The following is a 57,671-nucleotide window of genomic DNA, read 5'->3' on the forward strand; positions in this document are numbered from 1 at the left end:
GTATGAAAACTTCATTCAAACTCTTTTTCCTTCTTTTAGGATTCTGTTTTGTTTCCTTATCCCATTGCAAAACATATGCTCTCCGCCTCCCTGACCCCGGATCGGAAGCAGAGATACAAACCCTGACTGTTTACGGTTTTGCAATCTTTAAAGTGAGAAAAAACCTAATCTCCGAACATGCTTTCCCTCTTCATGGGAAAGACCTTGTTTTTTCATCATCAACTAACGCAGTAGATACGAACTTATCTTTTCCATCGATAGCATTGGATTCCTATCATGTGCTGCTTGGCAAAGCCAAACAAAATTACATACTTTCCGAAATCGGATGGACAGAGATTTGCGGGAACAATTGCGTTTTAAAATTTCATGCCAATTTGAATCCGAACGAATCAAAATCGGCTTTGCCACTAGAAGGAAAACCGGGAGAGATCCGATTTTTAGGAATCTATTACCTGCATCTTTCTCCCCAAGGAAAACTCAAAAACGAATTCCAAGGAAAATTGGAGGAAGGATACTCCCGATTTGCGGATGATTCTCTCGAGAGCTTCAAAGAACATCTGTTTGAAAATCCGGAGGACACGAGCCAAAAATCGGCAGAAATCAAGTTCCTCAAGTCGTTTATCCAATCGCAAAAAGAAGGTTATTGGAAAGACAAAGCGGAAGAAAAACTGAATTTAATAATGAAGTAAAAATATAAAATCATCTCATTCGCGCGGGAATATCAATTCTCAAAAGTTGATTTTTCCTAAATCGGTTTTTCCCGGAGAGAGGAAGACTGTCTTATCATTTCCATGATTGCGCAAAATAGTATGACTGCTCCTGCAAGCCAAATCCTTTCGGGAGGAACTTCTCCTAAAACCAGCCACGCCGCAAAACTTCCGTATAACGGACTCATCGTTGAAAAAATCCCCGCTGTTGTAACTGGAAGGCTCGCAAAACTCCGAATCCACAGAGTATGGGCAAGAGCTGTAAAAACACCTGCAAGCAAAACTTGATAAAGCAGATATTTCGGTTCCGAAACCATCTCCCAAAATCCGGAAGCAAACGGAAGAAGAAGTAATGAAGTTGCAATCAGTTGTACAAGTAGTAGCTGGGAACTGGGATAATGACTGTGCATTTGTTTGGTCAGAATGTTCCGAAGCGAATACAAGACGGCAGACACCAAACCCCAAACAACTCCTTGAAAATGATTATCTGCCCAATTGAATTCCGGAACAATGATAGCAAGACCACAAAACGAAAATAAGGTGAGAAAAACAGAAAACTTATCGATCTTATGACCGAAAAACAAAGGCTCCAAAATCGAAGTAAATACAGGATAGGTAAATAAAGACAACATTCCGATCGCAACTGTAGAAACCTGTATGGAATGAAAGTAGGTCACCCAGTGGATTCCGAAAAGGATTCCGATTCCAAATACTTTGGCAAAATCGGAAAAACTGGAGAACACAAACCGTTTGCCCCGAATGAATAGGAAGATTGCCAAAATCAAAACAGAGAAAGCAGCTCTACCTGTGATAATGGTAGAAGCCGGGAAAGGAAGGAGCTTCGCAAAAAGTGTCACGTTTCCCATAATGAAAACGGACAAATTCAATTCGAGGATGTTAGACCAGCGGGAGGAAGAATTCACTACCTCCTTAAGTTTCAACCCCTAAAAATTTGGCTATGGATTTTCTGTCTTTTTCCAAACTATGTTTGTGAATTTCTTCGATCGCCTTTTCAACGATAGGTGAAACAAAGAGCAAACTGGAAAGAACTTCTACATCATAACTTCTTTCCGATCCGTCGCCCGCCGTTTGGTAAATACTTTTACCTTTGATGATAAACACATTGTCTTTGCCGGGAGGAGAGATCTTAAATTCGTGAGTGTTTGTGATAATGTCGAAAGTAGATTCCTCCAATAAAGATAAATCCGAAAGAGCTGCGGAAAGTACCGCGGGCATGGATCCTTCCAGACTCACCTTTCTCTTTTGAGTGATGATACTCCCTTCTTTTTTTTCTTCGAGTAAAGTTACATTCTTCAAATCAGGAAATTGATCCAAATGTTTGTAACGTTCTTCTCTGGCATGAAGTAATTTTGCGAGTGGTACTGAAAAACTATGAGTAACCTTATATTTCACTATTTCTTTTTTCCTTTCTTTTTTGCAGGTTTGGATTTTTTGGGTGCCGCTTTTTTAACAGGTTTCTTAGCCGATTTTTTAACAACCTGTTTCGCAGACTTTTTGGCCTTCGCCTTAGGAGATGTCTTTTTCGGTTTCGGGGCCGTTTTTTTTGCTTTAGGTGCTTCCGCTTTTTTCTTAGGAGCGGGAGACGGCGACTTGGCAACGGAAGCGGGTTTCGGTTTTGCAGATGATTTGTTTACTTCTGCAAGCAATGCTTCGTCTTCCCAATAAAATACTTGTTCGCCCGGAGTAGACTGCTCCATAGCGCGTGCCTGCGCTTCCAAAAGAGAAGTGTTTGTTTCACTGAAGTTTGCAAGCTTTTGGAATAGAAGGTTGATTTTCGGATCTTGAAATTTATTGCGAAGAGTCGAATAAAAATTCATCGCATCGTCCCCTTCCCTAATGGCAAGTTCGAGTGCTTTTTTCTCATCGTGGTTCACTTCTGCGGTTTTGTTCCGATCCAGCTTGTCCATTAACTTTTGTATGGTGGAAGAGTGAAATTTTTCGATTTCGGAAAGTTGTTTCAAATTCGGCAATTCTTTTCCTTCCGCATTTTTATACACTTCGCGGATGAATTTGATATGTTCATCACCATCTAACGCGAGTTGGCTGAAAAGTTCCCTGACGGCACCTTCAGGCAAACTCTCCGAAGTATTAAAATAGAATTGAAAACACTTAACTTCGTGTTCGATTGCGGCGGCTACCGCCTCGATAAATGTAGTTTTTTTTAAAGATTTCATTTGTGCAAATTCCTTAGAGAAAGCGCTTATAGTCTAGCTTGGAACAATTCAGATTCAAGCACTTTTCGAATCTTTTAAAATCAACTCTTCTACCTTTACAGACTCATAAAGCAGCGCTTGCGCCAAATAGTATGTAACCATAATCAGTATGGAAGCAAGAGTCCTATCCATTCCGGGATTTAAAAACATGGAATAGGCAATGATGGAATCGGAAACAATAAAGGAGATCGCTCCCAAAAGCCCGACTCTGAATGCATAAGTTACAGATTTACGGGCGAGTGCTCTCCAACCCATGATGCAAATTGCGAGCACGTACACTGCGACCGGAACGGCAAGAGGTCCCAAATGCGGAAACAAGAGGGAATAAAAAGTGAGTCCGTAGGCAAGAAAAGGTAAGAATAAAATCAGTTTCAAAGGAGAACCGAAAGAAAATGCTCCTGAATAAATAAGCTGTGCTACAAGAAAAGAACCAAGTCCCGGAACAAAAAACTTGGGATCAGGAAGAGCGAGGAAGGAATCTCCGAAGGAAGAAAACACAAGAGCAACTGCTACCAATTTTCCCCGTAGTTCCAATTTCTTCCAATAACGGAGGAGAGCCACGATCAAGATCAAGATAGGAATGATTTTGGAAGGAAGAAAAAAATAATTCTCTTTCGGGATTGTCAAAATCGCAAGGAGGTGGACGAGGGAATACAAACCAAATAAAACAATTTCTTTTGCCATAATTCTTACTTTACACGGGGACTCGTTTCGTTTTTTATCATAGGGAGAACCCGAGTGTTTTATTATATGAAGCAAAATCGTCCTTTGTCCATCCTTTTCTTAATTTCCCTACTTCTATCTTTTTCATCTCTCTCCGCACGAGAAGTTCCAAGCGGAGGCGAAATGCTTTTGGACATTGCTCTTGCAAGACCTTTGGGACTTGTAGGGACTTGCCTCGGGGTTGGCGCCTTTCTTATATCATTACCTTTCTCAGCATTGTCGGGAACAATTAAACAATCTAGCAAACGACTTGTAGTCTATCCTGCAAAGTTCACTTTCACAAGGGGATTAGGCGACTTCCCCGGCTATATGGAACCTTACGAAATCGTAGAGGAATAATTTGGAAGATTTATTATTCTCGGAATTCCCCGGAACGGGAGCCCAAACATGGAAAGAGCTGATTCTAAAAGACCTGAAAGGGGCTCCTTACGACAAAGTGCAATGGGAGACGGAAGAAGGTTTTTCCATCGAGCCTTATTACAGAGCGGAAGATTTAGAAGCCCTTGACTTACCTACTCTTCAACGCAAAGAAAAAGGTTGGCTTATCACCGATCCGATTTACCAAAATCAGTCGATCACTCTTGCCAACGAAGAAGCAAAATCCTTAGAAAAGAAAGGGGTTGATTCTTTATTATTTTATTCTCATGAAGAAGCAGGGAGCCGGTTCGGAATTCCGCTTCCCGGTCCGGACGATCTGCAAAGATTGTTTTTCGGATTAGATCTGAAAAATACTCCTATTATTTTATCCTTGGCCAATCGTGCCCCAGACTTTGCAAAAGAAATCCGTACTTTTGCAAAAGAAGCGAAACAAATTCTTACCGATTATGATCCGTTAGGCTCTGCATTACTTTGCGGGGAAACGGGCGGTTCGGAAGAAAAGATAAAGTCCAATTTGGCGACTCTTGTGTCTTCTTCCGGTTCCGAAAGATTTATTTGCATTCATTCCTATTATTTGAGAGAATCAGGCAGCACAATCACTCAGGAGTTGGCTTATTCACTCGCTTGGGCAGTTGAATATTTGAATATTCTAATCGAATCGGGAGCAAAACCGTCAGTTGCAGCACAATCCGTTTGGTTTTGGGCGGGGATTGGAGCAGATTATTTTAGCGAAATTGCAAAATTCCGATCTTTGCGAATCCTTTGGGCAAAAATCCTGGATGCATATGAACCGGGACTGGGAGAAAAGTCTCCCGCACAAATACATGCTAGTACAACGGAATGGAATTTTACAGCCTACGACCCTTATGTAAACATGTTACGCGGAACCACTGCTGCTATGTCCGCCGTTATCGGTGGAGCGGATTCGGTCACAGTACATCCGTTCGACAAAGTTTATCATGATTCGAATGAGTTCGGAACAAGGATTGCCCGCAATTCCCAATTGCTTCTCAGACATGAGTCCCATCTGGACAAAGTGGATGATCCTTCTTCGGGATCGTATTATCTGGAATCACTCACTCATAAATTATGCGAAGTTTCCTGGGAGGAATTTCAGACCGTTGAAAAGGACGGAGGGTTCTACAAATCCATGTTAGATGGAAAGATTCAGTCGAAAATAGAAACCGCCGAAAAGAAAAAAAGAGAAGCTGCTTCGAGCCGCAAACAGACTCTGTTAGGTACAAACCAATATCCTTTGGCTTCCGAACGTCATTCGGATTTGCAAAATTCCATTGGCAAAATCAATGAGCGATTGAATGCACCCGTTCAAACAAAATTCAAACGATTGAATTACTTAAGACTATCTTGGGATTTTGACAGACTTCGTTTTGCGACTGATGCACATTTTGAAAAAACAAAATCAGTTCCGAAAGTATTTCTGCTTACAATTGGAAATTTAGGAATGAGAAAGGCGCGTGCCGCATTCAGTTCCAATTATATAGGATGTTTGGGTTATACAATCCAGGACAACTTGGGCTTTGATTCCATCGAAGAAGGAATTCAGGCCGCTAAAAATTTCAAAGCGGATATGGTTGTGCTTTGTTCTTCCGACGAAGAATACATCGAATTCATTCCTGCATTCTGCGAAGGTATGAAAAAAAACCTACCGAATGTTTGGCGGATTGTTGCCGGTTTTCCGAAAGATCTGATTTCAAAATCGGAATCCGAAGGCATAGAAGATTTCATTCACCTCAAAAGAAACGTTATAGAGTTTATGGAAAAAGCACAAAAAAAATTAGGGGTTCTATAGATTCAGTCTATTTTTCCCTTAAGTGTAAATCCATCGGAAGATAGATTCGGAATTCGGTTCTTCCCGGTTCCGAATCTATCTTAATCTCTCCTTTATGTCTCTCAATCACCCGTTTGACTATATCAAGACCGAGGCCGCTTCCCTCTCCGGGAGCCTTCGTTGTAAAGAACGGTTCAAAAATCTTATCCCTGTGCTCTTCGGGAATTCCAGGCCCGGTATCCATGATCGAAACCACAAGATGATTGTTCGAACAAAAAGTACGGATGACCAAACTTCCTTTGAATTTCATCGCCTGAAGTGCGTTAAATATGATATTGGTCCAAACATGTAGCAGATCATCAGGATAACAATATATGGAAGGAGAGGATTCGAAATTCCGGATCACTTCCACTCCCCTTCTGATTTTGTCTTGATAAATAGTAAGTACAGTATTGATCCCTTCCGTAATGTTTCCGGGGATGGGGACTCCTTCCTGATCAAAATGAGAATAATTTTTCAAAGCATAAATGATCTTGGAAGCCCGGTCCACCGCGACCTGGATTGTCTTACTCATATTAAGCGATTGAATTTGCCTGAATATGATTTCCAAAATCTCCGAAGAATGGGGATGTTGCAGTAATTTGATATATTTCAAAATCACTTCATGGATTCCCAGGTCGATGGCCGAGTCTGCAATGGATTCGGCGTCTTCGATCGACTTTTCCTTTAAAGTCTGGACTAGAACTTTTCTCTTGTTTCTGGCTTCCAGGCCCGAAATAAAGTTCGAAGTGTTATAACTATCGAAAAGCAAATTCATCATATCGTCTAATGTGTCATAGTCGATTACGGAATAAATTTCTTTCAAAGCGCGAATTCTTTCCGGGAAACCCATTTGAGCATTGCGAAGATTCTGATTGCTTGCCTGAATCGCGCCGATCGGATTATTGATTTCATGAGCAATGCCTGCTATCAAATGTCCCAATGCAGCCATCTTTTCCGATTGAACCAATTGGGCCTGGGCAAGTTGCAATTTTTTCATCGCATCCACCAAATCCTGTTTTTGTTTTTCGATCAGATCGTTTTTTCTTAGAATTTCTCCATTATAGGTTCTAAGTTCATCTATTACTTTATGAAAAGTCAAATCCTGCATGCTCACTGCAGTACGAACGACTCCCTTATCATGAATGATACGGGTCTTTACGCTTACAGGAAACAGAGTTCCGTCTTTTTCGCAAGCAAACAAATTGACACTTGTGTTTTCCGCAAAACCCTCATCTAAAATCAAATCCCAAGATTCGCGGGCAAATAAACTGGAAATATCAATGGACTCGAGTTCGTTTTCCCGATAACCGAATCGACTGAAAAATGCTGGGTTAGCGTCCACGATCCCGGAGAAATTGGAATCGGAAATCCAAATGGCTTCCGTTGTGATTTGGTAAAATGCCTGGAACCTGGATTCGCTTTCTTTCAGTTCTCTTTCGAAATTCATTCTAGAACTGATATCCCGAACAACTCCTATCATTCTTGCGGATTGGTTTTCAACTTCGGAAACTTGGATATATCCTTCCATCCAATGGATTTTTTTTGTATGATCAATAAACCGATACTGAAGGTAAACTGCCCCGCCACTTTCGCTTAATACCTGCTGCACGACATTGTTGAAAGTATTTTTATCCTCGGGGTGAACCAGATCTCTAAAGCTTTCAAAATTTGGAAATCCGTCTTTAGAAACAAAATACAATTCATACAGTCTTTCGCTTCCAAGAAAACGATCGTTGAGAATATCCCATTCCCAAATTCCGATCTTAGCAACGTCGACGGCAAGGCGAAGTCTTGCTTCCGACTCTTTCAGTTTTTTTTCCTGAATCAGTTTGAATGAAATGTCAGAGATAAAAAACACCACCATCTCTATCTCACCGCTTTCTTTTAAGATAGGTGCTCCTGTGATTGAGATGGTTTTTTCATTTTCACCTTCCCAACTGATGATTTGGATTATATTTTCAACTGGCTCTCTTGTTCTAAGAATAACGGCAAATGGCTGGTTTTCTTCAGGAAAAGGATTACCTTCCAAAGTTTTATAATGAAACTTGGGCAATTTGTATTTTATTATATTTCCTTCATTTCTTTCCAATCCCAGAATTTTTTCTGAACTTCGATTTGCGTAAATGATCCGGCCATCCGGATTGAGAATGGCGATTCCATCCGCAGAGATTGCCAAAACCTTATTTAAAAAATCCCTTTCTTCCCGCAAGCGATGATCGAATGCAATACGGTCCAGGCCGTTTCCGAATAAATCGCAAAACAAACGAAGGTGGGGAACGAATTGGTTGGGAGAAAAATTAAACCGATCGGAATAAAAACATAAAACCTGATTCGAATTTTTGACGGGAACAAAGATCCAGTTGATTCCCTGATCGGAAAGTCCGACTTCAATGATTTTACCTTTCAATACCAGGACGACTTTATTATTAGTTATGCGATCGAAAATTTCCTGAACCAGGAAATTTTCCAATTGGAATTCCTGCGGATTTTTAAACATCCAATCCGTGTAAAAGGAATAATCTGTTTTTTTTATCTCTTCCCAACTGATCATTGGAAAAGATAAATCCAAAATGGAAGCAAATCTAGCGCCCATTCGATTTGCCATTTCTGAAAGGCTCACTTTCAGAATTTTGGGAACATCTTCATAAGAAGCAAAATTCAATTTTCTGGAAAAAGAATTCAGGTAACCTTCAAAGATACTTTGGGTCTCCAAAGCTTCCTTAGCTAAAACTTCCTCGGTAATATCAACTCCTGTACCAAGGATATACTCCAGCTTCCCTTCCTTATCAGTCAGAAAGGCGTTGTTCCAGCGGATCATAATTTGATCTCCGGACTTTGTCAGCCAAACATTTTGGAATTGGGGAACATTGTCCCTTCCCGGTTGGATTTTTTTGAATTTGGATCGGATCAAAGAACGTTCCGATTCCAAAATCAATATATCCCAGATATATTGATTTTCCACTTCTTCGAAGGAATACCCTGTTTTTTCCTGGCAGCGCCGATTGAAGACCCTAATTCGACCTTCCGTATCCAGAACCAATATAAGAGAGGCGACTGTATCTAGGATCGTTTGTGCAAAGCCGGGTTCATTCAGCATGGGGTTGGAGTGAGAAAGAAAACTATAGTCCGTTCCATCCAGGTTTCAATCGAAAAACTGCTTTCTCTATGGTTTTCTCTCTGTAAGGTTGTTCCATAGAAGACTCTATGCGACCTGATTTTACAAAAATACCCTTTTCCGTTCCCTCTAAATCCTCCTTCCAGAAATCGACTTCCCTTTGGCAAACCCCGGAAGGAATCCCGATCCAATCCCGCTATGCCAAATCGGATTTGGACGGGTTGGAACATCTCAATTATGTTGCAGGGCTTCCTCCTTATTTGAGAGGACCCTATTCCACAATGTATGTGAACAAACCGTGGACGGTTCGCCAGTATGCAGGGTTTTCCACCGCAGAAGAATCCAATGCATTTTACAGAAGAAACCTGGCGGCCGGTCAGAAAGGTCTCTCAGTTGCCTTTGACTTGGCAACTCACAGAGGTTACGACTCGGATCACGAACGTGTGGTAGGTGATGTGGGGAAGGCGGGTGTGGCAATCGATTCCGTTCTGGATATGAAGATTCTATTCGATCAGATTCCTTTGGACCAAATGTCCGTTTCCATGACTATGAACGGTGCGGTAGTTCCCATACTTGCATTTTACATCCTCGCTGCGGAAGAGCAAGGTGTCACCAAAGACAAGTTATCTGGCACTATTCAGAACGATATCCTGAAAGAATTTATGGTACGTAATACCTATATTTATCCGCCCAAACATTCCATGAAGATCATTGCGGATATTTTCGGTTATACATCACAACATATGCCGAAGTTCAATTCGATCTCCATCTCGGGATATCATATGCAGGAAGCAGGTGCAACCGCCGATCTGGAGTTAGCTTATACACTCGCAGACGGTTGGGAATACATTCGCACGGGAATCGCTTCCGGTTTAACAGTGGATGAATTTGCACCCAGATTGTCTTTCTTTTGGGCCATCGGAATGAACCATTTTATGGAAATCGCAAAGATGAGAGCAGGCAGACTCCTTTGGGCAAAAATAGTAAACCAATTCAATCCTAAAAACGCAAAATCAATGGCTCTCCGAACTCATTGCCAAACCTCAGGTTGGTCTCTTACGGAACAAGATCCATTCAATAATGTGGGGCGCACTTGTATCGAAGCGATGGCAGCAGCGCTCGGTCATACGCAGTCTCTCCATACAAATGCATTGGATGAAGCGATCGCACTTCCTACCGATTTTTCCGCACGGATTGCACGTAACACTCAGATCTATCTCCAGGAAGAAACAAACATCAATCGGGTGATTGATCCTTGGGGCGGCTCCTATTATGTGGAAAAACTCACTCATGATTTGGTCCATAAAGCCTGGTTTCTGATTGAAGAAGTACAAAAGTTAGGTGGAATGGCGGAAGCAATCGAAACCGGTATTCCGAAAATGAGAATCGAAGAAGCCGCCGCAAGAAAACAAGCCCGTATCGATTCCGGAAAGGATGTGATCGTAGGTGTGAACCGTTACCGGTTGGATAAGGAAGCACCGATTGATATTTTGGATATTGACAATACAGCAGTACGGGAAGCTCAGATCAACCGTTTGAATCAAATGAAACGGGATAGGGATTCGACTGCCGTGGAAGCGGCACTGAACGCGATCACCTCTTCTGCGGAATCCGGAAAAGGAAATCTACTCGAACTTGCCGTAGACGCCGCAAGAAAACGAGCTTCTCTGGGTGAAATTTCTTATGCTATGGAAAAAGTATTTGGAAGGTACAAAGCAGTGATCCGATCCATTTCCGGTGTTTATTCTTCTGAAATTTCGGAAGACAAAGGATTCATAGAAGCTCGGAATTTTGCCGATGAATTTGCCAAACTGGAAGGAAGAAGACCCAGGATCATGGTAGCAAAAATGGGCCAGGACGGTCATGACCGGGGAGCAAAAGTCATCTCCACCAGTTTTGCCGATATGGGGTTCGACGTTGATATAGGGCCTTTGTTCCAAACTCCTGCGGAAGTCGCCAAACAAGTGGTAGAGAACGATGCCCATATACTTGGTGTTTCTTCTCTTGCCGCAGGACACAAAACACTTGTTCCCCAAGTGATCGAAGAGTTGAAAAAGTTAGGCGCAGAAGATGTGCTCGTAGTTGTAGGCGGAGTGATCCCCGCACAAGATTATGATTTTTTGTACAAGTCGGGGGCGACAGCGATCTTCGGGCCGGGAACCGTGATTTCGGATGCCGCAAAACAAATTTTAACGATTATGCTCAATGAACGGAGAACAGCCTAATCCTCACCCTACAAAAGGAGAAAACCCTTCGGACACCGCGTTACATGTAATGCCCGGTGTGGAAGGGGCGCCTTCCGTAAATCCTTACATTCTCAAACAAAGAGAACTGACAAAAAAATCAAAATTCTCTCCGGAAGAAATTGCAAAAGGAGTGCTTGATGGCAACCGCACTCTCTTATCCAAAGCGATCACTCTTGTGGAAAGCAATAGGGAAGATCATAGCGAACTCGCACAAATGGTTTTGGAAAAGATTCTTCCTCGGACGGGAAATTCCATTCGCGTAGGAATCACCGGTGTTCCGGGAGTCGGCAAATCCACTTTTATAGAATCTTTCGGCCTTTATCTTTTGGAAAAAGGGAAACGGGTGGCGGTACTTGCCATTGATCCTACTTCTCAAAAAACACATGGTAGTATTCTGGGAGATAAAACCAGAATGGAAAACCTTTCCCGAGCGGAAGGTTGTTTCATCAGGCCATCACCTAGCAGTGGTTCGCTCGGAGGTGTTGCAAGAAAAACAAGAGAATCCATGTATCTTTGCGAAGCAGCGGGCTTCGATGTGATTATCATAGAAACCGTAGGGGTAGGACAATCGGAAACGCAAGTTCATTCAATGGTTGATTTTTTTCTACTCTTGATGCTTGCGGGTGCCGGAGATGAATTACAAGGGATCAAACGAGGGATTATGGAAATGGCGGATTTGATCGCTATCAATAAAGCAGACGGGAAAAACGAACCCTATGCCATTCGTGCGAAGGCAGAATACGAATCCGCATTATACTTGTTTCCTCCTCCAAAGTCCAAATGGTTTCCCAGAGCGATCACCTGTAGCGGGCTTGACGGTAAAGGTACCGATGAAATTTGGAAATTGATTTTAGATTATTCCGAGACAACCAAAACAAACGGTCATTTTGAACAAAATAGAAAAGATCAATCCAGGCTTTGGTTCCGGGAAACATTGAAAGAAGCGGTAATCGACAAGTTCTATGGTGAAAAAGGAATGGAAAAAACCATTCAAATGGCGGAAGAAAATGTGGTATCCGGCAAATCCTCCCTATTGAAAGAAATCAAAAAGCTGGTGGCAGGCTAAACAGGCGAAGAATAACCCACCAAACAAAAGTTAGGAAAGATCTCTTGACAAAAAACTACGGGAATGCCTTGAATATGGATTCCGATTCATTCTGAGAACCGTTTCCAGGAGTGAGACAAGTAAATTGCGCGTAAGATGTCTGGAACCCATTACCATAATAAGTCCTGGTGGTAATTCCGGAAGCGGAAGGATAAGTGCACTTTCCGGTCTTATTTGCAACATCGGCGACATTGATAACATCACAACTGCTCGGAACATTTGCAGTTCCAAATCCCAACGAATCATAACATAGATAAGTTGCCCCAACGCCGGCCGTACCGTTGACACTATTGCTAGTTGAGGTAGGAACCACCCCGGAATTGCTGGCAATATTCATTTTGAAATTGGAATCAGAGCCGGATACAAATTTCACTTGCAAGTAATACGTGCCCGGTGTAAGGCTAAACCTTTTGAACTCGGTATCTGTAGCCGTTCCAGTTGCGATCGTTGTTGCACTCGAAGTAGGAGAAGTGTAAAAGTAAAAATCCAAATTGGCTGCCGATCCGTACGAATTGAACAGATGAAGCCCGGACGTCATTATCGTAAATGTAAAAAACACACTCGGATCACTTGATGTGATCTTTCGATTAAAAGTATTCGGTTCATTGATGGCCAACACAGGAACCGGGCGATAACGAATTGTCTTAGAAAGCAAACTGATTCCCGATTTTTTTATGGAAACAGCAACTATCGAATTGTCAGTAATGCCAGCTAACTCAGGCATGGTGAATTCCAAGGAAGTGGTGCTGAGGATATTAATTCCAGTAGCATTGGCAGAGCCAACGGTTACCACATACTCGGACGCACTACCGATAAATCCTTCGCCGGTAATTGTAGTTTTGGTTCCGGGAAAACCCAACTCAGGGTTTATATCCGCAGAAGAGCTGTTGCCGTTTAATACAGTTACCAATGTTTCGAACAACAAGTAATTGGAAATCGGGTCCGAATCGTCTTTATCTTTTTTACAAGAAACTAGCGACACGATCAAAACAAAGGAAAAAAATGCATAGGTGAGCTTAAGATTCATTGCCAAATCCTTTTTATTTAGTAATCACCCTAAATATTATAATAAAAAGGAAATTAGATATACACGTAGTTATACGTGATTTAATGGCTAGAACCCGCACCTCCAGCGCTGGAAGATCTCCTACTAAAACTTTTACCGGAAAAAGAATTTAAAGAAGAGAACTTGGAACGAAAAGCAGAAGTCGGTGTAGGTCGTATTTGTTTCGGTACGATCCTATTTTTAATATCAGAATAATCACAATAAACGCATTTAAACCTTACTTGTTCTTCACCTTCCCTTTCATATGTCGACGAATGTATTATATTTGCTCTTTCATAGACGGATCTAATTTTACAATTCGGGCAAATGGAATAATCTCCGTAACGATAATCCGCTTTACGATGTTTTTCAATCGTATAACAAGATTTACACTTAAATATAATGAATTTATAGGAATGAAGACTCTCTTCTTTTATATCATTCTGATCCAAATACATTTCCCTATCCTCCTGATAGGGAACAGGACAAAGTTCCGATACGCATTTTTTGCATGGAATCGGGAGATATTGCAACGAATCTTCCCAATATTTTCTAAACCAATTGAATGTGAAAAAGAAGAGAACAAAAGCTGCAAAACTTGGAATTCCTATGAACTGAGGCAGCAAGTCCCCACCCCATTTCGCATAACAGAAACTAACGACAGAAAGAATAAAACAAACGAAGGAAAAAATCAGAAAAAAAGAGGTCCAAATTGTAAATCTTGTTTCCCTATAATGGCTTTTCTCATACTGTTTAAACCACGGACCTCTTCTCTCCCACAAAAAGAAATAACCAATAATAACAATAAATATTCCTCCGAATAAAAAAAGAGGATATCTCTGTTCCCAATTCTCTCTTGATTCGTAACTAGGATCGAGGTAAGTCTCGAGCCCTTCCGGAATCTCATCCAATGCAGCCTTCGACGGTTCAGGAAATTTTTCCGATGATTCGCTTAAAACTTTTGAGTAAGGGGTGAGATCGGATTTCAATGTTGCCGCAAGGGAATCGAACATGCTTTCATAACCTACGGAAAATGCACCTAACTTAAAATATGGGATCGCCCTTTCTTTCAAGATTCTATTACATAGAACTTTAGTTAGTTTTTCTTCCAATCCGTATCCTATTTCTATTTCAACTCTTCTTTGGTCCAAAACATGAAGAATCAATATCCCATTGCCCTTCTCCTTTTTACCAACTCCCCAAATTCGGAAAAGTTCAACAGCGACTTGTTTTGAAATCAAAGGATCGACGGATGGTAAAATAACAATTGCCATCTCAACGAAAGTTTCCTTTTCCAAACGAACGATCAATTCGTTTAATCTTTGTTTGGTTCCAGAATTTTCAAGAATGCCCGTTTGATCTAAAATCCGGGAATTTTCATCCGATATCGGATTTGGCAAAGAACCCGCAAATTCGGATAAGGATTGGCCTAGGAGGGAAAATGTGGATAGGCATAATATAAAACCAAACTTTTTGATCATGGACTTCCTAGTTGACGAATGATGATGCAAAGTCGCTGGCAAAAAGGCGAACTAATCGGAAAAAAATCTATAAATTTGAGCGAATCTCTGGAGGCGAGTGAAGATCTATGATATAGAGAAGGCGGACAAACCCACGAAACCGCACCCCAAATCCCTTCTTCTGTGCCAATAGAAACGAAGAAGTATTCGAAAAATCATCAGCGAAGTTGATCTTAAGGCGGGGGGCACCCTCTGACCACCTAATAGAAGTAAATCGATGACCTATCCCCCAAGCCTTATGATATGTTCCAAAATCAACTTCTTATCATTTTCGAAAAGCTGATTGAACTCGAGACCCACCTCGTAAAATTCGCCTTCATTGAATTCTTCCAATCTCACTACTTTTGCTCTGGGATAAAGTACATAGCGAACATCTGGGAATCTAAGTTCCAATTCCAACCTTGCCCCGATAGGCATAGGTTCTTTCGTGCTAAAGAGAAGGCCACCTTCCGAAATGTCCTGAGTTTCCCCTTCCCCTTTATCTTTAGGAAGGAACATTTTGTCCGAACCTGATTGGATAACTCGATAAGTGATATGTACCTTTTCGGAAATACGTTTATAAATACGCCTTTCTTGAGACATGGCTCCACATGCCCCCTTTTTTCGAAAGAGGGCAAGCGGAAAAAATCCGTTTCTTAATCTAAATCTTTTGTGTTGATTTTGTTGTCGGGCGGAATTTGGATTCGATCTATTCCCCGAACCGGTCGATATAACCGAAAACCACAGGCACCGCAATTCCTATATTTACTTTGTCACTTCCGGTTTAAGAATACGAAATTCCTGTAAGCAGGCGATTCCACTCCCTTCTCTGTATGTTTTTACTAATGTGGATTCAGCGATCAAGATTTTAGATCTGGATTCAAACTTTTCTTCCACAAAAGCATCAGGGCAAGTATCACTTAATAAAAGAACGGAATCGAATTTTGACCAGTCCTTCCACTTCCTAGGATGATCATTTCTCACCGCACCTTTTTCATATGTCTTGAGTTTCATCGCCAAATCAAAGTCAGAAGCGAGAACCCTTCCCTTTGTTTCATATTTTTCTTTGTCATGAAATGCATTGATCAAAATGTACTTTTTAGTCGGATCCAATTGGTTCGCAATTTCTCTCGCAGGTTGGAAATCGGAAACATTGGTCCCTCGGTAACAAAACGGTTTGGTTTGAAAAAACCGATCGGAAAGAAGCCCCTGATTATAAAACAAATTCCATCCGACGAGTCCCAGAACAACTGCTATGCTAAGATATCCCGCCGCAAGGAAAGGTTTTGATTCTGCGGATTGCACAAAACGCAAAGACCAAGCAGTTGTGAAAAAACCGATCGCAGGAATGAATTGCAACACATGACGCGGTTGTTTGTTTCCCGTAGCAAGCTCTAAAATCAAAAGTTCCAAAAAGATCGCTACCGTTGCACCAAACAGAGGATCTTTGATCTTATCCTTCCAATTTTTGGATTTGTTTGCGAAAAAATAAAGAATGGATACCGACGAAACCAAAAATAAAATACGAAACCCCCATACAAAATCGAAAATCCCGGGGACTTTCGGGTCAATTCCAGGCTCCGTCCAAAGTGTCAGAAAAAAACTACGGGTATAATGATTTACAATCATTTGGGCGTCTATCAATGCGCTGACCCTGTCCGGATTGCAAAAAAGCCATAAAAACGCAGGGAAAACCGCATACACCCACAAAACTACAGTTGTGCGAGGAAAGACTGCGATAGCTTTGCTTCGGTTGCGGAACATATAAAGAGATAAGTCTACGAATAAAACAAGACTTATGTAGTACATAAACATCTTAAACGGTCTTTGGTTCAAATTGATATTGCTCACCACACGCAGTACAGGTAGAGAGAAAATCATAAGAACCACAAAAACCAAATACGCCAGACGAAAACCCTTCGCATAATCCTTGTACAAGTATACAATCACATCTTTGTATTTGGTAGGATTGCGTAAAAACTCATAGGTGAAACATGCCATAAAAAACAAAATTCCATACGGGTACTTCGTGAAATAAAAACCGAACAGAGAGAATGCGACGAGATACTTGGTTGAGGTTCGGATTTCCCCGCTGTTATCTTCTTCGTACAACCTGTAAAGAGCGTAGGCAGACCAAAGCAGAAAGAACATAGACTGGGTTTCCAACATGGAAGTGAGGGAATAAGCGGGCACTTCCTGCGTTTGCAAAGTCAGTATAAAACTAAAAAAAGACAAGACACTCCCCCAAAACCAGGACCGGGTCACCTTGCTCAAAATATAAAATAACGTAGGATAAACGAATATGAGAAAGATAAGTCCGTTGAAGGAATCCCGATACGTAATAGGCCAATCCGTGGGAAAATAAAGAGAAGCAAATGTGATTATAGAACGGAGAGGTGGCCAGGTTGGAGATTCCAAAAAAGGAAAAAATCCCCTAAACCAAGAACCGTCTCTAAAATCCACATACTGATCGAGCACTGTGGCGAGCCTGATATTTTCATCCCAAGACAGAAAATCATGATTCGGACAAACATTCAAAAACATCTGCCAAGCCCGAACGGAATAATAATAAACCAGTAGGATTCCAAGAATTAAGAAAGGTATTCCAGCAATTCGTTTCATTTTCCTCTCACATTTAAAAAAGCCGCTTTAAAAGCAGCGATCGTATGGGCCAGGGTGCTTATTTCACTCAGGAAAAACAGTTTTTTCCGATTCTGAACAAGAATCAGATTCGATCACTTTTATAAGAATTTTTCACTTTAATTGCTACCGAATCTCAAAATCCTGTCAGAAAGAAGAGGGATACATGCAGGATTTCGTTGATATAGGTGAAAAATTTATCTTTGTAGTGATGTTATTCGCAAGCATCCTGGCCGTTGCCGTATTTGTAGAACGATTGGTCATTTTTCGTAAAAACCTTACCAAAGAAGCGGTCTCATTTTTAGAACATCTAGTCCCTCTGTTGCGCCACAAAGACCACAAAGGCACGGAAAAACTTCTTCATGATCAAAAAGAGGAAACTGCTTACACACGTTTCACTCAATTTTCTCTGGAAAGGGAAAAGGAAAATCCAAAAGGTTTATTCGAACTGATGGATGCCAAAATCTTAAAAGAAAGACTTCATCTGGAAGAGAGACTTCCTATTTTAAATACTCTTGGCAACAACACTCCTTTCATCGGACTACTGGGAACCGTACTCGGAGTGATCAAGGCATTCTACGGACTGGGAACTCTCGGAAACTCCGGAGCGGAAGTGGTAATGCGTAGTATTTCCACCGCCCTACTTGCTACTGCGGCGGGACTTGCAGTTGCCATTCCGGTCGTTATGGCAAATAATTATTTTTCAAGAAAGATCAAAGTGATCACCGGAAATTTGGAAATTCTTTCCAAAGAATTTCACGCCAATCTGATTACCGGCAAATCAAGTCATTCTTCACATACTCACCATTAGGAGATAGTTTATGGCAGGTAATTCCGGCGGAAACGATGAAGAGATAGGATCGATTAACATCACACCGATGGTGGATGTGATCCTCGTGCTCCTTGTGATTTTTATGGTAACAGCGAACTTTCTGAAGAAAGAGTCGATTAATATCAATTTACCGAAGGTTGCTGCGGCAGATCCCAATGTTGCCGAGTCCACCCAAGTCGCTTTGACCAAAGACGGCAAGATTCTTTTGGAAGGCAAAGACACGACCATTCCCTCTTTAGTAAAACATCTGGAGAGAGAGGCGAAAATCAGACCCAATATGAGACTCACTCTTTCGGCGGATGAAAGACTTCCCTACGGAAAAATCACCGAAACGATGGGAATGATTCGCAAAGCAGGTGTTACACGAATCGCACTCTCCGTAAAAAAATAAAATGAAAGACAGATGGAAACAATTTAAATCCTGGGTTCATGAATTCGGACTGTTTAAATTTTCCATTATATTCTCATTGGTGTTGCATGGTTCCGTTTATTTGATTTACTTTATAGCCACTTTGCCAAGTGACTCGGACTACGAAGAAGTCAGCAAGCTAGACGAAGTGGATGTGGATTGGGAAGAGATTCCACCCGAACTTTTGGGAGGAGAATCGAGTCCTGCCCCTGTGGAAAAAACTGACTGGGTGGAAGGTTCCAATAAAGACCAAAACGCAGAAGCACCCGATGATACGGATATCAACCCCAACCAACTTTCCGGGGATGGAACGGACAAAGACGGATTTTTATTTTCTTATAACGGGGACCGACCCCCCACTCCCATCATCGATTTTGATTTAAAAAGTTTCTTTCCAGAAGCGGCGAAAGCCGCAAATATAAACACGAAGACAGTGGTTGTTATGGTACAAGTAGATGAAACAGGCCAATTGCAAGGGGCTAAAGTTGCTTCCGGCAGAGCAGGATACGGGTTTGACGAGGCTGCGCTCAAAATAATTCGTATGGCTCGTTTTGTTCCGGGTTATAATAATGGCAAACCAACCAAGATGTCTCATAGATTGCCAATACTCTTTGATTTGGAAGAAGATTGATCATGGAAAAAAGAAGGATCGCTCTCCTCAGTATCTTCGGACTGGTCGCATTGTCCGCAGCCGGTTTTTACTCCCGCCCGGTTACAGGCAATAGTGAAACAAAATCCCTAAGGTTCCCCTCCGGGCTCGTTCCCGATCCTTATGAATTGTATGAAAGTCTCCCCAATTATCGGGCATTAGACGAAGATAAAATTTCAAAAGAAACGGATCTTTCCGATTCCTTCCCTCCTCCGGGAGACCAAGGAAATCAAAAAAGTAGCGTAGGGTTTGCCGTTGGTTTCGGACTGATTTCTTATTTTGAAGCGGAAAAGAACAAAAGAGAAAACATATCTTCCATAAACCCGATCTCCAAAGAGGGGCAGTCGGTATTTTATTCCCCGGCTTATATTTACAATCAATTGAATGGAGGAAAAGATTCAGGTGCCTCCTTACTCGAAGGATTGATACTCGCCCAGAGCAGAGGTTCCGTTCCTTTAAAAGAAATGAATTATACTCCTTCGCAGTTCAGGTCCAAGCCCGGTGCCAATCTGATCGAACTGGGAAGAGAGACACGATTTGCCCGCATTTTCAAAATTGATTCCAACGAACTATTCCATTTAAAACATTCCATTTCCAGACGAAACCCTGTTGTGATCAGCTTTCTTACTTATGAAAATTTTTTGGAAGCGCATGGTCCTGCGGTTTATCAATCGGCTTCGGGGGAGCTACTCGGAGCACAATCCTTGGTACTCATCGGATATGACGATGATAAAAAAGCATTTCGGGTTTGGAACTCTTGGGGAAGAGAATGGGGAGATTCAGGATACCTTTGGATCTCTTATTCTTTGATCCAAAAACTGACCCGGGCTGCCTATACTGTGGTTCCCGCAACAGATTCCAAATTGTATTCTGAAAAGCAAGTATTGGCAATCCTGGATGAAATCCCTTCCACAGGCAGAGATCTTCGTCCACCAAACGAAATTTATGCGACCAGAGGGGAATTTAAAGACAAAATCAGAGTCACCTGGTCCAAAGATCCCAAAGCGATCGGCTATGAGATTTACCGCAAGCGGAAAGGTGAGGCCAAATTTCAAAATGTAGGTTTGTCCAGACAGACTCAGTTTGATGATTTCGGAACACAGACAAATCTTGCTTATACATACCGGGTTGCAAGTCTGGACGAACATAGAATTTCCCTGCCGTCCCATGACTCAAACGAAGGTTATACGAGCAACGATCCAAAAACAAATGAAATCGTTCCTATCACAAATCTCACTGCAAGTATCGGAAAGTACTACGATCGGATCACTTTAGAATGGGACAGTCACCTAACGGCAGATCAGTATTCCATATACAAATGGAACCCATCGACTAAAATCTTCCGGTTTTTGGGAAAATCGGACAAACCGGGTTATGTAGATTACAAAGCATCCAAAAACGGCGATGCGGAATTGTATCGTGTGTTTCCTCATAGAAAAAATCTAACGGGGGAAGGAAGCAAATACGTTTCCGGATTTTTGGATCCGGGTAAAAATATAAAACTGATTCCAAGCCAAGTCACCGCTTCCAAAGGACTCTATTCCAATAAAGTAATCATAGAATGGGACGGTTCCACCAATGCGATCGAGTATGTAGTATTTCGCAGAAAGAATGTGGATGATGAGTGGGCAAAAATAGGAAAAACTTCCAAAACCAATTTTACAGACGAAAATCCTCCTCTTACGGAAAACGACTATGCAGTCTCCGCAGTTTACGACAATCATCACTTAAGCGCTCCATCCGATTATGACACAGGTTATGCGACTTCACTCTCAAAACGTGCGGAAGTTTCACAAACTCCTCAAATCATCAATATTTCGGAATCTACTTCTAAGTCTTCAGTTTCCATCTTTTGGAAAAAACGACCCAATATAGAAAAGTATTCCGTCTTGGTTCGCAAAAAAGAAGAAAGGGATTGGAATCTTATATCCAACCCGGAAGGTTCTGCGGACGAGACCACCATTTCCAATTTGGAAAAAAACGAATTCTATTTCGTAAGCATTCGTGCAAAAGAGTCGAATAAAGAAGAAAGCCTTGCTTCCACTCCCGTAGTGATTGTTCTCAGCGAAATAGTAAAGGATATAAAGAAAGTAAGAACCTTCGGGGAGTCTAGCATTACCAAGTTTGTAGGTCCATGGACTGCAATGTATTGGGATGGAAAATCAAACGTAAAGCCTGTAAAATTAGAAATCCAATCCGATGATTCCCAGGAAGAGTACACTCTCAAATGGAATGATAAAGAATTTTATCGGGGTAAGTTTGCAGTAGATTCCCATATTCTGGAAGAAAAAGGGAAATGGAAAATCAATCTATCTCCATCCGCCGATTCTCTATCGGCGGAATTTAAAGAGAAAAATCTACTTCCCGAAAAAGGTCACCTATCTTTCGTTAGAGAGTAGATCAGGAATATTTTTCGATAAACCAATCAGGAAGTTTCCAAGGCCTATTGGTATTGAAATTGAAAAAGATAGTATGAAATACCGCCTGACAGACTAATTCTCCGTCCGAAACCCTTCTCATGGTTTGAAATACTTTTCCTCTTGTTTTTGTGACATCACCGAACGTAGTTTCAATCCTGATCTTATCCGGATGACTGAGTGGTTTATTATAACTGAGTTCGGCCTTGTACATTACAGGTCCCACTTTCTCTTCTCTCATTTTAGCAAGGGAAAACCCTTCCTCTTCCAATGCCTGCATCCTGGCTTCATCAAAATAAAACTGATATACTCCGTTATTTACATGTCCATTGGAATCCATATCGCTCCAAAGTACCGAAAGTTCTGAAACAAAGGGGGAATTTAATGTTTGGTCCATATTTCGATTCTTTGACAGACAAGTCTGTCTGTCAACAGAAAAGTAGACAGATTTGTCTATTACACTTGACTTTTGAAGGGAATTAGGTAGATTAATAGTTATGGCTGTTATCGAAAAAAGCGAGGTTCGTAAAATTCCCCCCAAACAAAGAATCCTAAAAACAGCGATCCAACTCTTCTATCGCCAAGGTTATGCGAACACAGGGATCAATCAAATCATCAAAGAATCAGATACTGCCAAAGCGAGTTTCTACGACCACTTTCCTTCAAAAGAGGACTTGGGGAAAAGAGTGATCCATCACTATTCCGTAGAAGTGCAAGGATGGTTGAAAAATATCCTTACAAAAAGCAAAGACCCACTTTCGTTTGTAGATGAGTTGTCCAAAGCAGTTCAAATACAAATCAGATCGAAAGATGCGATTTACCAGGGCTGCCCCATCGCTTTATTTTCCAGTCAGTTTCCCTTGGACAATTCCGGTTTTCAATACGAGTTTCAGTCTTCCGTGAAACGTTGGGAAAAGATGTTTGTAAATTTTTTTACAAAATTAAAGGAAAAAAACAAAATCTCTTCCGGTTTTCAATCGCTGGAAGTCTCAAGGGATCTGATCAATCTTTATGAAGGCGGGCTTATGAGCTGGAGAATTTCGCAAAACAAAGATTATATTGCCCGGATGGAAATTTCCATGAGAGAAAGAATCCGTTCCGAGCTTAAAAAATAGTTCCGCTATCGCAGTTTTTCCTGCAACTTTTTTCCAAGCCGATACAAGTTCCTATAAGAATACTCAAATCCTGATTGGAGTATTCTCCTGAATTTGCGGCAAATCGGTAAAAAAGATCATTCTGCAAAAAACAAGTTCCTTCGATCGTAGAACATTTGTTTTTTTCATAACAACCGGATCTGGGAGAAAACGGAGAGCCGCACCGGATCAGGCAGAACGAAAGCAGTAAGATAGGAAAATATCGCATCACAAAACAACCGTTTCGTTTTCCAAGCGGGACTTGTTCAAAGAGGATAATTTTTGTTTTTTCCCGGAAAGATTTTCGATCTTTACTTTGCCTATGATTTCCACAAACTGATCGAACTCAACTTCCCCTTTTACAGTCAATTCTTCGCAGAACACCATGGAAGGATAGATTTTGAACAAAGAATCGAAAGGTCCTAACTTTTTATAATATGCATCATCCAAACTGACTAATACCTCTCCCAATCCCTTCTCTTTACGAAGAGGGGCCATAGTCAAAGAATAATCTTTGTTTAGAATGTATGCGTCGGAACGGCGAACCAGATAGTCTTCCGTTTTTTTTACAGGGGCAAATCTGTCTCTAGGAATGATGATGCCTTTGAATTTAGGAAAATTTCCTACAGCGGAACCCATCGCGGTTTCCAACTGAATCACATCTTTTCCTTCGACTTGTTTGGGATTTACAATAAGAGAAAGGGAAAAATTCCCTTCGGAAAATCTTTTTTTAAGAGAACGTAAATTGATCCAAAGATTGTTTGTGGAAAATGTTCTGAATTTTCCAAGACCGCCAAACTCATGTTCGTTTTCCTTGGGAACCTGAGCCGTTTCCAAAAGTTCATATTTTAAGAATTTGCCATTTACAATTTTTTTGTAAATAGCCCCCCCTTTTTTGTCTGCAAGTGTTTTGGGAGTCATCTCCATTGCAAAATCAACACCCTCTTGCAAAAGATAGGATACGATATGAGGATCTACGGTCGCACCCAGATTGTCTCCGTTGGATAAAAAAGCGATCTCATAACCTTTTGAAAGAAGTTCATCCAAAATCCCGGATTCAACTAATGTAAAATAAATATCTCCGTGCCCCGGGGGACACCATTCTTCCACCGCATGTGAAAGGGAAACAGGCACCAGATCCCCCGTAATCAGTCTGGGTACTTTATGTTGTAAAAATGAACTGGTCAGGCTTTGTTTGAAACCGATTTGTTTTAATTCCTTTTGACTGTCGGTTTGAGTATTGTACGAATCCATCAAAAGAAGAGGAATTTCAATATTACACAAACTTCTAATATATTCCACTTGTGAGGCAATCACAGCCAAAAAGGATTTACCGTCTTTGATCGGGATCAGTGACTTTGCCTTTTCCAATCCCATGGATGTTCCGAGTCCGCCATTTAACTTGATCACTACGAGCTTGGACAGAGTGTTCGGATCGGATGCGTATAATTTTTGAATTTCCAAAAAATCGATTTCATCGATTTCAGGATCCAAATCGCCTACTTCGCTCCAAGTAACGATTCCGTTTTCTCCTTTTCGGACCAGATCCACTTTTTGTAAAAAATCGGAAACGAAGGCTTCGCTTAAACCTTCCTTCAGCATTTTTTCGCAAATCAAAGTCTCAGATATTTCTTTAGGAATCGGCATAATTTCTCCTGCTTAATTTCCGTTCCATTCACCCAATTGCAATCGGTACGGTTCTTCCAAATGATTCGGCTCCCAGAGAAATATCACTTGGACTTCTCTACCTTCTTTTCTGGGAACGGGAACATTCTCCCGTCTATCATACTTTGGCATAAATACTAAAAAATTGTACATCCAAACTTTTCTCGTATCTTTGCGCTTTTCGGTTTGAATCCCTTTTTTCAAAGGATCCTGTTTTAAAATTTCCCGAAAAGGGAGAGGATACAACTTTTCCCAAGCTATCACCAATTCCTGGGAAGCACGCGCATAAGAGGGCGGAGAAGATTCAGTAAAAAGTGAACCCTCTCCCAAAAATAAAAAAATGAAAATGAACGGAAGAAATCTAGTTCCTGGAACTGACCATAATGTAAACGGAATGCGCACTATATTCAAAAGATTGAGAAAGCGAGCTGGGGTCAATTCGGGAATTTCCCGAACCGACTTCCCGAATGAAAGTAAGCGATATGGAAGACTTTGCATTTACCCAGGAAAAACCTAAACTCAGTCCCCGGTTTCTGGAGTATTCATTCCTAGTATTGGTCCCGGACCTAGGATATTTATATACTAAACTGTTTTCCCCTGAGGAAGCGGAAAGTTGGTTGTTGTAGAGATTTTGTAAATAAAGATCTACTGCGGATTCCGTCCAGGAAATCGGCTTTGTATTCGGCTCATTGGTAAAAGCACCCGCAAGCACCGAGAAAGTATCCATCAAATAATACTCCATACCTGCCGCATAATTCATGGTGGAAACTCGGGTCAGCTCTCTCACCTCGGTATCATTCAGGGTGTATGTATATTTGTTTCCGGATTTGCTGATCTCATCCTGGGAACGATTGGTTCTGTACCCCGAAGTATAAATGACATCAAAAGAAGCAAGGAACCTCGAGGTAGGAAAAAACGCAGCCCCCCACCTAATCTCTGTTGTTTGAGGAATGGAGCTGACCAATTTGGGCTTTTGAGTCACTACCCCGGCTTCGATGGAAGAAAATCCGGATTGGGTTCCTTCCAAAAAATCCACCGCAGAAGTTCCCGCATTACGGGCGGAATCAGTGTAAACTTCATTATAAAGGCGGTTTCCGCCGGTTACAAATATTCTACGCATACTCATTCCCAAGGATACTTTTTGGTGGGGTTGGTATTGAATTCCCAAAATCGGCATAAGACCCGTAGTTTGTCTGTTGTCCACATAGCTCCGCATAACGTAAGATAGGTTTGAATACTGTTGAAACTGAGTTCTGGAAATCTCTTTCGTGTCGTTCATATAATAGAGAGTTGCTCCTATGGAGAGTCTATCCGTGATCAGGTAGGCAAAACTCGGACCCACAAGCAACTGAGAATATTTTTCTTTTACATAATTTCTTGTTTGGTTGATCGTCGGAGAAACCAACGGGTAGTTCACCTGATCTGCCCTGTCATAAGCGTAATTATAAGTGTTCACAATGGAAAACCCGAACTTCCACTTGTCAAAGTTTTTCAAAATACCGACGAAATTGGGATCGAATCCCTGGTGAGTTTGGTTGTACATCTGACCAGGTGTATCGATATTGATATAACTTCTTTTTACATTCTTGAAATTGCTCGCTGACAATGAGAAACCATCGTTATGCGCAAAAGCCATCCCGGCGGGATTGTAATAAGCACCGGAGGGATCGTCCGAAAGAGCGGTAAACGCACCCCCGAGACCCGCAGCGCGTTCCCCGTAAAACCCTTGTATGTTGTTAAACGGTTCCGAAGCGAATATAGAAACGGAACTAACTAAAAAAGTAAAACCAAATGCATATAATATTTTTTTCATATTTTTCCTGTTAAGGTGCAACAGCTACCGTCATGTTTGGTAGTAGTTGATAGTAATAATTGTAATTTTCGTCGGAATAAACAATCCGCCAGACCTTCAAACCGCTCTGGACGTCGTCGGCGACTCCGAAATAATCAATTGCCATCTCATCCGGATCATCCCATGGATCAACCACGTTCGCATCCTCATCCCAAAACAACCCGTATCCAAGAATGGAATCTTCGCTTTCATTGGGGTTGTCTCCCGTAGGAACCAATACAAACTCGTCATATTCGGTATAAGTGTTATAGGTAGGATAAGGTGAAGTACCTTGACCGATACCACCGGACCAAGAAGCACCCAAGGTAACATTCACAGCTCCGTCAAAACTCGCTTCCTGTCCATATCCGTACTTTGCAGCCAGATCATCGTCTAACTCTCCGTAGGAATCATAATCCAAAGTATTCAAATCATTGATTTCGAGATAAAGAATGTTCCCTTCAGGATCATAAAGTTCGATAATTTTATATTTTGTATTATCCGTTTTGTCCACTCGCTCGGTGATAACGGATCCACCGTCATTGTCTGTCTTCCCAGTGATGGTGTTTGTAATTTTTTTACCGTTATTATCTTCTTCCGAAGTATATTTGAGTGAGATGCAATTCCCTACATTTGATTCCGTATCTGTGGAACATTCTTCCATGATCAGTTTTGCAGTGCTTTTGGTTTTGCTTCCGTTGCCAAGAGAACTCACTTGTGTGGTCTTAAGGACGGTTTTATCCTTTTTACCTTCACTCGAAGAATAAGAAATAGATGCGGATACTTCCAGAGTAAGGTTGAAAAACTTTACAGTCTTTTGGATGGAAGAGGATACCAATGATTTGTCCGTTTTCCAACGCATGGATTTTTGATAGATCTTGTTTTTCGGACAAGATTGGGCAACTGTAATCGTGTCATTAAAGGAAAAGGATATTTCCTTATCAAAATCAGGATCGGTAGAATCGCGATAAACTACAGCAGGCGATGGTACAGATTGGCCGACGGAAGGAAGAATTCCATTTTGTTGAAGACGTGCCACTGCATTCTTTGCGTTGTCTTCCGACATTCCCAGTCGAGTCATACCCAATACAAACTCGTCTTCCGCTGCTTGTGTTACGGAAATGGAAGCCGTACCTCCGGGTAAACAAATACCCGGGTTCGCCTTTGCTTTTTCATACACACCTGATAATAGAAACAAATCACGTTTTGATTCCTGTAAAATTTGACCAATGGTCGTTGTTCCTTCCTGTAAGATAGCAAGTCCAGTTTCATTGTTAGTGATCATGGAAGCTGCATCCACTACACGAACGGATCCGGATGTTGTGCTGGATTTGCGAATGGAACGCGGAACTGCCACCGCAAGATTGGAAGGTAATTCGGAATTGATTACCGAGGAGAGTTGGTTTCGGATGAGTAATCTAGCAAGCAAGTTTTCAACGCTATTGCTAGTATCTTTAGCAGGCTTGCAGGAGAAAAAACTTGCAATGAGTACAATAGAAACACAGTAGTATGCTTTCATTTAAGCAAACATGATTATTTATGAAATAAATTGTCAACCGGATTAGCAAAATATAAAAAAGAGTTTTCAAACAAAGTGAAATCGCTTTGGATATGCGTTAATGAAACGGACTTATTTGATTCTATTTTTGCTGGTTTGTTCTTTCTTTAGCAGTTTTGCCAAAGGAATCCTCTATGTGCAAAGTCCTAAAGCAAAATTGCTGGCTTCTCCCCAACTAACAGCCGATGGGTTACCACTTTCTATGGGAGAAAGCCTAACACAAACGAGCGAACAAGGCTTGTTCGTACAAGTACGCAATAATGATAAAATCGGTTGGGTCTCAAAACTATTCGTATCCCCTCTGCCTCCCAGTGAAAAAATAAAACTGGGAACTGCTTCCAATTCTTCCGAAGCAGTTCTTGCAAGGCAAAGAGCTTCCGATTTTACAAAGACTGCAGCAGCAAGAGGACTTTCCGAAACTGAAAAACTCAGAGTAAGAGGGGGAGCGGAACTTTATGACTTTGAATCTTTGCGTTGGTTGGAATCTCTTCGTATTGAAAATATTACTGTTACAAAACGAACGGAAAACTCTCTCCCTACTTCTTTCTCCCGATCTGTATCCACTGATACCGAACAAGAAGTAAAAGTAGGAAGAGCGCTAGCAGCAAGACTGATTCAAAAATACGGTTTAGTCAAAGAAGAAGAACTTACAAAATACCTCAACAGAGTGGGAACAAAGATTGCAAATAACTCTTCCAGAGGTGACTTGAATTTCCGATTTGGAATTTTAGATTCCGATGAAATCAACGCATTTGCCTGTCCCGGCGGATTTATTTTTCTTACCAAAGCCGGCCTCCGTCAAATTTCATCCGAATCCGAACTTGCAGGAGTTTTATCTCACGAGATAGGACATGTAGTTTTATTTCATAACGGTAGCTTTGAAAAAATGAACGTTTTTTTAGAAATCATCACGGGCATGTTAGGACCTTCGGGAGGCGAAGTCATCAGTGCCGCCACCTCAGCTACATTAGGTGAACTGGAAAAACAATTTTTCGAAACTGGAAGAGATATTTCCTTTGAATGGGAAGCAGATGAAGCAGGAGCGATACTGGCAGCACAATCCGGGTATCCGGCCGGCGGGTTGGGAAATTATCTCAGCAGACTTTCCAAAGCCCCGAACGCAAAACAACTAACGCATACCCACCCCGATACTACAACGAGAGTCACCAAGCTTGCCAAAATAGAATCTACTACGGTATCCAATAAAGATGCATCCGCCGAAAAAGAGGAATGGAGCCAATATATAAAACTTATTCCATGAAAAACCAAAAATTTTTTCTACCCTTTCTTCTAAGTGTGATTGTGCCTGTATTTGTGTTGCTGATTTTCGCATTTTTGGGAATCAGCGAAGTCTGGAACAGAAAGATCTCCGATAGTTTTTTTCTTTTACTTCCTTCACATAATTCCTTTTCCAAAGATGTTGTGATCGTTGACATTGACGAACAAAGTCTGGCCCAATATGCAGACAATCCAGATTTAGGCCGCTGGCCTTGGAAAAGGACCGTCTATCCCATTTTATTTTCCTATATCCAAATGGGTGCCCCCAAATTGATATTAGTCGATATACTATTTACGGGAAGCTCTGAAGATGATTCGAGTATTGCGGAAGCGAACAGATCTTTCTCCAATATATCCCATGCTGTCAATTTTAGAACGGACATTAATACACAGTTAGACGAGAAAAAAGGGAAAAACAAAAAATTTGAGATCCCGCTCCCCGGAGATTCTCCTTTTCCCACGTTCAATACTGTTTCCTTTCCCAACGGGGAAATAGGAGAAACCACTCCTCTCATCCATGCAGTCAATATCATTCCAGACAATGACGGAACTCTCAGGAGATTTGCCCCTTTCTTAAAATGGGAAGATTCCCACTATCCTACTATCGCCTATCAAGGATTTGCTGGCGGAGAAGAAATCAAAACTTCTTTGGAAAAAAGCTCATTGATTCTTTCCAAAAAAAACAAAACTTTCAGTTTCCCTTTGGGCAAATCAGGGTTGATTCGATCTTATTTTTATTCGGAAAAACAGATCAGGGAAATTCCAAGATACTCTGCGGGAGGAGTTTTACAATCTCAAACAATGATTCAGACGGGCAAGGCGGAATCGGAAGCCGATCTGATTGTTCCTCCCAGTTTTTTTACGGATAAAATAGTACTGATCGGGACTTCTGCGGCGGCAACGCATGATGATGTGGTAACTCCTTTCGGATTGTTTCCAGGTGTGATCGCGCAAGCGGTGTTCGCTTCCAATATGATAGAAAATCACGTTCTGTATGAAATTCCGGAAATCTGGGGAGGACTTTTTGCAGTAATACTTCTGACGATAGGCACTTATGTTTTATTTTTTGCAACTCATCATTGGCTGCGGATTGTCTTTCCCATTTTTGCAACTGCAGTTTTCCTGATTTCGTTTTATGTTTGTTATAGATTCAACACGATCCTTCCTCCTTCTCATTTTGTTACCTCCTTTCCCGTATCCTATTTGTTAGGTTACGCATATTTGACTTATATAGAAGGAAAAGACAAAAGGAAATACAATAACATCTTACGAAACTTAGTCGATCCGAGTGTCGTGTCCCATGCTTTGGAAGATCTTGAATCTCTCAAAAAAGGAGGCGAATGGGAAATCACCGCTTTCTTTTCAGATGTTGCAGGATTTTCCTCCATCAGCGAAGAGCTTTCTCCAAGTGAGCTTGCCCGTTTGCTCAACGAATATCTTTCCGCAATGACCGAGATTTTAAAATCAAATTCCGGAACTTTGGACAAATACATCGGGGACGCTATCGTCGGAATTTTCGGGGCGCCTCTGAAGAATGCACACCATCCGGAACTTGCCTGCAAAGCATCCCTTACCATGATCCAAAAATTAGCGGAGTTGAAAACATCCTGGACGGCAAAAAACGATTATACCGAATCAGCCAGAAAGATGAAAATCCGAATCGGCTTGAATTGCGGACCAGCTAAGGTCGGTTTTATGGGAACGGAAAGTCTGGCTTCCTATACAATGATGGGAGATACTGTAAACCTTGCTTCCCGATTGGAAGCGGCGGCGAAAGATTACGGAGCGGATATCTTGGTTTCGGAAACCATCGAGGCCGTATGCAAAGAACATTTTCAATTTCGGTTTTTGGATCGAATCCGAGTCAAAGGAAAAGATCAACCCGTTAAAATTTATTCTCTTCTTAGTACGAAAGAAAAACAATCCGATAACGAAACGACGGGTGAGATCGCATACCGAAATGCTTTTGATTTATACAGCAAACAAAAATGGAAAGAAGCGATTCAGGAATTTGAAAAAGCAGAGGGATTTTTCGGGAAAAAAGATGTTGCCTGCCAATTGCTTATCAAAAGATGTGAAGTCCTTTTTCAAGAGCCCCCCGGCGAAAATTGGGATGGGGTTTTTTCCAGAACTACTAAATAATATTCGATTTTCATAGACAAGAATCTCCCCCAAAGATAATTCTCATAGTATGTTTCAATTTCTGGACGCACTAGAAAAAATTTGGGCAAAAATTCTCTACTTCCTACCCGGCCATTCCCAACCGGAAGATTGCCAAGGAAAAGACATACTTATTATACCCGGTCATATGGCCGGAAAAGATTTCTACAGAAGACTCAAAGCAGATTTGGACAATCTAGGATTTCATGTGGCAATCCTTTCCACTTTGCGTAATCCCGTTTCCGTTGAAGATGCTGTTCTACATCTTTCCAAACAAATTTTAACGGCACCTAACGAAGCAACGGTGATAGCCCATAATACAGGTGGTTTGTTATGTTTGGTGCTACCTGATGAGTCCAGAAGAAAAGTCAAAAGGCTGATCACTTTAGGTACACCCTTCCATGGATCCCATTTTTTTAGCGATTCCCGTTTTTCCTATTGGGGATTCGAATCGGACTGGGTGAAAAAAAATTATAAAAACGCACTCTTTTTTCCTTTATTCCAGCCTCTGTCTGCCATCGAAGATTTCAGTTTCTCTCCGCAAGAAAGTACTGAGTTCGGTCAAGGCAGGGACTTGTGGTTTGATATACCAGGTAACTATAATTTGGTGAGACGTCACGAAAATTTACGAACCATTCGGGAGTTTTTAGGAACGCCTAAAGATCCTCAAACACAGGCCGCAGCCAAAGCAAGCCCCGTTCATGCTTTACCGAAAAAGATTGAAGTGGATTTTTCCAAATTTGATCCGGCAAACCGTAAAAAGGTGAAAGTCGCAGCAAAGAAAAAAATCAGCCCTAAGCCGAAAGCAAAACCGACTGCTAAAAAACCAGGCGTAAAAAAAGCGGCAAAGAAAAAGAAAAGATAGGATTTAGATCGGATCATGTCATTCCATTCGGAATGACATGAAGTTTTGTTTTTAATCGGTTTAAACTTTTGCCATTTCTTTGGCACAAGTCACACAGCTTTCATAACAATCTTTACAGACAACATGATGTTCCGCATGTTTTTTGCAGTCTTTCGCGCAAGCTTCGCAAATTTCCACGCATAGAGATGCCATCTTTTTCGTGAATGGAGAGTTGTTGCTCGCAAGAGAGATAAATGCTTCACAAGCCGCGATTGTTTCTCTCGTTGACTTTGCACAATCACCCAACATCTTATCACCTTTAGCAAGTTCGGTGATGCAATGTCCCAAGCAGACTTCAGCGGCAAGTTTGCAATGGATTGCAGACATCAAAACTTTTGCATACTTGGATTTTCCCGTTGTTGCGGTCGCGGGCATAGTCATATCATGTTTATGATCTTCTGCGAAAAGACTATTGACTAAGCCTGCTGTTGCGAGCATTGCCGCTGAATTGGTTACAAATTGTTTTCGGTTCATATATAATTCCTTTATTAAATTCTAAAACAAAAAATAGGTAAAAGAAAATAGAAATCTATTTTCTTTTTAGAATTTTAAATTATGAGTCGAACCGAATCCAAAAAATGATCCGTAGAAGAAAAATAGCGAATGGAGTGTTTGGAAAAAAAGTCGTGGGAAAAGGGAAATAGAGGATTTAGGGATTCATCCGCTTGATAGAAGGAAAAAAAGATTTTGATCCGTTGGATCGGAAGCTTTTCCAAAGAAAAGGAAGGCTCGGAATTGCGCAATTCCTGAAACGCAAGCGGACAATCACAGTCTTCTTTCGAAGCTTTTTTCTCATGGCCAGGAGCAGTTTGATGGCATTTCGGCAGATGGGAAGTCGTCGACTCAACTTTGGTTTTATAAAACGAAAAATCGCCGGGGCATAGATCAAGCACTGCGGTTTTACATCCTAAAAACAAAAGGAATGCAAAACATAGAACTAATGCCAATGACTTGGAACGATGTTTCCTCATTCGAATATTAGACCGATACAATCAGTATCTAATCTTAAAATAAACCCTTTAACCCTTTCCAAGCAACAATAAAAGTTCCGACTGTGGATCCGATTTGAGGCAGAAAGAATACAAGAAAAATCCGGATCACGCGGTTTCTCCAGAATCCGGAAAAAGATTCGGAATCGGTTGTGATTTTTTCAAAATCTTCCACAAGAGGTTTCCTTAAATAAGACTCCGCCAATGCTGCGACCCAACCTGCTTTGAAAATAGGCAGGAAAGTGCCAATGGGTGCTGTGATGAACGCGAGGAAAATGGAAATAGGATGAGCGAGTGCAATGATTGCACCTAGGGCCGCGAGTCCGCCTTTTACAATTATAAGTTTGGAAACCAAATCTACACCGGCACCGGTTCCTTGAGACCAAGTAGTATAGGCGATCAGTACTCCGAAGAACAGTGGATATGCGATAAGACTCGCAACATCCTGCCATTTTCTTTTAGGAATTTCTTCCAAGGGAACCAGATCGTTTGTTTTATGAATATGATTTAAGATTCCTTGCAAATGCCCTGCCCCGACGACAGCTACAACTTTTTTTACACCCGGTTCAACCGCGGCTCTTCTGATCTTTTCAGCAAGATACATGTCTCTTTCATCGATAATTACGTGTTTGACCGATTCATATCGTTTGGGGATCTGGGAAAAAAGATCTTTTAAAATATCATCCCCTTTCATCTCTTCTATTTTTTCAGTTGTTACTTCCTCACGAACGAAAAGAGAAGTGATGAGAGCACTGAGCAAATACATCTTGGAAAAAAAGGAAACGTTGCCCCACGACCGTTTCAGAGTAGTCTGAATGTCTCTGTCCACAGGAATAATACTAACATTTGTTTTCCGACCAAGCTCGATTGCCTTTCGCAATTCGTCACCCGGTTTCACGTCTCCACCCATCTTCTTTTGAAAAGAAGACAGAATCAAACTGGACATGAGAAGCCACATCTTTCTTTCTTTGAATACTTTAAAGATATCCAATTTTTTCAAATAATCGGGATCTTCTACCGATTTCATTCTAGATTCGCATAACTCAACGCAGATGGAATCCGGCTTTACTTTTCCGATTAGATTTTCAACCGTTTTGACACTGACTTCGGAAACATGAGCAGTTCCCAGAATATGGACTTCGGTTTTCCCAAAATATTCCAATTTGTAGGGTTCGGATGTTTTAAAACTCGGTTTTCTTGTTGTTTTTGGCTTTGTAATTGATTTTTTGATTGAAGGCATTGTATAGGATTTCTATCCTTTAAACCTAAGTAATGGTTCCATTCTCCAAAAACAAGAAGAATGTTGGTAAAATCTAAAATCATAAATGTAGGGATCGCCGATATCAAAGTCGGAAAAGGTACGGACATCCTTCGTACGACTTTAGGATCCTGTATTGGAATCGTTCTCTACGATCCCGAGCAAAAAATCGGGGCCATTTCACACATCATGCTCGCCAAAGACCCTACTGGCAAAGATTCCCAAAAATCTCCACATAAATACGGGGAAACAGCTCTACCGGAACTTATCAAGATGATGCAAGAAGCCGGTTCTTCCATAGGCCAGTTCAATTGCAGAATGTTTGGCGGAGCTTCCATGTTCAAAGGAATCAACTCCAATTTTTTACAGAACATAGGTGAGCAAAATATCGCAATTGTCAAAAAATTTATGGAAGAAAAGAAAATCCCAATTATAGTGGAAGACATTGCCGGAAACGAAGGTAGAACCATCAGTTTGTATACGGAAGATGGTAGAATTTTGCTGAAAAAAGCAGGTATGGAAAAATACCTGTATAAGGTGCGATAATCAGACCATGTTAAAGGAAAAAGTAGACGAAGTACTAAGAGATGTGAACAAACTTCCTGCGATTTCGTCAGTCGTATCGAAGGTTCTGGAAAAATTACAAAATCCGGATGTGAACATCAATGAACTTGCTTCCGAAATTTCCAAAGACCCGGCCATCACTGCATCCGTAATCAAAATTTCCAATTCAGCATACTATAGAGCCTCCAAACCCATCCGCACAGTTTCTGAAGCCCTGATGACATTAGGAACAAAAACTGTCAAAGAAATTGTCCTACTAACAGCCGCTAAAGGTATTCTTGCTCAGGACTTACATAGCTACCAATTGGAAGCCGCCCAACTTTGGAGCGCTTCCCTCCTTGTCGCAGAAATGTCCAGCCGAATCGTTCAAAGCAAAAAACTACCGATTGATAAGGATCTGGCATTTACTTCCGGTCTTCTGTGCAGTGTGGGGAAAATAGTACTTTCCCAATTCTTTCAACCGGTTCTATTTCAATTGAAAAATGAACTGAAAGAAAACAAGGAACCTTTTCCTACCTTGGAAAAGAAATACTTCGGTTATACTCATATGGAAGTTTCGGAAAATCTACTGAACAAGTGGAATTTCCCGCCGGAACTCGTGGATGTTGTCGCAAACTACCTCAATCCGGAAAATTCAAAAGTCAATCAGCTATTAACAAGCGTCGTCCATATCGCCAGTATCATTATCATTGTTTCAGGGATTGGAATTGATATCGGCGGAGAGTCTGTTCCTATTTCTCCTTTGGCACTTAGCCTAACGGGAATTACAGATGCTGATATTGAAAATTATTTTTTACATATCCCCGATTTACAGGCAGGCCTTGCCGATCTTTTGAACGTTTAAGGATGAATATTATTTTCATCGGCCCGAGAGGTGCCGGAAAATCCAAAGTTTCCCGTACACTTTCCAAACGAATTGATTATCCGGTTGTTTCTACGGATTCCATCATCGTATATGAAAACGGCGGAATGCCCATTCCCAAATACATTGAAAACAATGACTGGAAAACTTTCAGAGATCTGGAATATTCCATTCTTCAAAAATTGGAAAATGCAGACGGAATCATACTGGATTGCGGGGGAGGAATTCTCTTCGATTTGGATGCAAATGGCAATGAAATTCCAAGCGAAAGGAAATTACAGATTCTAAAAAAACTGGGAAGAATCATACTTTTAGAAAGAGATTTTAAAGAGCTTTTGGACAAAGTGGAAGGTGACAAAACAAGGCCCGATCTAGCTAAAAACAAAGCCTATTCTGAAATTTTGAAAAAGCGGCTCCCTATTTATGAAAATGCCGCTCATTACAAATTGAATATAAGCAACCTTTCCAAAGAAGAAGCTGCGGATAAAATCAAAGATTGGTTGGGCATTTAGATTTAAGATTTCAAGACAAATATTGAAACAATATTTGTTTCAAAGCGCTTCTATCTAAGGGTTTGGTTAAAAAATCATTCATTCCGGAACTCAAACATTTTTCCTTTTCACCCTTAACAACACCTGCGGTAAGAGCGATAATGGTTGCAGACAAATTCCTTTCTTTTTCAAATTCACGGATTTCCTTCGTCGCCGTATAACCGTCCATCTGCGGCATTTGAATGTCCATCAATATGATTTTAGGCAAAGAACGTTTGTACTCTGCTACCGCCTCCGTACCGTTTTTTGCTTCTAGAATTTTCGCATCAGGAATAAGTCTGGATACCAAAACTTTTGTCAACTGCATATTAACCGAATTATCTTCAACAATCATAAGCAGCGGTGGTTCCACTAACGAATCCCAGTCGGTAATGAAACCGGCAGTTTGCACAGTTTCCTGCGTTCCCCACTTGGCTTTCGATTGAGAAGCGAAAGGTAAAAACAAACTAAAACTGAATGTACTCCCTAGGTCGGGAGTACTTACCAAATGAAGTGAAGCTCCCATCTGATTTAAAATTTTTTCCGAAATCACAAGTCCGAGCCCTGTTCCTCCATATTTTTTGGTAGTGGATGCGTCTCCTTGGCTGAATGCTTGGAATAGCCTGGATTGGTTCTCTCTCGAAATTCCGATTCCTGTATCCTTGATGGAAAATACGAATTCATTGATAGGAGGAATATCTCCTTCAATACGCTTCAAAGTGAATTCAATTGCTCCCTTGCTTGTAAATTTGATGGCATTGCTGAATAAATTAAGTAGTACTTGTTTGAGACGGATCTGGTCTACTAACACAAAGATCGGTTCTTTGGGGAGATGAATGGTCATCTGAATCCCCTTCGCTTTTGCCTGTAAGGCGAGTATGGAAACGGATGAAGTGATTAAATCAAGGAGGTCGGTTTCTATTTCGTATAATTCCAGTTTTCCCGCCTCGATTTTGGAAAAATCCAAAATATCGGAAATCACATCCATAAGGGAACGCGCAGAAGTGGACACATTCTCCATATAGGATTTTTGAACTTCGCTAAGATGAGTCTGCATCATAAGGTCTGCAAATCCGATGACTCCGTTCAGAGGAGTTCTGATCTCATGAGACATGTTTGCTAAAAATTCGGTTTTCGCATTGCTTGCAAACTCCGCCTGCTCCTTTGCTTGTTTTAATTCTATTTCCGCCTGTTTTCGTTCCGTGATGTTTTCAGTGTACATCACCATACCACCGATACTACCGTTAGGTGTAGTCCAAGGGCGTACTTCCCATTTTAGCCATTGGATATTGCCATTCAAACGGTAAAATGGATCTTCATCACGCCGATCCGTAATTCCCGCCAAACAACGCTTATGGATTTCCTTCCATTCCTGCGATATCTCGGGAAATATTTCATAATGGGAAAACCCGATAATGTCACGATCTACCAAACCGTAATCCACTTTCCATCTTTCGGAACATGCAATGTACCGCATTTGGTTGTCCATCATCGCTACCGCCGCCGGAGCATATTGAACAAAGGCAGTTAGCTTTGCTTCCGATTCCTTGATAGCCTCTTCCGAATTTTTCCTATCGGTAATATCCAACATATATCCGCTCCAAATGACGGACTCATTGGATCTGGTGGTACTTGGCAAAGAAGACAACTGAATCCACTTAAGCTTTCCGGAAGGAGGGATCATACGAAGTTCCACATCGAATTGAGTACTCTTTCTTCCGATTCGAAAAACGCCTGATCTCAGTTTGGCTCTGTCATGAGGATGAACCATCTTGAAAAACAATTTAAAATCGTTCTGCATTTGAGAAGCGTCCACTTCAAAAAAATCGAAACACCTGGGGCTAAGGTATAAAAACTCGCTTTGTCCGTTTTTATGCATAATGTAGTCGTATAAAACAAATGGAATGGTATTAGCCATTCTTTCAAACCGCTCCGTACTTTGTTTATATGCTTCTTCTGCGATTTTTCTGATATTTTGAGAACGCCTAGCTTCGATTAATTGCCCGATTGTTAATAATAGAGGTTCCAGAAACTTTGCTATTGATTCTTCGTAGCCGCCTTTTTTATTTGCGATGCAAACAAGAGCCGTGATTTTTCCCAAATGCCGGATAGGAAGTCCCAAAAAAGAATGAGGAGGAGAAAAACCCGGGATAGGTTTTGCGTTTTCCGTGAATGTTTGATTAAAAAGAATCGGCTCTCCCGTAAACAATGCATGTTCGAATAAAGTTTCCAAATTGGAAAATTCGAAATCTTTGATCTTATCGGAATTTTCGATGACTTCATTTTCAGTATGACCCCAAGAAATGTCGGAAATGGAATGTGCTTTGAGATAAGGTTCTCCTGCGGCGTTGAACAGTACTTCCCCGATCAGACCGAATTCACTTTCAGTCAAAAGCAAAAGATCTTTCAATAATTGTTGAAATGCGTCTTGGTGATCGCTGGAGATAAAAGTGGACTGTGCTCGGGTTATGGCATCAAGCAATGCTAAATATCTTTTTTCGTAATCAATCTGCATACAACCCCTTACTTACCAACTACCACTAGAACCGCCTCCACCAAAACTTCCTCCTCCTCCGCTGAATCCGCCACCGCGCGAAGAGCCGCTACCGCCTGAACTCCAACCCCCGCTCCCCTCACTGTAATAAATATTGCCGGTCACTTTATCGGAAAGTCGTTTGATTCCTGAAAATCGATTTCTTGTTAGACGAATAAACGGAAACCCTATCAGATAAATAACGTTGCAAACCGCCCACCCCCAAAATCCGTAAAACATGGTAGGCAACCATTGAAAAAAAATCAAAAGAAAAAAGAATAATCCCACACCTTTAATGTCTCTATGAAATGCCCCGATAAAGGCAAAGATAAATATGATACTTACAAATAGAATTCCCAAGATATACAAAAAGAATCCTTCTTTTTCACCAATACCGCGAAACTTTCTAAACTTATCCCATGCTGTGGGTTCTGCCGGAACTTCTCCCGTTTCCAATACCCGAATGATTTCGAATATGCCTTTTTCCAAACCCTCTTCGTAATTTCCATCCCTGAAAAAAGGAACCATAGTGTTCTGAATCACCCGATTGCAATAAACGTCCGTTAAAGTTCCTTCCAAACCGTAACCGACTTCAATCCTGACCTTTCTATCATCCAAAGAAAGAAGAATCAAAACTCCGTTGTCCTTCCCTTTTTGACCTAATGCCCATTCTTCGGCGACTTTGATACCGTATTCTTCCGGATTTTCACCTTCTAGTGAGTGTATGGCGAGGATTGCAATCTGGTTCGTGGATTTTTTTTCATGGTCTGCAAGAATTCCTTCCATTTTCTCTTGAAAAGCCGAGGAAAGAATACCCGGTTCCGCCGTAACTCTTCTCACTAAATTCGGAATTTCTTTTGCCACAATCGAAGAAAAGAAAAGGGTAAATAATATGCTGAATCGAATTGGCATCGGAAATAGCATAGTTGACATTCCTCTAAGAATAAAGTTCTTTTTTATCAATGGAAGTGAAGTTTTTACAGGATTATTTGCCTTTCGTTCACTTGATAAAAACCAAGTACAGCACTTCACTCTATTTACTTTCGTTAGTTTTTTACCCTTTAATTCTTTATGCTACGATTCTTACAAATCCCCAAACTCTATCTATCATTATGCGGCAAAATCGGAAATCTTATACTACAACTTCTGAAACAAACTCTGACAAAAACACAATCAATTTGGAACACAAGAACGGATTTACCTTCCGTACCGAAGTGCAACTGCCACTTCGAATGATAAGCTTTCTTAAATGGGAAACTTATCCAAAAGCTTTAGAACTTTGCGAAGAAAAAAGACAAAGGAGACCTAGAAACCCTCCTACCGGCCCGAAAAACATCATAGGGCAAAAGAGGAAACAGGAGAATTGGAATCTAAGCGATCTGCCGCTTGCGTACACAACTGCCTTATATTTTCGCTTTTTTGCCTTAAAATAAAAACCCGAAAAATGTGTTATATGCAGGCATATTTACCTAAAAATGTACATAATGTTCCATATGAATACATTTCAAGAATTTTGAAATTGCGTAAAAGTCTCACAATATGCTACTTTTAAAAGGATTGGACGCTTAACCCTTTTTCAAAAACAAGGTACATTACTTGCTTTAGGATAGGATACTCATGCACACAGAAAGAAATCCATTTACACTCCCTCCTCTAGGACCACAAGCGCAAGGCATGTACGACCCCGCCCTGGACAAAGATTCCTGCGGTGTCGGCTTTATCGCCAATTACAAAGGAGTACGCTCACGAGATATCGTGGACAAGGGAATCCGTCTTATGTGCAATCTGGAGCACAGAGGGGCCGAAGGGGCCGATCCTAAGACGGGAGACGGTGCCGGGATCATGATCAATATCCCCGATGCCTTTTTCAGAAAGGTACTTCCTTTCAAATTGCCTAAAGAAGGCGATTATGCAGTAGGAGTTTTATTTTTACCCCAGAACAAAGATGTGCGGGAAGCACTCGAAAACGTAATCGAAAAGATCATCGTCGATGAAGGTGAGGAATTTTTAGGTTTTCGCGAAGTTCCAATTAATACAAATTATGCGGGTATAGTCGCATTAAAAACACTCCCCGTCTTCAAACAGGTTTTCTTTGCCAAAAAATCAAAAAAAATCAAAACCAGTGACGAGTTCGAAAGAAAAGTATTCCTGATCAGGAGACTCATAGATAGAAGGATTCGGGCGGAATACAAACTGGACCGTTCCCAATACTATGTTCCCAGTTTCTCTTCCAAAACAATCGTTTATAAAGGAATGTTACTCGGAGATCAGGTTAAAAAATTCTATGAGGATCTGAAAGATCCTGATCTGAAATCCGCTTTCTGTCTGACTCATACCCGTTTCTCAACTAACACATTTCCCACTTGGGACTTGGCGCACCCATACAGGCTGATTGCCCATAACGGAGAGATCAATACCCTTCGCGGAAATATGAACTGGATGGCGGCAAGACAAATGGTGATGGAATCCCCTATTTACGGGGAAGAATTGAAACGAATGCTTCCTATCGTAATGGAAGGCCAGTCCGATACTGCTACATTCGATACAGTATTGGAACTTCTTGTGATGGGAGGAAGAAGTCTTCCTCACGCAGTCATGATGATGATTCCGGAAGCCTGGTCGAAAAACAAAGCAATGGATGCCGACAAACGCGCATTTTACGAATATCATGCTACTATCATGGAACCTTGGGACGGACCGGCAGCAATCGCATTTACGGACGGAAGAATCATTGGTGCGACTCTGGACAGGAACGGTTTACGCCCTGCCCGTTTTATCGTAACAAAAGACGATGAAGTCATCATGTCCTCCGAAGCGGGAGTATTAAATCTCCCTCCTGAACATATCCTCAAACAAGATAGACTCCGCCCGGGAAGAATGCTTCTTATCGATATGGAGAAAGGTCAGATCCTGGACGATGAAGAAATCAAAAAACAAATCTCCACTCAAAAACCTTATAAAAAATGGGTGGATGAGAATATGATTCGTCTTCATTCTCTTCCTGATCCCGAGAACGTAAAACAGCCGCAACACGAAAGCATTTTGGAACGTCAAAGAGCGTTCGGTTATACTCATGAAGACGTATTCACCATCATAAAACCGATGGGAGTGGCGGGAGAAGAACCTACGGGTTCCATGGGTGTGGACTCGGCGCTCGCTGTCCTCAGCGAAAAATCACAACCGCTCTTTCGATATTTCAAACAAAACTTCGCTCAAGTGACAAACCCTCCGATCGATCCGATCCGGGAAGAATTGGTGATGGAACTCACTACCTATATCGGACCGGAAGGAAACCTTCTCGACGAACAACCGGAACATGCGCATAGATTGGAGTTGGAACATCCGATTCTTACCAATGAGGATTTTGAAAAGATCAAACAGATCAGCGAAGGTCATTTCAAATCCAAAACTTTCGAGATCCTATTCGATCCTTCCAAAAAACACGATATGAGAAACTCTCTCGATCGGGTTTGCAAGGATGCTGCGAAAGCGGTTCGTGAATCCGGTGTCAATCTGATCATCCTAACCGACCATGGAGCGAATGAGAAAAGAACCGCTATTCCTTCTCTTTTGGCAGTCGCAGGACTTCATCACTTTTTAATCCGTGAAGGACTCAGAACCAAAGTGGGAATCGTTTTGGAATCCGGGGAACCGAGAGAAGTTGCCCACTTCGCCTTGTTATGCGGTTTTGGTGCAAACGCAATCAATCCTTACTTAGCTTTCGAAACTTTGGCGGACCTCAGCCAACAAGGTTTGTTGCCGGAAGTCTCTGATTATAAAACAGCAAAAAAGAATTATATCAAATCCATAGGGAAAGGACTTTTCAAAGTTTTTTCCAAAATGGGGATCTCCACATTACAATCATATTGTGGGGCGCAGATCTTTGAAGCGATCGGCCTTGACTCAGAACTAGTGAACGGATATTTTGCAGGAACTCCGACCAGAATCGAAGGACTTTCTTTGGAAATGTTGGAAGAAGAAACGGTTCGAAGACACAGATCCGCTTATGACCCGACATATTTTCCCAATAACCTGGAGCCGGGTGGAGTTCATTATTTCCGCAAAAACGGAGATACTCATCTTTATACCCCTACTACGGTTCATAAATTGCAAAAAGCAACAAGGGACAATGATTACAAAACTTTCAAAGAGTTCTCAAGCTTAATCGACAACCAAAACGAAAAAGCCATCACTCTCAGAAGTTTGTTCAATCTGGATTTTGAAAACTCAAATGCAATTCCTTTGGAAGAAGTGGAATCCGTAAAATCCATTCTCAAAAGATTTCAAACGGGAGCGATGAGCCACGGATCCATTTCCTGGGAAGCACATACGACTCTTGCCATCGCAATGAACCGAATCGGTGCAAAATCCAATACGGGAGAAGGCGGAGAAGACCCTGTTCGATTCAAAACTCTTCCGAACGGAGATTCGATGCGATCAGCGATCAAGCAAGTCGCCTCAGCTCGGTTTGGTGTTACAATGGAATACCTCACCAATGCTGATGACCTCCAGATCAAATTGGCACAGGGCGCAAAACCGGGAGAAGGCGGACAACTCCCCGGGCATAAGGTGGACAAATACATCGGCGGACTTCGTTATGCAACCCCCGGTGTGACGTTGATCTCCCCTCCTCCTCACCATGATATTTATTCCATCGAAGATTTGAAACAATTGATCTTTGATTTGAAAAACTCGAACCCGAGAGCCAGAGTTTCCGTAAAACTCGTATCGGAAACCGGAGTGGGTACTGTTGCGGCGGGTGTGGCAAAAGCGAAAGCGGATCATATCCTGATTGCAGGCCATGAAGGAGGAACCGGGGCAAGTCCCATTTCTTCCATCCACCACGCAGGAACTCCTTGGGAATTGGGACTTTCCGAAACCCACCAAACACTTGTTGCAAACGGACTCAGGGATAGGGTTTATCTTGCAGTAGACGGCAAACTGCTTACGGGAAAAGATGTCGTAGTAGGCGCGTTACTCGGTGCGGAAGAATTCGGATTTTCCACCTCAGCCCTTGTAGCAGTAGGTTGCATCATGATGCGCAAATGCCATCTCAACACCTGCCCTGTCGGAGTTGCCACTCAAGATGAATTTTTAAGAAACAAATTCACAGGCAAACCGGAATATGTTGTGAACTTTATGGGTTTTGTTGCTGAAGAAGTGAGGGAAATCATGGCAAAACTGGGGTTCAGGACTTTTGAAGAGATGATCGGCCAAGTGGAGAAAATCAAATTCAAAAGACCACAACATCATTGGAAAGCACGTGGACTTGATTTTACAAAAGTTCTGCACAGACCTACTCCGATTTTCCCAACAGGTCTTTTCCGATCCAAAGAACAAAACCACCACTTGGATGAACAAATGGATAACGAATTGATTCGCAAGGCAAGAGCCGCCGTGGATCACAAACAACCTGTGGAAATCAAATCGAATATCGTCAACCTGAACCGTTCTGTCGGAACCATGTTGTCTCACGAAGTAACTAAAAAATACGGAGTCGACGGACTTCCCGAAGATACGATCAAAATCAATTTCACCGGCACCGCAGGACAGGCATTTGCCGCTTTTGTAACCAAAGGGATTACTTTGAAATTGACCGGTGAAGGAAACGACTATGTAGGAAAAGGACTTTGCGGAGGTAAGCTAATCTTCGAAACGCCGAAGACAGCTCCTTATAAAGCGGAAGAAAACATAATCATCGGCAACACATGTTTTTACGGAGCGACGAGCGGGGAGGCTTATGTGAACGGGATTGCAGGAGAAAGATTTGCAGTTCGGAACTCAGGAGCAGCCGTAGTTGTAGAAGGAACCGGAGACCATGGTTGCGAGTATATGACCGGAGGAAGAGTGATCGTTCTCGGAAGTATCGGCCGCAACTTTGCCGCAGGAATGTCAGGTGGAATCGCGTATCTTTGGAACCCTGACGGCAAGATAGAGGCCCAAATCAATAAAGAAATGGTAGACTTAGACCCTTTAACAGATGCTAAAGAGATCGAAGAAGTTAAAAACCTGATTCTAAAACATAAAAATTATACGGGATCGGAACGAGCTTCTTTGATACTCGGCGACTGGGACAAAGAAATATCACGTTTTGTAAAAATCATTCCAAGAGATTACAAAAAAGCTTTGGAAAAAATGGCCGAGGAAGCTATCGCTAGTTCGGCGAATGGACAAAAAGAAGGGGTGGGTGCACGTGGGTAAACCGACTGGATTTTTAGAATATAAAAAAGATTATCTTCAAAAGATAGCTCCAAGCGAAAGAATCAAAAACTACAAAGAGTTTGAGAAACCTTTCCCTGAAGAAAAGGTAAAAGAACAAGGCGCAAGATGTATGGATTGCGGAATTCCTTTTTGCCACGGCGAAACAGGATGCCCTGTAGACAACCTGATCCCTGAATTCAACGACTTCATTTATAGAGGTCGTTGGAAAGAGGCTTGGGAAAATCTTTCCAAAACAAATAACTTTCCCGAGTTTACGGGAAGACTTTGTCCCGCTCCTTGCGAATCTGCCTGCACATTGGGAATCATTGAACCACCCGTTTCCATAAAGTCGATAGAAAGAACCATCATCGACCGCGCATGGGAAGAAGGCTGGGTTATCCCGCAACCTTCCGCACATAAAACAGGCAAAAAAACAGCAGTGGTCGGATCGGGACCTGCAGGTCTTGCAGCTGCGCAACAATTGGCGAGAGCCGGACATTCAGTAACTTTATTTGAAAAAAGCGATAGAATCGGCGGCCTACTCCGTTACGGAATCCCGGATTTCAAAATGGAAAAATGGCATATCGACAAACGAATGAAACAAATGGAAGCGGAAGGTGTTGTTTTCAAAACAAATGTAAATGTTGGTAAGGACATCACCACCAAAGAACTGCAAGATGATTTTGATGCAATCGTCCTTGCTTGCGGTTCCGAAGTTCCCCGCGATTTGCCACTTCCCGGCAGGGAGCTCCAAGGAGTTCATTTCGCTATGGACTTCCTTTCCAAAAATAACAAAAAAGTAGCCGGAGACGATTTGGAAATCATTTCCGCAAAAGACAAAAACGTAATCGTAATCGGCGGCGGAGATACAGGTTCCGATTGTGTAGGAACTTCCAATAGACATGGTGCAAAATCCGTCACGCAAATAGAACTATTTCCCGAGCCTCCGAAAGACAGAGATCCTTCTACACCTTGGCCATTGTATCCGAAAATGTTAAGAACGTCTTCTTCTCACGAAGAAGGAGCCGTTCGTAAATGGGCAATTTCCACTTTAGGCTTTAAAGGAAATGAAAAAGGTGAAGTAACTTCCATCTACGGACAGGAAATCAAGGAAGAAGCTGGAAAATTCATTCCGGTTCCGGGAACTGAATTCGAATGGCCCGCAGAATTGGTGTTACTTGCCATGGGATTTGTGAATCCTATCAAAGAAGGTTTATTGCAAGACCTGCAAAGCCAAGGTTTGGAATTAGATGCCAGAGGAAACGTGAAAGCGGAATTCGGAACAAAACCCGGATCCTTTGTTACAACGATTCCTAAAGTATTTGCCTGCGGGGATGTAAGAAGAGGCCAATCTTTGATTGTTTGGGCGATTTCCGAAGGCAGAAAATGTGCGGAACAAGTGAACCAATTTCTTAAACAAGAGGCAGAGGTTTAAAATCTCTGCTTTTTCCCAATCATTTGGGACCGCATTTAGAGCAAACTTTCTCATAACAAGGGTAGGAAGATTTCTGCAAGTTCGTGACAACTTGATCATGACTTGTAAAAAACTTCTTGCCTTGCTCCCAAATAAGGTGAATGATTGGAAGAAATAGTTTAAGTAAGGCTAGTCCGACCAAGATAATAGTTACGTAATACTGAATCACACCGAGAGTCACTTGAAATCAATCCTCAACTATAAACAAACTTCCACAATCATTTTCCTAACGGTTTTTACCGTTTTGTCCCTTTCTGCGGAAAACATCCTTTTAAAAAAAGGTGGGGTCATCAAAGGAAAGGTGGTCGAACAAGATCAAAGCAAGATCAAAATCAAAAAAGAAGACGGAAGCGTTGTCACTGTTTCCAAAGCTGATATTCTTAAAGTAGTTTATAAAGAACACCTTGCCGAAGGCGAAGAAGAAAAATTAAGAAAAGCGGAAGAAGCAAAAGCACTTGCTAACGCAGAAAAAGAACGCCTTAAAAAAGAAAAAGAAGAGGCGGAACGTCTCAAAAAAGAACTCGCTGACAAAGAAAAATCAGACAAAGACTTGGCTGCTCAAAATGCAAAAGACGAAGCAGAGCGTAAAAAGAAAGCCGAGGAACAAGCCAAGTTGGATGCAGAAAGCCGCAAAAACCTGACCCGTGGGGGAGCTGTGTGGAGATCCGCATTACTTCCAGGCTGGGGCCAATGGAAACAAGGTAGAAAAGTTCCTGCCATCCTTTATCCTTCTCTGATCGCGCTAGGGCTTTTCTTCACTTACGATCGAAATCGAATTTTTCTCAATGCCAAAAACGATTACAATAACCTGGACAACCCTTATACGGAAGCAGGTTATCTCCGTGCCGCATTCGGAGGAAATACAGTCTCCACAACTCCTGCGGATCCTTTAGCAGCTTATACTGCAAATGAAGTGAGTCCTTTTAAAGGCCAAAGAGAATCTGTGGAAAAACATTATCGGGAAGTGCAATACATCGGCGGTGCGACCGCGCTTCTTTATATTTGGAATATTTTCGATGCATTTATCTTTCATCCAAAACAAAACATAGCAGATGCGGACGGACTTCCGGAAAAACAAGGAAATCAACTTTTTTTACGAACTACTATGGATCGTTTGGATGCCGTACCTTATTCTTCCGTACTGGAAAGAAGATACGAGACCAAAACCAATCTAGGTTACGAAATACACTTCTAAAAAATTTACTCTTCCTGACCCAGATAAGCCAAATAACCCGTATCCCATTCATCTACCAACATACTTACATGATGTGGTAAATCGTTGGAGACGGGTAAATGTTCGTTGAAGACGAGCGTATTTGTAAGTAAGAACAAAATCGAAACCGCACCTAATATGGTTCGCACTTGTTTTCTTTCTTTTTTAAAACGGTTTGTTACTTGGGCAGTGACTCTTTTTTCTAAAGAGTGATCGTTTGTCAATTCTTCCCAACGTTTTACTTTTTTACGCTCCATACGGCACCTCCCCCATTAGGTTTTCCCGAATCCAAATCTTTGCCCGAAACAAACGGGACTTTACCGTTCCCTGTTTGACTGACATTTCTTTCGCAATCTCGTCCATCGACATGCCTTCCAGATAAAGAGACAATGCCTTTCTGTAAACGAAAGGAACACTATCCAACATAGAAGAAATGAGCGAAGAAGTCTCGATCTTTTCCGTTTGCGCTTCGATTAATTCCATATAAAATTCGCTATTCAAATATTTCTTTGCCTTCTCTTCTTCCCGAATGCGTTTTGCATTCATTCGATTGGATTCATTTTTTGCGATCGTATAAATCCAGGTGGAAAGTTTGGCTTCTCCTTTAAATTGATTTTTTTTCAATGCTTTGAAAACACGAAAATAAACTTCCTGTAGAACATCTTCCGTACTTTCATCAAAACGATCGATGAGAGTCTCACCGATCGTTTTTAAAACTAGTAACTTTGTTTCGGTTACGATGATTTCGAAATTTCGTTCCGAAAGATCGTTTGGCTGAAAATCCAAGTTTTACTCTTCGTCTGGTCTGTGTTTTTTCGCAAACTCGTTGATTAGATCAGCCAACTTCGCTCTTTGTTCCGGTTTCAAAACCGCATGAAATTCAATCAATTTTGTTTGAAAGAACTTTCTCATTTCCAAATGCTGCGTCTCACGATCTGCGTGCAATTTGTCCAAAATCTTTGTATCGATTTTTTCATTTCGAATCTGAGAAGTGATTTCAGCGATCCAAGTATCGTGTTTCGGTCTGTTGGTTTTGTGTTTGGCAATCAACTCTGCTTTGATCAATTCCAATTTTGCTTTTTGAGCATCATCCAAATCCAACTTGGAAGTAAGTTTGTTTGCAACCCACTCTACTCTTTTCTCAAAACTTTTGAATTTGCCACAGTCTGTCAAAAGGCCCAAACTAACACCTGCAATAAGGATTGCGATGAAAGGTTTTTTTAAATTTTTGATGGTAATCATTTGCGGATTTCCTCTCCTTCTTTGTGCCATACGACCCTGGCCTCGTGGTTTCGGTTCCCTGATTCTTTTTTTATTTCTATTTTAAATCGAAAATTCGGAAATTTTGCAGAATTTTACGAATGATACGGCTCTTTTCAGATGCTTTTATTAGACTATTTGATTCCTTTTTTGGTGACCAGTTTTGTCAGAATACATTTCATTTGATGTTTCATAACAACTGCCGAAACTAAAGAGAAGAATTAAACTAAAAAACCGGAGATTCCATGCCAATTCCCATCCAAAGACCGATAATGGTTTTTTTTCTTATTTCGATTCTAATATTTTTTAAAACAAATCTTTATTCCGAAGATTTTTCCGGCTTGTTAAAAGATGATTTTAACAAACAACAAACATTACTCATCCGTAATGAAGTCAGAAAAAAGTTAGGTGATCGCTCCAATTCCCCGAAAATAAAAGAGCTTACTTCCAAAATCCTACCTTGGGCGGTTATGGAAAATTTAAGCCCTGCAGAGTTTGCAAATGCATTGGTTCGCATGGTGGGAAGCGAGGATGCGGGAATTCCTTTCGAATCAAATGAAGATCTTCTCCCTCTGATCTCCGGTTTCAAATCCAACGAAGAGTTTCTTTATGTTTCCAAATTTTTCAGAGAATCGGAAGAAGCGGAATTGCCGGTCGAATTTCGAGATAAGTTGGTATTCGAAAGTCAAAAAAAGACATGGGACGGATTTACATTGGTTTTGGCAGGCAGACTTTTGATTTTATCCAGAAGGGAAAAACTGGATACGGATGTTTATTTAAAAAATCTAACTGCCAAAATTCCGCCTAAAACGAGTCAGTTGCCGGATGATGCTTTAAATTCTCTGATCATGGTTTTCAGTGAAAATTTTTCCTCGCAGGAAACTGTAAACCGCCTCCCCTCTTTACAAAAGGATTTATTGGAATTAAGGAAATTAGCAGGCAAAAAACTCACCAAACAGTTGCAAGTATCAGCAAGAAATGTCGATGCAGGACTTTTGTCGCTCGGACAATTGGAAATCAGAGAAAGACCCAAACTGAATCTGAGCGCGGAAGACCTGGGGATTACAAATACCTCGGAAGGTAAAGATTGGCGTTATCTTTCCATTGGCAGTTTGGAAACCGTGGTTTCCGATTGGATCGGAACCCGTTATCAATACGGTGGGTCTTCCAAATCAGGAACGGATTGTTCCGGCTTTACAAGATCAGTGTTGACCGATGAACGATTGGGTGTGCCTGGGAAATTACTTCCCAGATCGGCAAGCGATCAGGCACGGATTGGAGATTCGATCAATCGTTCCGATTTAAAAGCGGGGGACTTGGTATTTTTTTCTGCGTCACCTAACCAGAGTAAAATCACTCACGTGGGACTGTCTATGGGAAAAAGTAAATTCTCACATGCGTCTTCCAGTCGCGGAGTGATAGTGCAAAGTCTGGATGAAAAATGGTGGACGGACAGATATACTGGTGCAAGGCGAATTTTTTCAAAGGTAAAATAGAATGTCGGATAAAGACAAAGTGATGCGTTACTCCCGGAACCAAAGACGAGGCATTGGAAAGACTCTACGAATTGTAATTTCTCGACTCTTATCGGAACATAGAACAAAGAATCGAGTATCAGGTGGAATTACTTACAGAGAAGGATATAAGGATGCAAAGGAGCATTTTACAAGGTAGATTCCATTTTATATTGTTTACGCAGGGAATATAACCGGATTATAATTCGTTAATTAAGGCGAAAATTATGCAGCAAGATACACAATTCATATTGATTCACGGTGCGGGGCTTGGTGCCTGGATCTGGAGAGATGTGATTTCCAGATTGAAATATCCGACATTGGCGTTGGAGTTTCCGAATCGAAACAAGCCGGATTCAAAAAAAGCAAATACCGCAAAACTTACGTTTGAAGATTATATTTCCTTTTTAAAGAAACAAATAGAGATCGGTTCCCGCACCAAGTCCAAATTGGTCATTGTAGCTCATTCCATAGGGGGAGTCATTGGGTTGAGACTGGCGGAAGATTTTCAAGACAGAGTGAACGGATTCATCGGGATCAGTGCTTCCATTCCCAAAGAAGGAGGTTCTTTTGTTTCCTCACTCCCCTATCCAAACAAGATCATTGTCAGTACCGTTATGAAATTATTCGGAACTCTTCCTTCCGAAATGTCAATCAAACATGGATTATGTGGAGATCTGACTTCCGAGCAAGCCGAAGAAATTATAGGAAATTATTCTCCGGAATCCGAAAATCTCTATTTTTCCCGTACCAATGCGGGTTTGCCGAATGTATCCAGACTTTACATTAGGTTGGAAAACGATAAAGAGTTCGATATACCCACGCAAAACAGAATGATCTCCCATTTTTCTCCCGACCATATCATAGATTTGGAATCAGGTCATATGCCTATGCTCAGCCAGCCGAAAACTTTGGCAGCAATTTTAAATTCTTTCGCAACAACCATGATTTGAAATAATTACCAAAGAGAATCGTGTTATATAGCTTTGAATTATTAGGTGTTGCCATTGCGGCATTCAGCGGCGTACTCGCTGCCCGTGGAAAACAAATCGACTTGTTCGGTGTGATCGTACTTTCCGCAGTCACAGCGTTTGGCGGTGGGACGGTGAGAGATGTCGTTCTCGGTTCTTATCCGATTTTTTGGGTCGATGACGAGGCGTTTTTAATTGTGAGTCTTTTAACCGCACTTATCGCATTTTTTGTTTCCAGAAAAAGGAAAATCCTCCCCGAACCGATCTTCCAAATAGCGGATGCAGCGGCGCTTGCACTTTTCGCCATCATAGGCGCCGAAAAAACGTTTCTTATCACAAACAAACCATTGATCACAGTCACTATGGGAGTTGTAACAGGAACCGTAGGTGGTCTGTTACGCGATGTGTTCTTAGGACAAATTCCGATGGTTTTTCGAAAAGAAATCCACCTTTATGCTACTGCCGCTTTTTTAGGAGCGAGCTTCTATCTGGTTGCAAGTCTACTCGATTTCAATTCGATCTTAAGTTTTGGCGGAGGAGTCCTGATCACCTTTTTAGTTCGTTTGGCAGCCATCCGTTATCGAATCTCTTTGCCTGTCTTTGTGGAAAAGGATAGGAAACAGTAAGCGAAAAAATTAAAGAGACATAATTTTTGCTTCAGGTTTGCAAAAATCAGGACGAATGGAATAGTAGATGGAAATTCAAAATCTGCCTTCCCTCCGGTCTCTATTCTCCCGAATGCAAGAACTGGAGAAAATAACGGAAAATCCGAGTTCAGTCATTTCTTTTCCGGAGCTCCTGGAAAAGGAATGGAAAGGCAAACAAACCGGTTTGGAAGAGAATCCAGGCGTCCTTCCCAAAGAAAACCCCCCTTCTTCCCTAGAAGGAATCCATCTTCCTTTCCCAAGAGAAGACCACATCTCCTGGGACCAGAAACATCAAAAATCTCCGCAAAACGGAAACACCGACCTGATGTCTTTTTTAGAGAAGACAGCGATGGAGCGAGGTGTAGATCCCAATCTGGTAAAGGCAGTCGTAAAGGCGGAATCCAATTTCAAAACCAACGCAGTTTCTCCCAAAGGTGCCATGGGGCTAATGCAATTGATGCCGAAAACCGCAGATATGTTAGGTGTAGACGATCCAATGAACCCATATGACAATCTAAGCGGGGGAATCAATTATCTAGGAGATATGTTGGAAAGATTCGGGAAAACGGAAGAAGCAATCGCTGCTTATAATGCGGGTCCGGGCGCTGTCAAAAAACATAAAGGGGTTCCTCCTTACTCGGAAACACAAGACTATGTAAGCAAAGTTAAAAAGTATTATAGAAAGTTTTCAAACTCAGTATGAGGCCAGGTGTTCGCTGAAAATTTTTAAATAATCTTCCTTTAACACCGGTTTGATATAATATCCGGTCACTTCCGAAAACTCTTTGGCTTTCTGTTTGTCAATATCACTATTCGAAGAAGATACGATATAAATAGTGGAGAGCCCCTTACCGTGAAATCCTCTGTTTGCAAATTCTTTTAGGAATTGCCATCCGTCCATATAAGGCATATTCAAATCCAAGAATATAATCTCAGGCCAGGCAGAACTGTTTTCCGCATTTTCTTCAAAAAAATCCAGTGCCTCTTCCCCATCATAAAACTGCATGATTTCGGAAACAAGCTCAGTCGAGCGGATGATTTTGCTGGCAAGTACTTGGTAAACAATATCATCATCTATGATACTGATGATATTGATTTTTTTATCTTCACGAACTGCTATCATACAAACGTTACCGTGAAGGTAGAACCTTCCCCTACTTTACTTTTTACATCAATAGAACCGCCGAAAGTCTCTATTTGATTTTTAGTCATAAACAAACCAACTCCGTTACTTTCAAATCCCCGGTGAAAGATTTTCTTATATTTAAAAATTTGATCACCATAGAATTTTAAATCTATACCTAGCCCGTTATCCTGAACGGCTAAAACGGTTCTGCCATTTTCCATATAAGTACTGACGTTTATTTGCGGTTCCTTATCAGCATGGGTGTATTTCAATGCATTGTCCAAAAGATTGTAGAATATACTTTCCAAATAAACTTTCGGATACAATACCGAAGGTATCTTGAAATCGTAAGAAATTTTTGCCCGTTTGTTACGAATATTTCCCGAAAGAATGGCTAGAATGGGTTGAAGTGTTTTTTGAAAATTCAATTCTTCAAACTCTACTCCGTGATTGGCCCTTACCTCCAGCACCTTCATCAGTGTTTGAAGATTGTCAAGTACCGCCCGACTAGAATCATCCAAAAGTCCCGTAACTTCAACAGAATCTACATTCGGCCCGCCTTCTTTCAATAAGGCGACGAGAGATACGACATTTCCGATCGAACCGCGCAAATTATGAGCTACTATACGGTTGAATTCTTCCAATTGATCAATCTTCTTTTCCAAGTCGGAAGAAGTAGCTTCCAAAAGCAGGTTCTTTCTTTCCAAAGCCAAAAACAGTTCTTTAGTTTCGGTCATATTGATCAGTTGGGAAATGAAAAATTTAGGTTCTCCTAACGGAGAACGAACTAAAGAAACGGATAATAATGCATGAACGACTTTACCGTTTTTATGGATGTATCTTTTTTCCAAATTATAAGAAGAAATTTGTCCTCTTAAGGTCTTTCCTACCAATTCCAAATCACCATCCAGATCTTCCGGATGAGTTATATCCTGAAACGTAAGTCCTCTCAGCTCTACTCCAGAATAACCTAACATAGAACAGACAGCATCATTTACATCCATCCAGTTCCCGTTAGGTGAAACTAAAGCAATTCCGATGGAGGAATTGTAAAAAGTTTTTCTGAACTTTTCTTCACTCTCCTGAATTTGATCGCTGATGCTTAAATTCAATTTATCCCGAACATGAGAGAAAGCGGAAAGAGGAACCGTTGTTGCAAAAAGAACCAGTCTGTCGGAGCCTTCTGCCCGACAAAGGCTCAATAAAAAAGAGGCATCTTCCTTCTCGGAAGCCTTTCCGAAATAGAACCATTTTTCAAGATTTCCCTTTACTTTTAAGTTTTCCAAATGATGAAAAAATTCATTTTTATGAGTTTCTTCCCAACGCAGATAGATAGGCTGTCCGGGGATTGGTTTGATATTGTCAAAAAATTTCCCTTTAGGAAGGTTTTCATTTTCCAATAATATGCCTTCCCCATCCAATTCCAAAGCGGAATCTACTTGAAAAGATAATAAATCTGTTAGTCCGGGGGAGAGGTTCATTTCGTCTTTCTACTTATTTATATCAGACGAAAAAAGAAAAACATTCGCCTATCAGGTCTAAAAAAAGGAAAGAAAACCAAATCGATTTTGCATACTTTTGAGATAAGAATCGTAAAGAGAAATCACCGGGAACGTTTCCCAATGATCGTTCACCTTTTTTGAAAGGAAATCAAGACTTCCATAGGGCTTAATCCGATCCAGCAATGACTTTTGAATCAGAATCGCATCGTCTCCCAATGGAACAAGTCCCGGAAGTCGCCCTCCCCTTTTGCCAAGAAGCGATTTTTGAATGAGCAATACGTCTTGTGGCCAAATCCCTGTTACATAAATAAAACTTTTTGGACTGAGCTCCTTAGTTTTATAAAATTTCGTTTTGGTTTCAGTAGTAAAATACAATGCATATGAAAATTCTTTTTGTAAATAAAGAGGATCCGATTTTAGAATCGCTGCTTGACCATATGCTTTTGTTAGGCTACTAATGCGAAGGCTCCAAGGTTCTTTTTCGGTTTTTATCAGGTCCCGATAAATGAAGAATATGGAAACTCCGATGAGTATGATTGTAATGACGGATGCGGTATAAGTATTCAGTTCCTTTTCCGTTTTCAAAAGGATATACCCTGCACTGATCACCAGCATCGGCAGGATAATCTGTTTGATTTCTCCGATCCACTGGGAAAACAAATAAGAGATGGATCCCTTTCCGAAAAAATCAAAATAAGAGATTAAGAATAAACTGATAAAGAAAAATCCCAGATACGACAAAAGAAAGATAAATGGAACATTTCTTTTTTTATAAAATACGGATGTTCTTTGTGCCTGCTTTTTCGCTCCTCTGATCGTACTGAAGATCACAAAAAAGGAAAATCCCAAATAGAACATGGTGAAACTGGAAAGGAAAGCAAGTAAGGTAAGCGTGGGAAATACGATCAAATCGAAGATCTTTTCAAATCGGAAAGTCAAAAATACCAACAAAATGAATACCAAACAAACCGTTTCCGGAAAATGCGCCGTGGGAAACCCGTAAGAATAAGGCAGAAATCCGGCTAGAAAAGTGAATAGGTAATGATTGCGATTCCACGCATCCCTTCTGAGTAGAAGCAGGAACAAATGAAGGAATAGACTGTAAAACAGAGAAGCTAACGAAAGAAATGCGGGAATATAATTGAGACCCGTCATTTTTTTCCAAAATACCAAAATTAGAAACGGAAGAGGCTCCTGACCTGAATAAAACCCACCTTCTTCCGTTAGGGCCCTTAAATTCGCCAAAAACTCCCAGTCTGTCTCCTCCAATGGAAAAGGACGGAACAGAGAGAAGATAGTGAATCCGATGGATAGAAACAAAACACTCAAAAGGAAGGGAAGTAGTTGGAAGGGTTTTGGTTCGCGCATTATCAGATAGACAAGAAAATAGCCTTGTCCTTTCATAAATTTTAGGTGAAAATATTCCAGAATATTTTGATTTATACTTAGAATTTCAGTAAAAGAGGCACGAAATGTCCACGGAGAAAAAAGATTATCTCCTCCATGATGAAAAAGGTCAGGCTAATCCTGACAAACCATGGATTTTTAGAACCTATGCAGGTCACACCAACGCCAAAGCCTCCAATGAGCTTTACCGAAAAAACCTATCCAAAGGACAGACTGGACTCTCGATCGCTTTTGACCTACCTACTCAATGTGGTTATAGTTCGGATCACCCTGTTTCCAAACCGGAAATCGGCAAAGTAGGAGTTCCTATCAATTCACTTGAGGATTTTAGAATCCTTTTCGATCAAATCCCCATTGAAGAAATGAACACTTCCATGACGATCAACGGAACATCCATGTGGCTTCTGTCTCTCTATGTTGCTTTGGCCGAAGAGAGAGGAGTTCCATTAGAGAAATTGAATGGAACCACACAGAACGATTTGATCAAAGAATACTTGGCGCGCGGTACCTATATCTATCCGCCGGGATCTTCCATGAAGATCATCGTGGATATGTATGAATACTCTCTTCATAATATTCCAAAATGGAATCCTTCGAATATTTGTTCTTATCATTTACAAGAAGCAGGTGCCACACCTGTGCAGGAACTTTCCTTTGCATTGGCCACCGCCATTGCCGTATTGGATTCCATCAAAGAAAGAAACTGTTTCACCGAAGAGGAATTCGAACAATGCGTAGGGAGGATTTCTTTCTTCGTAAACGCAGGGATCCGCTTTGTGGAAGAAATGTGCAAGATGCGCGCATTCTCAGAAATGTGGGAAGAGATCACAGTAGAACGTTATAAAGTTAAAAATAAAAAATACCGCGTCTTCCGTTACGGAGTTCAAGTCAACTCACTCGGGTTAACCGAAGAACAACCGGAGAACAACGCTTGGCGGATTTTGATCGAAGCAATCGGTGTAACCATTTCCAGAAAGGCGCGTTGCAGAGCATTGCAACTTCCTGCTTGGAACGAAGCACTTTCCCTACCCCGACCTTGGGACCAACAATGGTCTCTTCGTTTGCAACAAATCCTTGCGTATGAAACGGATCTATTGGAATACCCGGATTTATTCGACGGTTCCAAAGTAGTTGAAGCAAAAGTAAACTCTCTCAAAGAACAAGCCAGACTTGAAATTCAAAAGATCCTGGATATGGGCGGAGCTCTTGTTGCCATCGAAAACGGCTACATGAAATCCCAATTAGTAAAATCCCAAACGGA

General features: G+C 41.3%; 50 protein-coding genes (1 of these 50 running past the window's edge). 24 read left to right on the forward strand and 26 right to left on the reverse strand.

The genetic code is table 11. The annotated features are described in order from the left end of the window. Positions 1-689, forward strand: a 689-nt coding sequence (locus EHS11_RS19715; protein ID WP_167884300.1) for a hypothetical protein, incomplete at its 5' end; no start/stop codon positions are given. 56 nt (positions 690-745) lie between these two features. Here EHS11_RS19715 and EHS11_RS00380 read toward each other — a convergent pair. From EHS11_RS00380 to EHS11_RS00395, 4 genes are read right to left on the reverse strand one after another with little or no spacing between them, the layout of a single operon-like run. Then, positions 746-1,630 carry a DMT family transporter gene (locus tag EHS11_RS00380; protein ID WP_281282534.1) on the reverse strand — a complete coding sequence of 295 codons (885 nt, stop codon included), beginning with the start codon at positions 1,628-1,630 and terminating at the stop codon, positions 746-748. 7 nt (positions 1,631-1,637) lie between these two features. After that, positions 1,638-2,120 (reverse strand): DUF2505 family protein, encoded by a 483-nt coding sequence (locus tag EHS11_RS00385; protein ID WP_135762443.1) that lies wholly within the window; start codon positions 2,118-2,120, stop codon positions 1,638-1,640. After that, positions 2,120-2,902 (reverse strand): ferritin-like domain-containing protein, encoded by a 783-nt coding sequence (locus tag EHS11_RS00390; RefSeq protein WP_135762444.1) that lies wholly within the window; start codon positions 2,900-2,902, stop codon positions 2,120-2,122. Before EHS11_RS00390 ends, EHS11_RS00385 begins: the two co-directional genes overlap by 1 nt. Positions 2,903-2,956: 54 nt before the next feature. After that, positions 2,957-3,625, reverse strand: a complete 669-nt coding sequence (locus tag EHS11_RS00395) for a lysoplasmalogenase (protein ID WP_135762445.1) — start codon at positions 3,623-3,625, stop codon at positions 2,957-2,959. Between the two features lie 66 nt (positions 3,626-3,691). Between EHS11_RS00395 and EHS11_RS00400 the strand changes: the two genes are divergently transcribed. Then, a complete protein-coding gene (locus tag EHS11_RS00400; RefSeq protein WP_135762446.1) occupies positions 3,692-4,003 on the forward strand; it encodes a hypothetical protein in 312 nt (103 codons plus the stop codon). A gap of 1 nt (position 4,004) precedes the next feature. Continuing rightward, a complete protein-coding gene (locus EHS11_RS00405) occupies positions 4,005-5,852 on the forward strand; it encodes a methylmalonyl-CoA mutase family protein (RefSeq protein WP_135762447.1) in 1,848 nt (615 codons plus the stop codon). A 7-nt stretch (positions 5,853-5,859) separates the two neighbouring features. Here the strand turns inward: EHS11_RS00405 and EHS11_RS00410 are convergent, their stop codons facing one another. Beyond that, on the reverse strand, positions 5,860-8,970 hold the full coding sequence (locus tag EHS11_RS00410) for a PAS domain-containing sensor histidine kinase (protein WP_135762448.1): 3,111 nt from the start codon (positions 8,968-8,970) through the stop codon (positions 5,860-5,862). 107 nt (positions 8,971-9,077) lie between these two features. Between EHS11_RS00410 and scpA the strand changes: the two genes are divergently transcribed. Together scpA and meaB are read left to right on the forward strand one after the other, a co-directional pair. Next, complete coding sequence (gene scpA, locus EHS11_RS00415) at positions 9,078-11,213, forward strand: methylmalonyl-CoA mutase (protein ID WP_135762449.1); 2,136 nt, start codon at positions 9,078-9,080, stop codon at positions 11,211-11,213. A 49-nt stretch (positions 11,214-11,262) separates the two neighbouring features. Next, the gene (gene meaB / locus EHS11_RS00420; RefSeq protein WP_210413605.1) at positions 11,263-12,300 is read left to right on the forward strand and encodes a methylmalonyl Co-A mutase-associated GTPase MeaB; all 1,038 of its coding nucleotides are present in this window, start codon (positions 11,263-11,265) and stop codon (positions 12,298-12,300) included. 55 nt (positions 12,301-12,355) lie between these two features. On the opposite strand, the gene EHS11_RS00425 is transcribed toward meaB, so the two are convergent. The 4 genes from EHS11_RS00425 to EHS11_RS00440 form a co-directional block, all read right to left on the reverse strand. After that, positions 12,356-13,366 carry an IPT/TIG domain-containing protein gene (locus EHS11_RS00425; RefSeq protein WP_135762451.1) on the reverse strand — a complete coding sequence of 337 codons (1,011 nt, stop codon included), beginning with the start codon at positions 13,364-13,366 and terminating at the stop codon, positions 12,356-12,358. Positions 13,367-13,446: 80 nt separating this feature from the next. Continuing rightward, positions 13,447-14,865 carry a TPM domain-containing protein gene (locus EHS11_RS00430; RefSeq protein ID WP_135762452.1) on the reverse strand — a complete coding sequence of 473 codons (1,419 nt, stop codon included), beginning with the start codon at positions 14,863-14,865 and terminating at the stop codon, positions 13,447-13,449. A gap of 261 nt (positions 14,866-15,126) precedes the next feature. Then, a complete protein-coding gene (locus EHS11_RS00435; RefSeq protein ID WP_135762453.1) occupies positions 15,127-15,486 on the reverse strand; it encodes a PilZ domain-containing protein in 360 nt (119 codons plus the stop codon). 162 nt (positions 15,487-15,648) lie between these two features. Continuing rightward, entirely contained in the window at positions 15,649-17,505 is a 1,857-nt protein-coding gene (locus EHS11_RS00440) for a hypothetical protein (RefSeq protein WP_135762454.1), read from the reverse strand. Positions 17,506-17,689: 184 nt separating this feature from the next. On the opposite strand from EHS11_RS00440, the gene EHS11_RS00445 reads away from it, so the two are divergent. The 4 genes from EHS11_RS00445 to EHS11_RS00460 are packed head-to-tail and all read left to right on the forward strand — an operon-like array spanning position 17,690 to position 21,812. Further along, positions 17,690-18,334 (forward strand): MotA/TolQ/ExbB proton channel family protein, encoded by a 645-nt coding sequence (locus tag EHS11_RS00445; protein ID WP_135762455.1) that lies wholly within the window; start codon positions 17,690-17,692, stop codon positions 18,332-18,334. Between the two features lie 10 nt (positions 18,335-18,344). Then, positions 18,345-18,746 (forward strand): ExbD/TolR family protein, encoded by a 402-nt coding sequence (locus EHS11_RS00450; protein ID WP_135762456.1) that lies wholly within the window; start codon positions 18,345-18,347, stop codon positions 18,744-18,746. A 1-nt stretch (position 18,747) separates the two neighbouring features. Next, complete coding sequence (locus tag EHS11_RS00455; RefSeq protein WP_135762457.1) at positions 18,748-19,395, forward strand: energy transducer TonB; 648 nt, start codon at positions 18,748-18,750, stop codon at positions 19,393-19,395. A 2-nt stretch (positions 19,396-19,397) separates the two neighbouring features. Continuing rightward, positions 19,398-21,812: a C1 family peptidase gene (locus tag EHS11_RS00460; RefSeq protein ID WP_135762458.1), complete on the forward strand. Its 2,415-nt coding sequence runs from the start codon at positions 19,398-19,400 to the stop codon at positions 21,810-21,812. A 1-nt stretch (position 21,813) separates the two neighbouring features. Here EHS11_RS00460 and EHS11_RS00465 read toward each other — a convergent pair whose 3' ends face one another. Continuing rightward, complete coding sequence (locus tag EHS11_RS00465) at positions 21,814-22,227, reverse strand: acyl-CoA thioesterase (RefSeq protein WP_135762459.1); 414 nt, start codon at positions 22,225-22,227, stop codon at positions 21,814-21,816. Between the two features lie 100 nt (positions 22,228-22,327). Between EHS11_RS00465 and EHS11_RS00470 the strand changes: the two genes are divergently transcribed. Next, complete coding sequence (locus tag EHS11_RS00470; protein WP_135762460.1) at positions 22,328-22,945, forward strand: TetR/AcrR family transcriptional regulator; 618 nt, start codon at positions 22,328-22,330, stop codon at positions 22,943-22,945. On the opposite strand, the gene EHS11_RS00475 is transcribed toward EHS11_RS00470, so the two are convergent. From EHS11_RS00475 to EHS11_RS00495, 5 genes are read right to left on the reverse strand one after another with little or no spacing between them, the layout of a single operon-like run. After that, positions 22,935-23,192: an LA_0364 family Cys-rich lipoprotein gene (locus EHS11_RS00475; RefSeq protein ID WP_135762461.1), complete on the reverse strand. Its 258-nt coding sequence runs from the start codon at positions 23,190-23,192 to the stop codon at positions 22,935-22,937. The genes EHS11_RS00470 and EHS11_RS00475 overlap by 11 nt on opposite strands. Then, on the reverse strand, positions 23,192-24,610 hold the full coding sequence (locus EHS11_RS00480; protein WP_246047462.1) for a UTP--glucose-1-phosphate uridylyltransferase: 1,419 nt from the start codon (positions 24,608-24,610) through the stop codon (positions 23,192-23,194). The genes EHS11_RS00475 and EHS11_RS00480 overlap by 1 nt, the downstream gene beginning before the upstream one ends. Before the next feature lie 12 nt (positions 24,611-24,622). Then, complete coding sequence (locus tag EHS11_RS00485; protein ID WP_246047463.1) at positions 24,623-24,958, reverse strand: hypothetical protein; 336 nt, start codon at positions 24,956-24,958, stop codon at positions 24,623-24,625. A 31-nt stretch (positions 24,959-24,989) separates the two neighbouring features. Next, complete coding sequence (locus EHS11_RS00490) at positions 24,990-26,441, reverse strand: OmpP1/FadL family transporter (protein ID WP_135762462.1); 1,452 nt, start codon at positions 26,439-26,441, stop codon at positions 24,990-24,992. A 10-nt stretch (positions 26,442-26,451) separates the two neighbouring features. Next, complete coding sequence (locus EHS11_RS00495; RefSeq protein ID WP_135762463.1) at positions 26,452-27,978, reverse strand: hypothetical protein; 1,527 nt, start codon at positions 27,976-27,978, stop codon at positions 26,452-26,454. A gap of 100 nt (positions 27,979-28,078) precedes the next feature. On the opposite strand from EHS11_RS00495, the gene EHS11_RS00500 reads away from it, so the two are divergent. The 3 genes from EHS11_RS00500 to EHS11_RS00510 are packed head-to-tail and all read left to right on the forward strand — an operon-like array spanning position 28,079 to position 32,320. Further along, a complete protein-coding gene (locus tag EHS11_RS00500; RefSeq protein ID WP_135762464.1) occupies positions 28,079-29,278 on the forward strand; it encodes a M48 family metalloprotease in 1,200 nt (399 codons plus the stop codon). Next, complete coding sequence (locus EHS11_RS00505) at positions 29,275-31,437, forward strand: adenylate/guanylate cyclase domain-containing protein (RefSeq protein WP_135762465.1); 2,163 nt, start codon at positions 29,275-29,277, stop codon at positions 31,435-31,437. The genes EHS11_RS00500 and EHS11_RS00505 overlap by 4 nt, the downstream gene beginning before the upstream one ends. A gap of 49 nt (positions 31,438-31,486) precedes the next feature. Beyond that, positions 31,487-32,320, forward strand: a complete 834-nt coding sequence (locus EHS11_RS00510; protein ID WP_135762466.1) for an esterase/lipase family protein — start codon at positions 31,487-31,489, stop codon at positions 32,318-32,320. A 60-nt stretch (positions 32,321-32,380) separates the two neighbouring features. On the opposite strand, the gene EHS11_RS00515 is transcribed toward EHS11_RS00510, so the two are convergent. The 3 genes from EHS11_RS00515 to EHS11_RS00525 form a co-directional block, all read right to left on the reverse strand. Then, positions 32,381-32,833 (reverse strand): four-helix bundle copper-binding protein, encoded by a 453-nt coding sequence (locus EHS11_RS00515; RefSeq protein ID WP_135762467.1) that lies wholly within the window; start codon positions 32,831-32,833, stop codon positions 32,381-32,383. A 74-nt stretch (positions 32,834-32,907) separates the two neighbouring features. Further along, positions 32,908-33,330: a hypothetical protein gene (locus EHS11_RS00520; RefSeq protein ID WP_135762468.1), complete on the reverse strand. Its 423-nt coding sequence runs from the start codon at positions 33,328-33,330 to the stop codon at positions 32,908-32,910. A gap of 34 nt (positions 33,331-33,364) precedes the next feature. Then, positions 33,365-34,579 (reverse strand): TraB/GumN family protein, encoded by a 1,215-nt coding sequence (locus tag EHS11_RS00525; RefSeq protein WP_425460521.1) that lies wholly within the window; start codon positions 34,577-34,579, stop codon positions 33,365-33,367. Positions 34,580-34,648: 69 nt separating this feature from the next. Between EHS11_RS00525 and EHS11_RS00530 the strand changes: the two genes are divergently transcribed. Genes EHS11_RS00530 through EHS11_RS00540 form a run of 3 tightly spaced genes read left to right on the forward strand, consistent with a single transcriptional unit; the run spans position 34,649 to position 36,544 of the window. After that, positions 34,649-35,152: a chemotaxis protein CheD gene (locus tag EHS11_RS00530; RefSeq protein ID WP_109022387.1), complete on the forward strand. Its 504-nt coding sequence runs from the start codon at positions 34,649-34,651 to the stop codon at positions 35,150-35,152. Positions 35,153-35,159: 7 nt separating this feature from the next. Next, complete coding sequence (locus tag EHS11_RS00535) at positions 35,160-36,014, forward strand: HDOD domain-containing protein (RefSeq protein WP_135762470.1); 855 nt, start codon at positions 35,160-35,162, stop codon at positions 36,012-36,014. A 2-nt stretch (positions 36,015-36,016) separates the two neighbouring features. After that, positions 36,017-36,544 carry a shikimate kinase gene (locus EHS11_RS00540; RefSeq protein ID WP_135762471.1) on the forward strand — a complete coding sequence of 176 codons (528 nt, stop codon included), beginning with the start codon at positions 36,017-36,019 and terminating at the stop codon, positions 36,542-36,544. A 10-nt stretch (positions 36,545-36,554) separates the two neighbouring features. Here EHS11_RS00540 and EHS11_RS00545 read toward each other — a convergent pair whose 3' ends face one another. Then, positions 36,555-39,077 (reverse strand): ATP-binding protein, encoded by a 2,523-nt coding sequence (locus EHS11_RS00545; RefSeq protein ID WP_135762472.1) that lies wholly within the window; start codon positions 39,075-39,077, stop codon positions 36,555-36,557. Positions 39,078-39,089: 12 nt separating this feature from the next. After that, positions 39,090-40,019, reverse strand: a complete 930-nt coding sequence (locus EHS11_RS00550; protein WP_246047465.1) for a TPM domain-containing protein — start codon at positions 40,017-40,019, stop codon at positions 39,090-39,092. Between the two features lie 693 nt (positions 40,020-40,712). Here EHS11_RS00550 and gltB point away from each other — a divergent pair. The 3 genes from gltB to EHS11_RS00565 all read left to right on the forward strand — a co-directional run bounded on the left by gltB (position 40,713) and on the right by EHS11_RS00565 (position 47,965). Continuing rightward, the gene (gene gltB, locus EHS11_RS00555) at positions 40,713-45,296 is read left to right on the forward strand and encodes a glutamate synthase large subunit (protein WP_135762474.1); all 4,584 of its coding nucleotides are present in this window, start codon (positions 40,713-40,715) and stop codon (positions 45,294-45,296) included. Next, entirely contained in the window at positions 45,289-46,731 is a 1,443-nt protein-coding gene (locus EHS11_RS00560) for a glutamate synthase subunit beta (RefSeq protein WP_135762475.1), read from the forward strand. The genes gltB and EHS11_RS00560 overlap by 8 nt, the downstream gene beginning before the upstream one ends. A 220-nt stretch (positions 46,732-46,951) precedes the next feature. After that, on the forward strand, positions 46,952-47,965 hold the full coding sequence (locus EHS11_RS00565; RefSeq protein ID WP_246047467.1) for an LA_0442/LA_0875 N-terminal domain-containing protein: 1,014 nt from the start codon (positions 46,952-46,954) through the stop codon (positions 47,963-47,965). A 5-nt stretch (positions 47,966-47,970) separates the two neighbouring features. On the opposite strand, the gene EHS11_RS00570 is transcribed toward EHS11_RS00565, so the two are convergent. The 3 genes from EHS11_RS00570 to EHS11_RS00580 are packed head-to-tail and all read right to left on the reverse strand — an operon-like array spanning position 47,971 to position 49,225. Continuing rightward, positions 47,971-48,240, reverse strand: a complete 270-nt coding sequence (locus EHS11_RS00570) for a hypothetical protein (protein ID WP_135762476.1) — start codon at positions 48,238-48,240, stop codon at positions 47,971-47,973. Then, on the reverse strand, positions 48,230-48,769 hold the full coding sequence (locus tag EHS11_RS00575; protein ID WP_135762477.1) for an RNA polymerase sigma factor: 540 nt from the start codon (positions 48,767-48,769) through the stop codon (positions 48,230-48,232). The genes EHS11_RS00570 and EHS11_RS00575 overlap by 11 nt, the downstream gene beginning before the upstream one ends. Before the next feature lie 3 nt (positions 48,770-48,772). Beyond that, entirely contained in the window at positions 48,773-49,225 is a 453-nt protein-coding gene (locus tag EHS11_RS00580) for a Spy/CpxP family protein refolding chaperone (protein ID WP_135762478.1), read from the reverse strand. Positions 49,226-49,488: 263 nt separating this feature from the next. Between EHS11_RS00580 and EHS11_RS00585 the strand changes: the two genes are divergently transcribed. The 4 genes from EHS11_RS00585 (at position 49,489) to EHS11_RS00600 (ending at position 53,078) form a co-directional block, all read left to right on the forward strand. After that, entirely contained in the window at positions 49,489-50,739 is a 1,251-nt protein-coding gene (locus EHS11_RS00585) for a C40 family peptidase (protein WP_135762479.1), read from the forward strand. Between the two features lie 245 nt (positions 50,740-50,984). Further along, positions 50,985-51,710, forward strand: coding sequence for an alpha/beta fold hydrolase (locus tag EHS11_RS00590; RefSeq protein WP_135762480.1), 726 nt, complete (start codon positions 50,985-50,987; stop codon positions 51,708-51,710). A 20-nt stretch (positions 51,711-51,730) separates the two neighbouring features. Further along, on the forward strand, positions 51,731-52,354 hold the full coding sequence (locus tag EHS11_RS00595) for a trimeric intracellular cation channel family protein (protein ID WP_135762481.1): 624 nt from the start codon (positions 51,731-51,733) through the stop codon (positions 52,352-52,354). A 67-nt stretch (positions 52,355-52,421) separates the two neighbouring features. Continuing rightward, positions 52,422-53,078 carry a lytic transglycosylase domain-containing protein gene (locus EHS11_RS00600; protein WP_135762482.1) on the forward strand — a complete coding sequence of 219 codons (657 nt, stop codon included), beginning with the start codon at positions 52,422-52,424 and terminating at the stop codon, positions 53,076-53,078. On the opposite strand, the gene EHS11_RS00605 is transcribed toward EHS11_RS00600, so the two are convergent. The 3 genes from EHS11_RS00605 to EHS11_RS00615 are packed head-to-tail and all read right to left on the reverse strand — an operon-like array spanning position 53,070 to position 56,407. After that, positions 53,070-53,498: a response regulator gene (locus EHS11_RS00605; protein WP_135762483.1), complete on the reverse strand. Its 429-nt coding sequence runs from the start codon at positions 53,496-53,498 to the stop codon at positions 53,070-53,072. The two genes, EHS11_RS00600 and EHS11_RS00605, sit on opposite strands and share 9 nt — an antisense overlap. Then, positions 53,495-54,982: a sensor histidine kinase gene (locus tag EHS11_RS00610; RefSeq protein WP_135762484.1), complete on the reverse strand. Its 1,488-nt coding sequence runs from the start codon at positions 54,980-54,982 to the stop codon at positions 53,495-53,497. The genes EHS11_RS00605 and EHS11_RS00610 overlap by 4 nt, the downstream gene beginning before the upstream one ends. Positions 54,983-55,039: 57 nt before the next feature. After that, complete coding sequence (locus EHS11_RS00615; protein WP_246047468.1) at positions 55,040-56,407, reverse strand: hypothetical protein; 1,368 nt, start codon at positions 56,405-56,407, stop codon at positions 55,040-55,042. Between the two features lie 68 nt (positions 56,408-56,475). Between EHS11_RS00615 and EHS11_RS00620 the strand changes: the two genes are divergently transcribed. Continuing rightward, positions 56,476-57,671, forward strand: the 5' portion of a protein-coding gene (locus EHS11_RS00620; protein ID WP_135762486.1) for a protein meaA. 823 nt of this gene lie beyond the right edge of the window; only the first 1,196 of its 2,019 coding nucleotides appear in the window; its start codon is at positions 56,476-56,478; its stop codon lies off the right edge, out of view.

It is taken from the genome of Leptospira ilyithenensis (assembly GCF_004771005.1).
In the GTDB taxonomy this organism is placed as follows: Bacteria; Spirochaetota; Leptospiria; order Leptospirales; family Leptospiraceae; genus Leptospira_A; species Leptospira_A ilyithenensis.

Bases quoted from the DNA above. Each gene is read 5' to 3' on its own strand.
- EHS11_RS00390 (WP_135762444.1), bottom strand. From the start codon at position 2,902: ATGAAATCTTTAAAAAAAACTACATTTATCGAGGCGGTAGCCGCCGCA.
- EHS11_RS00395 (WP_135762445.1), bottom strand. From the start codon at position 3,625: ATGGCAAAAGAAATTGTTTTATTTGGTTTGTATTCCCTCGTCCACCTC.
- EHS11_RS00400 (WP_135762446.1), top strand. From the start codon at position 3,692: ATGAAGCAAAATCGTCCTTTGTCCATCCTTTTCTTAATTTCCCTACTT.
- EHS11_RS00410 (WP_135762448.1), bottom strand. From the start codon at position 8,970: ATGCTGAATGAACCCGGCTTTGCACAAACGATCCTAGATACAGTCGCC.
- scpA (WP_135762449.1), top strand. From the start codon at position 9,078: ATGCGACCTGATTTTACAAAAATACCCTTTTCCGTTCCCTCTAAATCC.
- meaB (WP_210413605.1), top strand. From the start codon at position 11,263: ATGCCCGGTGTGGAAGGGGCGCCTTCCGTAAATCCTTACATTCTCAAA.
- EHS11_RS00425 (WP_135762451.1), bottom strand. From the start codon at position 13,366: ATGAATCTTAAGCTCACCTATGCATTTTTTTCCTTTGTTTTGATCGTG.
- EHS11_RS00430 (WP_135762452.1), bottom strand. From the start codon at position 14,865: ATGATCAAAAAGTTTGGTTTTATATTATGCCTATCCACATTTTCCCTC.
- EHS11_RS00435 (WP_135762453.1), bottom strand. From the start codon at position 15,486: ATGTCTCAAGAAAGGCGTATTTATAAACGTATTTCCGAAAAGGTACAT.
- EHS11_RS00440 (WP_135762454.1), bottom strand. From the start codon at position 17,505: ATGAAACGAATTGCTGGAATACCTTTCTTAATTCTTGGAATCCTACTG.
- EHS11_RS00445 (WP_135762455.1), top strand. From the start codon at position 17,690: ATGCAGGATTTCGTTGATATAGGTGAAAAATTTATCTTTGTAGTGATG.
- EHS11_RS00450 (WP_135762456.1), top strand. From the start codon at position 18,345: ATGGCAGGTAATTCCGGCGGAAACGATGAAGAGATAGGATCGATTAAC.
- EHS11_RS00455 (WP_135762457.1), top strand. From the start codon at position 18,748: ATGAAAGACAGATGGAAACAATTTAAATCCTGGGTTCATGAATTCGGA.
- EHS11_RS00460 (WP_135762458.1), top strand. From the start codon at position 19,398: ATGGAAAAAAGAAGGATCGCTCTCCTCAGTATCTTCGGACTGGTCGCA.
- EHS11_RS00465 (WP_135762459.1), bottom strand. From the start codon at position 22,227: ATGGACCAAACATTAAATTCCCCCTTTGTTTCAGAACTTTCGGTACTT.
- EHS11_RS00470 (WP_135762460.1), top strand. From the start codon at position 22,328: ATGGCTGTTATCGAAAAAAGCGAGGTTCGTAAAATTCCCCCCAAACAA.
- EHS11_RS00475 (WP_135762461.1), bottom strand. From the start codon at position 23,192: ATGCGATATTTTCCTATCTTACTGCTTTCGTTCTGCCTGATCCGGTGC.
- EHS11_RS00480 (WP_246047462.1), bottom strand. From the start codon at position 24,610: ATGCCGATTCCTAAAGAAATATCTGAGACTTTGATTTGCGAAAAAATG.
- EHS11_RS00490 (WP_135762462.1), bottom strand. From the start codon at position 26,441: ATGAAAAAAATATTATATGCATTTGGTTTTACTTTTTTAGTTAGTTCC.
- EHS11_RS00495 (WP_135762463.1), bottom strand. From the start codon at position 27,978: ATGAAAGCATACTACTGTGTTTCTATTGTACTCATTGCAAGTTTTTTC.
- EHS11_RS00500 (WP_135762464.1), top strand. From the start codon at position 28,079: ATGAAACGGACTTATTTGATTCTATTTTTGCTGGTTTGTTCTTTCTTT.
- EHS11_RS00505 (WP_135762465.1), top strand. From the start codon at position 29,275: ATGAAAAACCAAAAATTTTTTCTACCCTTTCTTCTAAGTGTGATTGTG.
- EHS11_RS00510 (WP_135762466.1), top strand. From the start codon at position 31,487: ATGTTTCAATTTCTGGACGCACTAGAAAAAATTTGGGCAAAAATTCTC.
- EHS11_RS00515 (WP_135762467.1), bottom strand. From the start codon at position 32,833: ATGAACCGAAAACAATTTGTAACCAATTCAGCGGCAATGCTCGCAACA.
- EHS11_RS00520 (WP_135762468.1), bottom strand. From the start codon at position 33,330: ATGAGGAAACATCGTTCCAAGTCATTGGCATTAGTTCTATGTTTTGCA.
- EHS11_RS00530 (WP_109022387.1), top strand. From the start codon at position 34,649: ATGTTGGTAAAATCTAAAATCATAAATGTAGGGATCGCCGATATCAAA.
- EHS11_RS00535 (WP_135762470.1), top strand. From the start codon at position 35,160: ATGTTAAAGGAAAAAGTAGACGAAGTACTAAGAGATGTGAACAAACTT.
- EHS11_RS00540 (WP_135762471.1), top strand. From the start codon at position 36,017: ATGAATATTATTTTCATCGGCCCGAGAGGTGCCGGAAAATCCAAAGTT.
- EHS11_RS00545 (WP_135762472.1), bottom strand. From the start codon at position 39,077: ATGCAGATTGATTACGAAAAAAGATATTTAGCATTGCTTGATGCCATA.
- EHS11_RS00550 (WP_246047465.1), bottom strand. From the start codon at position 40,019: ATGCTATTTCCGATGCCAATTCGATTCAGCATATTATTTACCCTTTTC.
- gltB (WP_135762474.1), top strand. From the start codon at position 40,713: ATGCACACAGAAAGAAATCCATTTACACTCCCTCCTCTAGGACCACAA.
- EHS11_RS00570 (WP_135762476.1), bottom strand. From the start codon at position 48,240: ATGGAGCGTAAAAAAGTAAAACGTTGGGAAGAATTGACAAACGATCAC.
- EHS11_RS00580 (WP_135762478.1), bottom strand. From the start codon at position 49,225: ATGATTACCATCAAAAATTTAAAAAAACCTTTCATCGCAATCCTTATT.
- EHS11_RS00585 (WP_135762479.1), top strand. From the start codon at position 49,489: ATGCCAATTCCCATCCAAAGACCGATAATGGTTTTTTTTCTTATTTCG.
- EHS11_RS00590 (WP_135762480.1), top strand. From the start codon at position 50,985: ATGCAGCAAGATACACAATTCATATTGATTCACGGTGCGGGGCTTGGT.
- EHS11_RS00600 (WP_135762482.1), top strand. From the start codon at position 52,422: ATGGAAATTCAAAATCTGCCTTCCCTCCGGTCTCTATTCTCCCGAATG.
- EHS11_RS00605 (WP_135762483.1), bottom strand. From the start codon at position 53,498: ATGATAGCAGTTCGTGAAGATAAAAAAATCAATATCATCAGTATCATA.
- EHS11_RS00610 (WP_135762484.1), bottom strand. From the start codon at position 54,982: ATGAACCTCTCCCCCGGACTAACAGATTTATTATCTTTTCAAGTAGAT.
- EHS11_RS00615 (WP_246047468.1), bottom strand. From the start codon at position 56,407: ATGAAAGGACAAGGCTATTTTCTTGTCTATCTGATAATGCGCGAACCA.